Below are 57,671 nucleotides of genomic sequence, written 5' to 3'. Positions count from 1 at the left end.
GCGGAATACCTGATCGGCTGTCATGACTGCGGCAACTTGTACCACAAGGAGCCGCTGAACTCGTGCGAGCGCGCGCGCTGCACCCGCTGCCGCCACGAGCTGTACCGCTGGCACGCGGGCGGGCCGCTGCGTCGCGTCGACGCGCTGGTCGCGCTGACCCTGGGCGCCGTGCTGGTCTACCTGCTGGCCCAGAGTTTTCCGATCGTTACGCTCGAAATGGGCGGTATCACGTCCAGCGTGACGCTGTTCGAATCCGTGGGCGTGCTGTGGGGCGAGGGAATGCAGGTGATCGCGACAATGGTGCTGTTGTGCGCCATCGTCTTTCCCGGCCTGGAGCTGTGTTCCCTGCTCTACGTCGCCATCGGCCTGCGCGGTGGCCGGCGGGTGCCCGGCTTCGGTCTGGTGTTGCGGCTGGTGCAGGGTGCGCGTTACTGGGCGATGACCGAAGTCTTGATGCTCGGCATCTTGATCACCGTGATCAAGATGACCGGGATGGCGCGCGTCGTGCCGCATCCGGGTCTGTTTGCCTTCGGCGTGCTGACCATCCTGTGTGCGCTGGTGATGCGCTATGAGCCCAAGGCGCTGTGGGAACTGGCCGACCACCTGGCGCCGCGACCGGTGATCGCGCCAGGCGCCGAAGCGGTGGCCCACGCTCCCGACACCCTCGTCGTCTGCCACGCCTGTGGCCTGGTCAATGGCCAGCCCTGGCATCGCGCCGCCGACGGCGCCGCCCACTGCCGCCGCTGCAACGCCGCGCTGCACCGGCGCATCCCCAACAGCATCGGCTGGACCTGGGTCATGCTGGCCGCGGCCACGCTGCTGTACGTCCCTGCCAATATCCTGCCCGTGATGTACACCCGCATGATCGGCGGCGGGACCGAGGGCGACACCATCATGAGTGGCGTGCTGCTGTTCTGGAATACCGGCTCGCCGGGCCTGGCGATCATCATCTTCATTGCCAGCGTCGTGGTGCCGGTCTCCAAACTGGTGGCGCTGGCCTGGCTCAACGCCACCGCCCAGCTGCGCTCGCGCGCCGCGCCGCTGGCGCGCACGCGTGCCTACCGCGTGGTGGAATTCGTCGGCCGCTGGTCGATGCTCGACATCTTCGTGGTCGCGCTGACGGTGGCGCTGGTGCGCTTCGACGCGCTGGCGACGATCACCGCCGGCCCTGGCGCGATCGCCTTCGGTTGCGTGGTGATCGTCACCATGGTCGCCTCGCACCAGTTCGACCCGCGCCTGATCTGGGACCCTATCGAATCGAATGGAGAACAACATGTCTGAACAAGACGGCGCCGGAGCGCCGCAGCGGCCCGCCATCCTGAAGCCATCCTCGCCCGACGTGGACCGCCCGAGCCGCTGGCTGCCGTCGCTGATCTGGCTGATCCCTCTGCTGGCGGCCATCATCGGCGCCTGGCAGGTGGTGCACTGGATGACCAACAAGGGCCCGACGGTGTACGTCTACTTCGGTACCGGCGAAGGCCTCGAGGCGGGCACTACCCGGGTCAAGTACAAGGACGTCGACATTGGCCGCGTGGTCTCGGTGACCCTGGCCGAGGACGGCAACCGGGTCGTGGCCAAGATCGAGATGGCGAAGGAAGCCGAGCGCTTCACCGCCCAGGATTCGCGCTTCTGGGTGGTGCGCCCGCAGATCGGCGCCAGCGGCGTGTCGGGCCTGAACACCTTGCTGTCCGGCCCCTATATCGGCGCCGCGCCCGGCACGTCGGAAGAGTCGACCAATGCCTTCACCGGTCTGGAGACGGCGCCGCCGATCCCGATCGGCCTGAAAGGCCGCGAATACATGCTGCATGCCGACACCCTGGGCTCGGTCGCGCCGGGCTCGCCCGTGTATTTCCGGCGCGTGCGCGTGGGCCAGGTGGCCAAGGTCGAACTGGACAAGGCCGGCCAGGGCATCGACATGTCGGTGTTCGTCGAGGAACCGTATATCGGTTTCGTCGGGCCGGACACGCGCTGGTACCACGCCAGCGGCGTCGACCTGCGCCTGGATGCGAGCGGCCTCAAGCTCAATACCCAATCCCTGGCGGCGCTGGCCACCGGCGGCATCGCCTTCGAATCGACTGACGGCCGCAAGCCGGCCGCAGCGGCTCCCGCGGGCAGCCGCTACCGGCTGGCCGAAGACCGCGCCGCGGCGTTGCGACCGCCCGATGGCCCGGCCACCACCGCGGTGGTGTATTTCGACCAGTCGCTGCGCGGCCTGGCCCCAGGCGCTCCGGTGGACTTTCGCGGCGTGGCGCTGGGCGAGGTGCGCACCGTCGGCATCGAGTGGGACCGCGAGCGCCGCCGTTTCAATATGCCGGTCGTCATCGACATGTATCCGGGCCGCCTGGGCCAGGACTTCATGAACGCCCTGAATCAGGGCCGCGAGGGCAAGGACATGATGGGCATGATGGTCAGCCGCGGCCTGCGCGCCCAGCTGCGCAACGGAAACATCCTCACCGGCCAGCTGTATGTGGCGCTCGACTTCTTCCCCAATGCGCGCAAGGCGATGCTCGGCCAGCAGGGCGAACTGGTGGTGCTGCCGACCGTGCCGGGCCAGCTCGACGAGCTGCAGGCCCAGGTGGCGCGGATCGCCAATAAACTCGACAAGGTGCCGTTCGACGAGATCGGCGTCAACCTGAACCGCACGCTGGCGCAGGCGAATGCCACGCTCGCACGCCTCGAGGGCCAGGTGCTGCCCGAGATGACGGACACGCTGACGGCGGCCAAGGGCACCTTCGCGCGCGCCGAAAACCTGCTGGCGCAGGATTCGCCGCTGCAATCGGACTTGCGCCAGGCGCTGCAGGAAGTGTCGGACACCATGGCCAAGCTCAATGCGCTGGCCGACTACCTCGAACGCAATCCGCAGTCGATCATTCGCGGCAAACCACAGGAGAAGAAGTGATGATGTCGTTCCCAATCCGTCGCCGCGCGTGTGCCGCCACCGTGAGCGCCGGCTTGCTTGCAGCCGCCGTCGCCGGCTGCGGCAGCACGCCGGTCGACCGTTTCTATACCTTGAGCGGCGGCCCGGCGACCGTCGTGCCGGCGACGGCGGCGGCCGCGCCGCTGTACTTCGAGATGCGGCCGGTGACCTTGCCCGGCCAGCTGCGCCGCCCGCAGATGGTGGTCAGCAGCGGCGATGGCCGGATCGACCTCGAGGAACACCACCGCTGGGCCGGTCCGCTGGCCGAGGAGATCGGCAACAGCCTGTCGTTCGGTATCGCGGCCCAGTTGGGGGCGGTGGACGTCTACCGCAGTGCGGCGCCGAAGGGCGGCACCGTGTACCGGATCGGCGCCGATGTGCAGCGCTTCGAATCGCGGCCGGGCGAGTATGCGCTGGTGGACGCCGTGTGGAGCGTGCGCATGCTGGACGGCGGCGAGGTGCAGACCTGTCGCAGCGTGTTCCGTGAGCCGGTGGGCGGCGGTCATGACGCCCTGGTGGCGGGCCACCGGGCGGCGCTGGCGAAGCTGTCGGCCACGATCGCGGTCGCGGTGCGTGGCCAGGCCGAGGGAAGGGCGCCGGCCTGTCCGGCCGGCTGACGCCTCAAGGGATGAGACGCTCGGCGCGCAGGCGCGCGAACAGATCGTAGAACGACGCGTCGGTGGCCTGGTAGGCGGCAAAACCCAGGCGGCGGCTATTGGCCATGTCGGTCATCACCTCCAGCGGCCGGCCCAGGTCGAGATCGGTGTGCCAGGCCGAGGCCAGGCGATCCAGGTCGGCCTCGGCCAGGTCGTGGCGGGCGGCGATGTCGCGCCACAGCGCATGGTCGTTCGCCATCGCCGCTTCGAGCGGTTGCATGGCGCCGTTGAAGCCGGCCGTCTCGACGCCGAAGTAGGCGGCCAGTTTCGGCCACAGCCAGCTCCAGCGGAACACGTCGCCGTTGACGATGTTGAACGCCTCGTTGCGCGCGGCATCGGTGTCCGCCGCCCACACCAGTTGCCTGGCCAGCATGCGCGCATCGGTCACGTCCGACAGGCCGTTCCACTGCGCCGCGGAGCCGGGGAACTGGAACGGGCGGCCGGTCTCCTTGCAGATGGTGGCGTAGACGGCCAGCGTGGTGCCAAGGTTCATCGCATTGCCGACCGCCAGGCCGATCACCGTGTGCGGGCGATGGATGGTCCAGGTGAAACGGTCGCGTTGCGCGGCGGCGTAGACTTCGTCTTCCTGCGCGTAATAGAAATTCTCGAGTGGCAGGCGCGGCTGGCTTTCGCGCAGCGGCGTGTCGGGCAAGGTGCCCGAGCTGGCGTAGGCTTCGAATGGACCCAGATAGTGCTTGAGGCCGGTGACCAGGGCGACATGGCGTACCGATTTCTTCGGCGCCAGCGCGTCGAGCAGGTTGCGCACCAGCGCGGCATTGACGCGGATGTTCTCGGCTTCGGTATCCTGGCGCATCCAGGTGGTGATGAAGACATGGGTCGGTGCGATGTCGGCCAGCGCGGTGTTCAAGCCGGCAGGGTCGAGCAGGTCGGCGGCGACGTGGCGCACGGCGGGCAGGTCTTGCGGCGCGCGGCGCGACAGGCCGACCACGTCCCAGCCCTGGGCCAGCAGTTCGCGCGCGACGTGGTTGCCGCCGATACCGGTGACGCCGACGACGAGTGCGGTTCGTTTCATGTATTGACTCCCGATGTGACAATTGAACGCCATTCTACCGGGCCGAGGAAATTGGTGCGCGGCCCGTTACGCTAGAGGCGCTGTTCGCGTTAATTATGCGAACCTTTCCCATTCGCGCCGGTCTCAGCCACTGTCGAGTTAACTCATCAGGTGGCAATGATGCAAGGCTTGGTCTTCGAAGAAGTATTTGCCGCGCTGACCTCCCTGCACCTGCATACCGACGAGGTAGCCAGGTTGCGCGCCTGGATCGCGGCGATCGTCCATCCTGGTGCGTGTCTCCACCTCGTCGCCCAGGCGGCGGGCACACCATGCTGCCCGCATTGCCAATGTTCGCGTGTCCATCGTTGCGGGGCGGCCAGCGGGCTGCAGCGCTGGCGCTGCCTGGCTTGCCGGCGCAGCTTCAATGCACTGACGAACACGCCGCTGGCGCGCCTGCGCAAAAAGGCCGCCTGGCTACCGTACCTGCAATGCGTGCTCGATTCGCGCACGGTCCGCGCAGCAGCCGAGCTCGTCGGCGTGCACCGCAGCACCAGTTTCCGCTGGCGCCACCGTTTCGTGCCGGGGGCCGCGCGCAAGCGTCCAGATCGCCTTGAGGGCATGGTCGAGGCGGACGAAACCTATCTGCTCGAATCGCAGAAGGGCTCGCGCCACCTGACGCGTCCCGCGCGGCGGCGCGGCGGCGTGGCGACGCGGCGCGGCATCAGCCGCGAACACGAGTGCCTGCTCGTCGCACGCGACCGGGGCCGGCAGACACTGGACTTTCATACTGGCCGCGGGCCGGTCAGCGCCGTGAAACTCATCAACTGCCTGCGGCCGGTGCTGGCGCCGGACGCGGTGTTGATCAGCGATTCGGCGGCCGCTTACCGGGTCTTTGCCGACCATGCCGGTATCGCGCACGAGGCGGTCAACCTGCGCGCCGGGGTCAAGGCGCGCGGCGCGATCCACCTGAATAACGTCAATGGCTGGCATGCCCGCTTCAAGACCTGGATCAAGCGCTTCAATGGCATCGCCAGTCGCTACCTGGTGAACTATTCAGGCTGGCAGCGCTTTCTGGATGACGGCGCTTTGCGTACGCCAGCGCAATTGCTGACGGCAATCATCCAGTGCGCAACGTGCCGTCGGAAAGACCCGAATTAACGCGCACAGCGCCCATGCAAACGGGGCGCCGCATCGCTGCGGCGCCCCGTCGGGGTCAGCGCTTCAAGACATCAGAAGCGGTAACGCAGTGTCAGCGACGTGTTGCGCGGTGCACCGTAGGTGATCTGGTTGAACGCGGCGAACATTGCGAAGTGCGTCTTGTCGGTCGCGTTGCTCACGTTCAGCTGGGCCGAGAGCTGCTTGGTGAAATCGTAGCGCGCCATCAGGTTGACCAGGGCGAACGATTCCTGCTCGATGCGGCCGTCGATGCCGGGAGCGACCGTGCCGTCGACCGTGTAGGTGCTGCCTTCCCAGTTGACACCGCCGCCGACGGTCAGCTTGCTCCACGCGCCGGGCAGGCGGTAGGAGGCGAAGGCGCGCAGGGTCTTGCGTGGGTAGATCGAGTTGAAGTCGACGCCGCTCGCCTCCTTGGCGCGGTAGATCGCGTAGCCGATGCTGGCGTTCAGGCCGGAAATGATCTCGCCCGAGACATCCAGCTCGATGCCCTTGCTGGTGGCGCCGTCGGCGGCGCGGTAGTAGGCTTCAGGCAGTTGCGGGCCGGTCGGGCCGTCGCGGTCGACTTCGCCGGCGCGCTGGCCCAGCTTGTCCTGCTTGAGATGGAACACGGCCAGCGAGGCGTTCACGCGGCGGTCGAAGAACTCGCCCTTGATGCCGGCTTCGCTCGCCTTGCCCTCGATCGGGTCGAGCAGGTTGTTCGCCTGGTCCCTCAGGTTCTGTGGCTGGAAGATGCTGGTGTGGCTGGCGTACAGCGAATAGGTGTCGTCCAGGTCGAACACCAGGCCGGCGTACGGCGTGATCTCGTTCGAGTGTTTGATCGCGTACGGCGCTTCCCAGGCGCCGCCCCCTTCTTTCTCGTACTTGGTCACGCGCGCGCCGACGATCGCCTTCAGACGGTCGGTGAGTGAGAAGCGCGCCATGCCGTACAGGCCTTGCTGGGTTGTTTCGCTGTCCTGGTAGCGCGCCTGCGCGCCCCATGCCGGGGTCGGGTAGGCGACCGGGTTCCAGTTGTTGAAGTCGGACACCGGCGGCGACACGCCTTCAGGCAAGCCCGGGAACTGCGCGAGACGGTTGTTCGAATAGAAGTCGGTATTCGCATGCAGGTAGCCGATGGCCGCCTGATGCTCGCGGCCGAAGGCCGAGAACGGACCGCTGGCGTGGATGCCGAAGTCCTTCTGCCTGGTCTGGGTGACGTAGGAGCCAGCGAAGGAATTGATGCCGGCGCCGGTCACGCGATCCGGCACGCCCGACAGGTACAGCAGGTGCGAGTCGCCGTCGCGGGTGGCGTCGGTGTAGGTGAAGCGCAGGTTCCAGCCGTTGACGAAGCGGTGCTCGTAGTCGGCGAAGAAGTTGTCGTACTGGTTGTCGAAGGCGGTCCAGGGGGTGCCGGTGGTCAGCGAGCGGTCTTCGGGGATGACCGAGCCGTCGGTGTAGCGGTACGGCAGGCCGCCCCACATCGGGCCGCGCGGGCTCATCTTCTGGCGGCTGAAGCCGGCCGATAAGGTGCCGTCGCGGCCGATGTCGGCTTCGACGGTAGCGTAGAAGGTGCGGTCCTTGTTCTCCAGGTGCTGGATCCAGCTGTCGCCTTCGCCGTACTCGCCAACGAAGCGGCCACGGATGCTGCCCGACGCGTTCAGCGGGGTCGAGACGTCGGCCATGACGTGGCGCTTGTCCCAGCGGCCGGCGGTCGCTTCGATGCGACCGCCCAGCTTCTTGCTGAAGGCGCGCTTGCGCACCAGGTTCAGCGCGGCAGACGGGGTGCCGGCGCCGGTCATCAGGCCGGTCGCGCCGCGCACCACCTCGACGCGGTCGTACAGGGCCAGGCTGCCCAGCACCTCGCCGGCGCTCCAGGCAGCGTCCCAGGTGGTCGGGATGTTGTCGATCTGCAGATTGGTGACTTCGAAGCCGCGTGCGGTGAAGCTGCCGCGGTGGGTCTCGTACTGGTTGACCGAGACGCCGGTGACGTTGTTGACGACGTCGGTGATGGTGAGCAGGCCCTGGTCTTCGATGCGCTGCTGGGTGATGACCGAGACCGATTGCGGCGTGTCGCGCAGCGACATGTCGAGCGGGGTGGCGGTGCGGGTGCGGCCGATGGTGTACGAGCCGACGTCGTCAGCCAGCTTCTGGGCCTGGACCTGCACCTGCGGCATCGACGTGGTGCCGGCGGCGGTGTTGCTGGTCTCGGTGGACTGTGCCTGCGCGACGAATGGGAGCGCGAGGCCCACACAGACCGTGAGGGTCTTCAATTTGCGGCGACCATTGGCGCTGACCTGCTTTTCCATCTTTTTTTCCTGTTTTAACGATGAGTGGGTGGCGGACCGGCGCCTCCAAAGCGCGCGTCTGCGTATGACAACGGGATAACAGTTCGTAATGATAACTATTCTCATCTAGTGATGTCAATGTGTGACGCGCAGAGACAGCATTTTTAATGGGATTGTGCAACGGTATGGATGGTATTGGCAGCAATGACGGCTGTTTTCGCGTGCAGCGGACGGCTAAGCTGGCGTCCTCTCAACAAGCATCCCGAAAGGTCAGCAATGGACAATTCAACTTTTTTCGTGACGCCGGGGTACGGCGAGCTGCTCAACAAGCGGCTGGGGTATTCGCAGGCGGTCAAGGTCGGCAACCGGGTCGACATCTCGGGCCAGGGTGGCTGGACCGACGACTTGCAGTTCCCGGCCGGCCTGGTCGACGAGATCGAGCTGGCTTTCAAGAACGTGGAACGGGTGCTGGCGGCGGCGGGCGCTACCTGGGAGCATGTCATTGAGGTGATGTCCTACCATGTAGGCGGCTTCCCGCCGGAAACCAACGAGACATTTGCCCGGCTGTTCCGGCAGTACATGCCCCACCGCGGCCCGATCTGGACCGAGGTGGGCGTGGCCGCGCTCGGCGATCCGCACATGCGCATCGAGATCCGGGTGACCGCGATCATCGAATAAGGTTCGGCCCGGTGTCAGTCGCGGAAAGTGTCGATCAGCCAGTCGACGAATACCGACAGCCGCGCATTCTGGTGGCGGTTCGGCGGATACAGGATATGGAAGGGCATGAGCGGCCGGCGCCAGTCCTGCAGGATCGGCACCAGCTCCCCGGCGTCGATCCACGGCTGCACCATGCGCGTAAAATGCTGGCCGACGCCCAGGCCTGCCCGCATCAGCGCCAGTACGCCATTGCCGTCGTTGGTGGACAGCGCGCTCGACGCGATTTCCACGCGTTCGCCGGCGCGTTCGAAGATCAGGGGATTCGACTTCGTAGTCGCCGCGAAGAAGTAGCCCACGCGTGTGTGTCGATCGAGGTCGGCCGGCGTACGCGGCGTTCCCGCGCGCGCCAGGTAGGCGGGCGAAGCGAAAGTGCCGTATTGTAGGTCGACCAGCTTCCGGCCAATCATCGACAGGTCGTGTATTTCACCGGCCCGGATCACGCAGTCGACCCCCTCGCCGAGGATATTGGCCGGACGGTCGCTGATGCCGAGCGCGAGGGTGATGTCCGGGTATTCCAGGTGGAAGGTGGGCAGCGCCGGGATCAGGAGCGAGGTCGAGAACGAGGCCGGGGCGTCGATCCGCAAGTGCCCGTGCGGCTTGCGCTTCTGGCCGCGCATGGCGTGGTCCATCGCGTCCAGTTCGGCCAGCAGGCGGCTGGCTTGCCGGTAGTATTCGGCGCCCTCCGCCGTGATGGCGACGGTGCGCGTGGTGCGATGCATCAGCTTGTTGCCGAGATACCCCTCCAGGTCACCAATCAGCTTGCTCACCGTGGAGCGTGGCAGACCCAGCTGGTCGGATGCGCGGCTGAACGAGCCAGTGTCGATCACGCGGACGAACGCGCGCATGGCCAGGAGCTGGTTCATGCGTGAGCGTTGGGAAAAGGGAAGCACATAGGTCACGATTATCCACGAAAGTGGATAATCGTGACCTGTTTGCTATGCCGGCAATTCGCCGGCGCCGATCAGGCCGCTTCTTTCTTGTTCGCCTCAGTAATGGTCCAATAGTAAATCGTGCGGCCATCTACCTCGACCGTTTTCTCGGCCGGCCATTCCGCCCCCATGTCGAAGGCATGCGACACCACGCGCGTGCCGACCTTGAGCTGTTTCCATAGTTGTGGACGCAGCTTGGCGTTGATGGTCGGCAACAGGTACAGGGTGACGACGGTCGCGCTCGAGAAGTCGGTCTTGAACAAGTCGCCGACGCGGAACTGGGCGCGGTCGGACACCCCGGCCTGCTTGGCGTTTTCCTTGGCCTCCGCGATGCGGGTAGGGTCGATGTCGATGCCGGTGCCGCGCGCGCCGCGCGCCTTGGCGGCGGTGACGACGATGCGGCCGTCGCCGCAGCCCAGGTCGAACAGCGTGTCGTTCTTGCCGACCTTGGCCAGGTCGAGCATCTTGTCGACGACTTCCTGCGGGGTCGGGACATACGGCACGTCGAGGCGCGGGGTGGCCTGGGCCAGCGCGCGGCCGAACGGGAACATCATGAGGCCGGTGGCGGCGGCAGTGGACAGCAGCAGGGTACGACGGCGTGGTTGCGGGTTCATCAGCACAGCTCCTCGGGTCAAGTGGATTTGGGGGGAAACTCTCTGGGGTATCATCGATCGCTCCTCGAGCGCAGCAACAGCAACAGCAGGACGCCGATCGCCAGCACGGCCACGCCGATCCATGCGGCGTTCAGGCCGCCGAGCTGCTGGCTGTACACGTACGACAGGCTCGACCACAACATATAGGCGCAACTCGCGCAGAACAGCAGCGGCAGCACGGGATACAGGGGCACCTTGAACGGGCGCGGCGTGGTGGGCTCGCGACGCCGCAGCACGAACAGCGAGATGCCGGTGAGCAGGAAGAACAGCCAGAACACGGGGGCCGTGAATTCCACCATGGCCTTGAAGCCGCCGCCGAGCGCGGCGCCGGTCGCCACCAGGGCCAGGGCGGCCACGCACTGCACCGTCATGGCGACCGTCGGGGTGCCGCGCTCGCTGTCCCACTCGGCCAGGCGGCCCAGTTTTTTCCAGTCGAGGCCGATCGCGTAGCTGGTACGGGCGCCGACGATCATGGTGGCGTTGATCGAGGTGAGGGCGGAAATCGCCACCAGTACCGAGATGATCTTTTCGCCCGCCGGGCCGAACACGACTTTCATGACGTCGGCCGCCACCGCCTCGGAGGAAGCCATGCCGTCCATGCCCAGCACTTTCCAGTAGGCCCACGTCACCAATAGGTAGAGCACGGTGATGACGGCAATGCCCATGGTGAGCGCCTTGACCATGTCGCGCGGGCCGCCGCGCATCTCGGCGCTGATGTAGGCCGCCTCGTTCCAGCCGCCGTAGGTGAGCAGGACGAATACCATCGCCATGCCGAGGGCCGTGCTGGCCGGGCCGCCGCCGCTGGTTGCCGCCGCTGCGGCGCTCGCCGGGGCCGGATCGGTGAACAGGGCGGAGGCGCCGACGATGAGCAGCAGGCCGAGGATTTCGGCGACGGTGAGGAAGGTCTGGGTGCCCGTGCCGGTGCGGATGCCGCGCAGGTTGAGGGCCGACAGGCCGACGATCACCGCGATGGCGTAGACCGTGCTTCCCCATCCGTTTGGAGCGATGGTGAGCGGGATGGCCTGCTGCATGTAGTCGCCGAACACGAAGCCGAGGAGGGCGATCGAGCCGGTGGTGATGACGGAGAAGCGGGCCCAGCCGAACAGGAAGGCGACCGAGCGGCCGAAGGCGCGGTGAAGGTAGTGGTAGTCGCCGCCGGCGTGTGGATACGAGGTGGTCAGCTCGGCGTAGCACAAGGCGCCGATCAGCGAGACGAGGCCGCCCATCACCCAGAGCGTGAACATGGCCGGTGCGCCGCCGCTCATGCCGGCGACAAGCGACGGCGCCTTGAAGATCCCGGCGCCGATGACCACGCCGACGATGACGGCGACGGCTTCACGCAGGCCGATGGTCGGCCGCGGGCGGGTGTCGCGAGGAGCTGAGACGGGGCGTCGCGCTTCGATGGCGTCCATGTCGTGATCGGTTGGGCGCGCCGCCGGCCGCCGGGGACCGGATCGCGCTTGGTTGCACATGGGGAGCCAATGAGTACACCATCGCTCACCCGCTTTTCGGAACTGGATGTTATCCAGACCGAAGAGCGGGCGGCGCGCGATTGAATTGACAGAAAGATAAACACGGGCTAAGGCAAGCTGCGAAGCAATAGACTGATGGAAGGCGCAGCAAGGCGCTGCCCCAGGCCGGCGAGATCAGTCGGGTGCGGGCGCCGGAGTGGCGCCTGACGCCGCAATTGCTGCACGATCCGCCAGCGCCGCGTGGCGTCCATCGCGCGGGGCCTGCGCCAGCGCAGGCGAACCGAGCCAGGCGAAGATGGCCGGCCAGATGTCGGCGTGGGCGCTGCGGCCGACCAGCACGCCGACGTGCTGCAGGTTGACGCCGACATCGCCCCGGTATTCGATGACCCGCTTGCGCCCGCTGCTGGCCGCTTCATGGAAAGGCAGCACGGCGTCGGGCGGAATCACCTTGCTGCGGAAGTCGACCACGCTCAACAATGGCGCACGCAGGTCACGCGGGCCGATGTTGCGACCGCCGATGTCAAGCCGACCTTGCATGAATTCGTCGTTGCGATACAGCGATTCGACAATTTCGGTGAACAGGCGTCCCGGCAGCGGGAATTCGTCATGGGTCCAGCGCTCGACCCGCAGATGGGTCGCCAGCGCCTTCGGGTCGAGCAGCGACAGCCAGCGGTCGGCGATCCTTTCCCATTGGAAGGCGTGCGGCTCGGCCATGGCGCTCATCATGTTGAGGTAGACGCCTGGCACCTGGCCAAAGGCGTCGGCGATGCCGCGCGCGTCTGGCGTGGCCTTGACCAGCGGCGAGAAGCAGCAGGCGGATTGCTCGAAACGCAGCGGCGATTCGAGCAGGATGGTGGCCGCCACGCGCGCGGGATGCATGCAGCTGTAGATGGCGGCCAGGATGCCGCCCAGCGAATGGCCGACGATCGTCAGCTGCTCCTGCCCGCTGTCTTGCGCGATCGCGCGCTGACAGGCCGCCAGCAGGCGCTCACCATAGTCGTTCAGGCCGACGTCCGGGTCGCCATCGGGCATCGGCAGCCATTCGGCCAGGTAGACCCGATAGCCGCGCTCGCTCCAGCGCCGCACCACGCTGATGTCGGGCGCGAGGTCCCAGATATAAGCGCGCTTGATCGGTGCCGGCACCAGCAGCACCGCGGGGCCGCCGCCGGGCGCGTCCTGATAGCGCCGCAGCTGGAGGCCGGGCTGCTCGAGGATGACCGTCGACGGGGTCTGTTGCGGCCCGTAGCCGGCCCGCTCGAGCATCTTGCCGCGCGCCTGGCGGCTGCGGTCCATCTGCTTGAAGGCTTGCGTAGCGACGCCCCCGAAGGCCCCGAACACGTTCGAGTTGCTGGCATACATGAATAGTGATCCCGTCGGATTGGCGATCATGAAACTCTACGCCAACTATCGCTGGGCTCCAACCGCGCACGATTGAATGGCAATGCTGTTTGCGCCAGCTTAAGACCTGTCTGAAAGTTATGGCCTGCGGCACTATTGGCTTACAGGTACTTAACCCAGGCCTTGCCGCTCTCGCGCTTGTAGCGTCCGAAACGTTTCGTGGGCCAGTACAGCAGTGCAGCCAGCACCCCGGCGCCCAGCCACACCTGCCACACATGCTCGACGTCGGCCCGCGGCAGGTTCAGCGCGCCGGCCGCGATCCGCTGCGCGAGCAGCAGCAGGTACAGGTGCAGGATGTAGAAGAACAGCGGCGCACCGCCGAACACCGCCACCACCCGCACCCAGGCGGCATCGACCCTGTCGATCCAGGCCAGCACCAGGAGGCCGACGCCGAGGGTCAGCAGCAGGAAAAGTAGCGAAGGCGGGTACTTGGTGAAGTTCAGCCACGACATCGCGCTACGCAGCAGCGCGTCCTGCGGCGCCCAGGGCAGGGTCTCGCCATAGATGTTCCAGGTGCGCAGCACCAGCAGCAGGGCCAGGCTGGCGACGCCGCCGGTGACGAGGCCGCGCCGGCGCTGCCTTGGCGCGGTGGCGCGCGCATACAGCGGGCCGCAGGCGTAGCCGAGCAGGATCACGCCGATCCAGGCCAGCAGCGGATAGCTGATGCGCACCCGCACGGGATCCTCCATCAGGTAGCCGCGCCGCTCCAGGATCGTCCATGCGTCGGCCGCCCAGGAACCGGGCTCGAAGCACAGCCCGGACAGCGCATTGTGGCCCCCCACGATCAGGACGCCGAGCGCTGCCAGCAGCGGCAAGGGCAGGCGGTGCAGCAGGCTGAGGGCCAGCATCGACAGGCCGATGGCCCAGATCACCTGCAGGTACACCGTGTGCGGTGTGAAGCTGCCGGTCCAGGCAAAATTGATTACCACGATCTCGAGCAGGATCAGGAACGCGCCGCGCTTGGCCAGGAAGCCGGTGGCGCGGCGTGGCCCGGTCGCCGGATTGGCATACAACCAGGCCGACAGGCCGGTCAGGAACACGAACATCGGCGCGCAGAAATGGGCGGCAAGACGCGAGAAGAACAGGCCAGGATCGGTGCTCGTCGCATCCATCGGATCGCCGACCTGGTGCTGCAGGAAGAACGTCTCGCGGACGTGATCCACGGTCATCAGGAGCATGACGAGGCCGCGGGCGACGTCGATCGAGGCGATGCGCCGGCTCGCGCCGTCGACGGGATAAGGTGGGGCGTTGTGCTTCATGTCGTTGTGCTTGATGGCCGGCGCGGCGGCGCGCCTGCGCGCGGGCGCAGGCAGCGGTGCCGATCAACGCCGGACAGGAATGGGACAGGCCACAGCGTCAGCATGCGGCCAGGCGTTTCTCAGGAGGCGAGCAATGAAGCGGGCGGCGCGTGGGGCTGTGGCAGCAGGTAATCAGCAGGGCCGGGGCGATGTACCGCGACCACCATCGGCACAACGATCAGCGCGAGCATCCAGGCGACGGCGGCAGGCAGGACCTGTGGCGCCGGCGGCGCCGCGTTCGACTGCGCCTGCACCGAGCAGGCGACGCACTCCTGGGCCTGCGATTCCAGCTTGTGGTCGTGGCCGACGGCGGCGAACAACTGCAGCAAGAGGACGATTGCGCCGGCCCACAGCAGCAGCCGGCCGCGCACGGCGGACAGGGGCTGTTGGTGGGATCGTGTTACGGTCATCGTCGTGGCATCGTAGTCGCAACCCGCGATTGTACTGGAATACGCGGCGCGGTAAAAAACCGGTGCCCGGCGGATGGCCGGTTCGTCTGGCATACTCGATCCATCCACAACGATCGATAGGGCGAGGTGTTTACCGATGAAACCAGAGATTCTCGTGTTGGGCGGCCCGTGGTCGCAAGAAGTGCGGGCACGGGTGGAACAGGCCTTCCACTGCCATTTCGCGGCGGCGATCCCGGTTGCCGGCGACGCCGCATTCGATGCGATCGCGAGCAGCATTCGCGCGGTCCTGACGACGGGCACGGTCGGCGTGACGCCGGCCCTGGTGGCGCGCCTGCCGGCGCTCGGGATCGTGTCGGTGAACGGCGTCGGCGTCGATGCGGTGCCGCTGGCGCTGCTGGCGCAAAAAGGCATCCACCTGACCAACACCCCCGACGTGCTCACCGACGACGTGGCCGATTTCGCGGTCACCTTGCTGCTGTCGACCGCGCGCCGCCTGCCGCAACTGGATCGCTACGTGCGCGACGGCGGCTGGCCGGCCAAGGTGCCATTGAGCCACGCGCGCAGCCTCAAGGGCAAGGTGGCGGGCATCGTCGGCTTCGGCCGCATCGGCCAGGCAGTGGCCCAGCGCCTGCAGGGCTTCGGGATGCAGATCCGCTACTTCCAGCGCAGCGCGGGCCCGGCCCCCCACCAGAGGAGCGGCTCGCTGCTGGCGCTGGCCGAAGAAAGCGATATGCTGGTACTGTGCATGCCGGGCGGCGCCGACACCCGGCACATGATCGACGGCCACGTGCTCGACGCGCTCGGGCCGCAAGGCACGCTGGTCAATATCGCGCGCGGCTCGGTGGTGGATGAAGCGGCGCTGATCGGGGCGTTGCAGGATGGCCGGCTTGGCGCGGCGGGCCTGGACGTATTCGAGGACGAGCCAAACGTGCCGGCGGCGCTGTGCGCGCTCGACAACGTGGTGCTGACGCCCCACGTCGGCAGCTTCACGCTGGAAGCGCGGCGCGCGATGGGCCGGCTGGCTGTGGACAACCTGGTGGCCCACTTCAACGGCGAGCCCTTGCCCACGCCGGTGGTCTAGTCGAGATGCTCGTGGTGGTCGGCCACGCCCCGTTTCCAGTAGGCCGAGATCCGGCCCGCCTGGCGCGGCAAGCCCTTGTCCAGCAGCAGTTGGCGCACCTGGACCATCAGCGAGGCCTCGCCGCCGCCCCAGGCCAGCCCCGCGCCGCTCGGCAGTGGCAGATCCTTCAGAACCTGCAGCAATTGTTCGTCCGAGCCCACCCAGTGGATGTCGGCATTGGCCTGGGTGACGAACTCGCGGCGGTCGGCCGCATCGACCAGCAGCACGACCTGCGCGCGTGCCGCCTGCGGCAGCTCTTCCAGGCGGCGGGTGACGGCCGGCAGCGCGCTGGCGTCGCCGATCAAGAGGTGCCAGTCCATCTCCAGTGGCAAAATCATCGACCCGCGTGGCCCGCCGATGATGGCTTTCGCGCCGACCCTGGCGCTACGCGCCCATTCGGCGGCGCCCCCATGACCGTGCAGGGCGAACTCGATGTCGATCGCGCAGGCTTCCGGATCGAACCGGCGTGGCGTATAGTCGCGCCGGACCTGCTGCCCATCGGCGCCGTCGAACATGAACTTGACGTGGTCGTCGAACGACAGCGAGGTGAACTCCGCGAGTGCGGCGCCAGTGAAGGTGATGCTGACGAAGCCGGGGCTGAGTTGCGCGATGCGCGCGACTTCCACCTCGCGCAGCTTGAGGTCATGGCGAACGCGCTCGACTGCTGGAAACTGCGTGGGAATGTGGGATTCAGACATGCTACACTCCAGAATTAGTTGATAGTATCCACCATTATGCGAAAAGAAGTTGATAGAGTCAACCAAATTCAGGGCAAGCGTGCGGTCGATCCTCTGGAAACGATGCACGCGATCGTGCATCTCTACCGGTCACGGCAGCTACGCGGTGTGCGTGGTGGCCCGCACGAGCTGGCGCATATGGAAATGAAGGCGCTGGGGTATTTCGCACGCCATCCGGGCGCCACACAAAGCGATCTGGTGGCGCATTCGGGACGAGACAAGGCCCAGGTGGCCCGGCTGATCCGGGCGCTGCGCGAGGCCCAGCTGCTGGACGCGACCGCGGACGAGCAGGATCGGCGCAGCACGCGCCTGTCGCTCACTGCCGCAGGGCAGGAAGTGTTCGATGGCTTGCACCGCCAGAGCGGCGTCTTGCGCGAAGCGGCGCTGGCCGGCCTGTCATCCGAAGAGCAGGCGCAGCTGACGACACTGCTGGCGCGGGTGCGCGCCAACCTGGAACAGACGCGGACGGATTAGGCCGCTCGTCGGGGCAGACCTTACTCGACCCAGCCGAAGCCGTCGCGCGCCAGCAGCGCGAACGATTCCGCCGGACCCCACGAGCCGGCCGCGTACGCGTGCGGTTTCTCGCCCAGCGTCTCCCAGCCGTTGATGATCGGCTCGACCCATTCCCAGGCCGCCTCGAGCTCGTCGCGGCGCATGAAGTGCGTCAGGCGCCCGCGCACGACATCGATCAACAGGCGCTCATAGGCTTCGGCGCGGCGCTGCTGGAAGGCCGACTGCAGGTCGAGGTTCAGTGCGACCTGCTGCATCAGCATGCCGCTGCCGGGCTGCTTGGCGAAGAGCTGCAGCTTGATCGCTTCTTCGGGCTGCAGTTCGATGACCAGGCGATTGGCGACGCCGCCCGGGCTTTCCGGGAACAGCGGGAACGGCGGATTGGCGAACTCGATCACGATCTTGGATGAGCGGCGCGCCATGCGCTTGCCGGTGCGCAGGTAGAACGGCACCTTGGACCAGCGCCAGGTGTCGATATGCGCGCGCAGGGCGACGAAGGTCTCGGTGTGGCTGTTCGCCGGCACGTTGCTTTCTTCGTGGTAGCCCTTGACTTCCTGGTTGCCGCTCACGCCACGCGTGTACTGGCCGCGCACGGTATCGCGCGCGATATCGGCCAGGCGCATCCGGCGCAGCGAGCGGATCACTTTCAGTTTTTCGTCACGCACGGCATCCGGCGACAGCGACGTCGGCGGCTCCATGGCGACGATGCACAGCAGCTGCATCAAGTGGTTCTGCACCATGTCGCGCATGGCGCCGGCGCTGTCGTAGAAGCCGGCGCGGCTGCCGACGCCCACTTCCTCGGCCACCGTGATCTGCACGCTCGAGATGTTCGGCGCGCGCCACAGGGGTTCGAGGATCGAATTCCCGAAGCGCAGCACCATCAGGTTCTGCACCGTTTCTTTGCCCAGGTAGTGGTCGATGCGGTAGATCTGCGATTCGGCGAAGTGCTTGCCAACCGCTTCGTTGATCTCGACCGCCGAGGCCAGGTCGCGGCCCAGCGGTTTTTCGAGCACCACGCGTGCATTGGCGTCGACCAGGCCGGTCGCGGCCAGCTTGTCGCAGATGGTGGTAAACAGCGACGGCGCGGTGGCCAGGTAAAAGACGCGCTGGGCGCCTTCGCGCGAGGCGTCGCGCAGGGTGTCGAAGAGCGGGGCCGCCGAGACGTCCAGACGCACATAGACGAGCAGGTCGAGGAAACCGGCCCAGCTCTTCTCGTTGAAATTGGCGGCGCTGATGAAGGAACGCGAGTGTTCCTCGACGAAAGCCAGGTAGGCGGCGCGATCGTAGTCCTGGCGGCCGGTGGAAAGGATACGGGTCGATGGCGGCAGGTTACCGTGCAGGAAGGCCATGTACAGGGCCGGCAGCAGCTTGCGCATGGCAAGGTCGCCCATGCCGCCGAAGATGGTCATGTCGAGGGGAAGGCCGTTATCGTTCTCGTTCGAGGTGCTCATGTCTCTTTCGCTGACAGGTTGTATGGATCGCTTGCGTCGTGCGCTCGCCTGGTTCGTCTTTGATTGTAGCGTACATGACGGAAAACGACTGGCAAAAGCGGCAAGATTGCTTCATCCCATGCCGGGACGAAAAAAAGCCCGCGCAAGCGCGGGCTCGAAGCCACCAAGAGAAGAGATCAGCGATTAGAACTTGTAGCGCAGGCCGAACAGGTATTCGCGACCGGTCACATTGTTCACCACCACGCTGTTGCGTGCGCGGCTGATGAACTGGTCGTTTTCCTCGTTGGTCAGGTTGACGCCTTCGAGCGTGAACTCGAGGTTGTCGTTGACCTTGTACGACAGCGACAGGTCGACGTTGAAGGTTTCATTCTTGCCTTCGACGTCGTTGTTGTTCTGGCCCGGCACGCGGGTCACGAAGCCCGAACGCTTGGCGCCCGAGACACGTGCGCTGAACTTGCCGTCATCGTAGAAGAAGGTCGCGTTCCACGATTTCGGCGACAGGTTCAGCAAGTCGTCGGTGATGGTGGCGCCGCCGGTCGGCGAGACCAGATATTCGATCTTCGACGACACCTTGGTGTAGTTCAGCAGCGTGCCGAAGTTCTTGCCCCAGCCCGGCAGGAAGGTGAACGGCTGCTGGTAGCTGATCTCGAAGCCCTTGAGCTTGCCGCCATCGGTATTGACCGGCAGCGTCTGCTGGAAGACTTCCTCGCCCGTGAAGTTCGCCGGCAGCAGCGACAGCGGCAGGCCCGAATCGCGGAACGCCACGTTGGTGCGCAGGCTCTGGATATAGGTGTCGATGTTCTTCTGGAACAGGCCCAGGCCGACGAAGGCCTTGTTGGCGAAGTAGTACTCGAAGCTGCTGTCGAAGGTCTTGGCGCGGAATGGCTTCAGGAACGGGTTGCCCGAGTTGATCGACAGGTTGCCGGTGGTGGCGATGCTGCCGCCAGGTGACAGGAAGCCCAGCTGCGGACGGGTCATTACCTTGGCCGCGCCGAAGCGCACGATGAACTCATCGGTTACGTTGGCGGTCAGGTTGAACGATGGCAGGGTGTCGGTGTAGTCGTGGTTGACCTTGACCGCGGTGCCGCCGCCGGCCGCCTGGTAGCCGATGGTCTCGAGGTCGGTCTTCACGTAGCGCACGCCGACGTTGCCGCGCAGCGGGATGTTCCACATATCGTAGCGGAACTCGCCCATCAGGTAGATGCCGTCGCTCTTCTCGGTCACCGAGCGGTTGTTGCCCCGTGCATTGCCGTTCTCGATCGACGACAGGGTGAAGTCGCCCGGGCCGCCGGCAGGGCCGCTCTTGATGCAGTTGCAGTAGATGTCATACGCCGCAGCGATCGCCTGCAGGTTCGGCACTACCCAGCCCGTCGGGTTCCCGGCCGGCATGCCGAGCTGGCTGCCGAAACCGGTCATGTTCGTGGTCAGGCCGGTCGCGCCGCTTGGCGGCGCGAAGATCGTGTCGTTCTGGTTCACGCGACGGAACTCGTAGGTGTCCGACGTGTACTTCTTGCTGTTGACGCCGCCCTTGAAGGTCAGGTTCTCGTTCGCTTCCCAGGCCAGGTCGAACTGGGCAACGTTATTGACGTTGTCGGTGCCCTGCGGACGGATGCGGATCTCGCTGGTGGTGGTGTTGGGCACCGTGGTCGGCTGCGCGCCACTGGCTACTTGCGGCACCCCGATCAGGCCCAGCGGACCGCCGTTGACGTCGAACGGGTAACTGACGACCGGACGGCGGCTGTCGTTGCGGAAGTCGATGCTGTAGCCATCGACGTTCAGCGCGTCGAGCGTGACGGTCGTCTGGACCGGATTGCGGAACTTGGATTCGGCGCGGCCGTACTTGGCGCTCATGCTCCAGGTGTCGCTCAGCTTGTGCTCCAGGGTCAGCGTCGGCTGGGTGAAGGTGGTCTTCAGTTCGTCGAAGCGCTGCTCGGAACGGATGTCCACGTTGTTGTAGCGGCCGTACAGCAGCGAGCCGTTCGGCGCGTACTCGGCTTCGAGCACGCCGACCTGCGGCTTGCCGCCCTGGCTGGCGCTGCGGCTGAACGAGGTCGCCTGCAGGAAGTCCTCCTGGCGGGTCGCGTCGAGCTTCGAGTACAGCATGTCGAAGGTCAGCAAGGTGCCGCGTTGCGGACGCCATTGCACCGATCCGGTCAGACCCAGGCGGTCCTGGTCGTGGGTCAGGCGGCCGTAGCGCGGCAGGCGCGGATGGAAGTTGTTTGGATCGCTGGCATTGTTGTAGGCGGCGATGTTCTCGGGCGTACCGGGCAGGCGCTCGGCGCCCTGCGCGGCCGGGCCGCAGGTGGTCGCGGTCGAGTTGGCCGGGTTGGCGGCCATGCCTTGCGGCGCGCACCATCCGCCCGACGATGGGCCGTTATCCCAGCGTACCGAGCTGAAACCGTCTTCCAGCACGCGGCGCTTCGAGTAGGCGCCCGAGATCAAGACGCCGACCTTGCGGTCGAAGAAGGTATTCGAGACCATGAAGGCTGCGCGCGGATCGGTTTTTTCCGAGCCGTCGTTGTATTTGCCCTTGAGCGCGACGGTTGCGTTGAAGCCGCGCAGGTCGAACGGGCGCAGGGTCTGCAGGTCGACGGTCGCTCCGAGCGAGCCTTCGTCGACGTCGGCCGACGAGCTCTTGCGCACCGTGAGGGCGCTGAACAGCTCCGAGGCGAACACGTTGAAATCGAAGCCGCGGCCGCGGTTGGTGCCGCCCGAGCTGTCGGTGCCGCCGGTGGTGGCCAGGCCCTCGATGCCGTTGATGCGTACCCGGGTAAAGTCCTGGCCCAGGCCGCGCACCGTGATGCTGCGGCCTTCGCCGGCGTCGCGGTCGATCACCACGCCCGGCACGCGCTGCAGCGACTCGGCCAGGTTCGTGTCGGGGAACTTGCCCATGTCTTCCGACTTGATGACGTCGACGATGCCGTTGTCCTGGCGCTTGGCGTTGAGCGCACTCTCGAGCGAGGCGCGCAGGCCGGTCACGACCACGGTCTGGGCGTTGGCAGTTTCGGTGCCGGTTGGGGTGGCGGTAACTTCCTGTGCAAAAGCCGGGCCGAGCGACAGCGCCGATACCGAGGCGGTGCCGAGCAGGCAGAGGGTCAGTTTGCGCAGGACAGCGCGGTGCGGGTTGTGATTCATCTTGTCTCCATGCGTTTTTATAGCGGTGAGATCACGTGATCTCCCGGTGTTGCATCTTGGATCTGGTCAGGCCAGTTTTGTAATTCTATGGCAACTTGGAGCGTTTTGGTCAGGCCAAAGTAAAAATATTTACAAATTGGCCTGACCTGATGAGCTTAAGCGCGGCGCGCCAGCGTTTGTTGGTAGCGTTTGCCGGCAATGGTGACGTTGTCGAGGGTGACCTCGACGGCGTTATGCAGGAACCACGGCTTGGCCGTATTCCTCGGCGTGCCGAAATCGCAGTCGCTGATGCGCACGCGCGCGATCGGCGGGATCGGGGCATTCGCCTTGCCATTGAAGCTCGATGCGACCGGACCGAGCAACACGAAGGCCTGGTAGCACGAGAAGCGGCCCTTGCCGGTATCGACGTTGGACGTGCGCACATTGCTGATCTCGATGTCCGAAACCTGCGGTGGACGGATGCGCATGGTGTCGTCGCCCGGTACGTAGTCGCAGTCGATCGTGATGATCGCCCCCGCGGTCGACGCCACCGGTTCCGTGATCTCGCGGGCGCCGGGCAGCGGCTTGTACAGCATCGGCTCGGTCGCCACGCCGTGCGGCAGCGTGACGTCGCGCACGTACAGGTGGCGCAGGAAGCCGCCGCGGTTCATATTGGTCTTGAGCCGGATCGCGGTGTTGAGCGGGTCGTTTTTCCAGTGGGTGTTGCGGAACTCCAGCTTCTCGGCATACACGTGCTCGATGCCGCCGGCCATCTCGCTGCCCAGGGTGACGCCGCCATGGCCGCTGTTCATCACGCAGTTGCGGATCACGACATTGCGTGTCGGCCCATGGCCGGTATCGAGGTTCTTGCCGGCCTTGATCGCGATGCAGTCGTCGCCATTGTTGAACAGGCAGTCGTCGACCAGCACGCCGTCGCAGGCTTCCGGGTCGAAGCCGTCGCTGTTCGGGCCCAGGCTCTCCATGTTCACGCGCCGGATCAGCAGGTCGCGGCAGTGGACCGGATGGTGCAGCCAGAACGGCGCCGCATTGACCTGGTAGCCCTCGAGCAGCACCTTGTCGCAACCGATCAGCTCGATCATGCATGGCCGCAGGAAGTGACCGTGACCGAACACGCGTTTCTCCACCGGCACGCCGGCTTCCGACAGCGCCGGCAGGTAGCGTGAATCGGTCTGCCAGCGCTTGCCTTGGCCCTGGATGCTGGCCTGGCGCCGGGCGTCGATGCCTGGCACGACCTTGTCGAGCGGCGGATTGTTCGGGTTGGCATGGACCTCGGTGCGCGTGCGTACCGGCTTGCCACGGCCTTTCCAGTCCCACCAGCATTCCGGGCCGTCGGCGAAACCTGGCTCGAACGGCACCCCGCCCTGCCCATTGAGGATGCTGGTCCAGTCCTCGCCGGTGAGGGCTATATTGGATTGGTTGATGGCGTACACCAGCGGCGAATAGTTCAGGCAATCGTTGCCCTGCCAGCGCGACAGCACCAGCTTGCCGTTCTTGCCACAATCATGGTCGCCGTGGCGCGCGTAGTGGGCCGGGTTGGCGGCGAAGTGCACGCGGGCGCCGGCGGCCAGGTGCACGTGCACGTTCGAGCGCAGCACGATCGGGCCGGCGCAGTACCATTCGCCCCTGGGGATCACGACCCGGCCGCCGCCCTTGGCGTGGCAGGCGGCGATGGCAGCGGCGATTGCCGGATAGCAGTCCGGCGAATCCGGCGCCGGCGTATCGAGCATGCCTTCGACCAGCGATTCGGTCTGGCCCTTGACCTGCACCAGGGTGCAGGGCTTGGCGCCATGGGCGGTGATGACGAAGTCCTCGTCGCGGAAGGTGAGCGGCGTCGCGAAACGGGCCACGATCTCTGCCGCGCGCTTCCACGGGTCGGGGCGGACCGTGCCGGCCGCCGCCGCGGCCGCGGCGGCGGCCGCGCCATCCTGGTGGGCGCGGGCGATGCCGGAGGCGCCGAGGCCGCTCATCAGCAGCGAGGCGGCGGGTACGGTGCGCAGCAGCGCGCGGCGTTTGGCTTGGAATGGCATGTCGCTCCTCATGGTTGTTTCGCGATGGTCACGCGCACCGGACTGGCGTCGCGCGCGGCCTGGTCCTGCGTCACCTGCTGCCATTTGGCGCGGCTGGTGATCTCGCCGGCGCGGCTCCAGGCGCCGCCAGCGTAGTAGCGCAGCGGCTGGCCCGGCGTGGCCGTGGCGACGATCAGTTCATTGAGCGCGTCCTGGGCGAAGCCCTCGGCCGATGGCAGCACGACGGCGGTGCCGAAGGCGTCGTTGCTCTTCTGCTCGACCCATTGCAGCAGCACCTTGCCTTCGCGGCCGACCTGGATCTTCGGATCCTGGCCCTTGTCGCCCGGCGTCTTGTTCAGGCCAATGGCCACGGTGAGCGGAGCCGTGTCGCCGGCGGTCGTGGTGTAGGTGCTGTCGATACGGTCCAGCCAGTGGCCGGCGTCGACCGTGAAACGCTTGACCTCGCTGACCTGGCGTCCACCCGCATCCCACGGCGCATAGTGAAGCTCGAAGATGGCGCGGATCGGACCGTTGGCCAGGATCTTGTAACTGGCCCAGTTAACACCCGTGTACAGTGTCTTGCCATCCCAGACGCCGCTACCACCGGCGCCGCGGGACTTGCCGACGTTGTACATGTCCATGCCCTCGCCCTGGTCCTTGTGGTAATGGTCATGGCCCTTGTTGTACCAGCGGTCGACGATCGGATAGCCGACCCGCTTGAACCACAGGTCGAGGCCACTGGTGACCAGGACCTCCTTGACCACGCCCGCTGGGGCCGGCGCGGCCAGGGCCGGACCGTAGGTGCGGTGCGCGACCTTGTCGTTCTCCCATGCGAAGTCGTCGAGGCGCTCCGGCACATGGCGTGCGAATGCCTTGACCGGGAAAGGTGGCGCCACGCCGTCGATGCGCTCGATGGTGAAGCTGGCGCTCTTCTCGCCGGGGGCGAAGCTGTGCTGGAACAGCAGTTCGCCGTAGGCCACACCCTCGTTGTTCGGATCCTTCGCCTGCGGCGCGATATTCGTTACCTGGTGCGGCAGCACGCGGCCTGCCGCGTCCTTGACCGCGATCTTCTGGATCATCGCGCCCGGCAGCGCAGCATTCACGTCCTTCCAGGGGATCGCGATGGTTTCCGATGGACGTGCGATCGCCAGGTCATGCTGCACAGTGACGCCGACCTTGTCGGCGCCTGGCGCGGCGTGCACGGGGGCGCTGGACAGGGCGAGCGGGGCGCCCAGCATACTTGCCAGTATCAGTCGTTTCATGGTTGCCCCCGGATCAGTGGTGTTCGCGGTAATCGGTCTTCCCGCCCTTGGGCAGGTAGTGGTAGGTACGGACCTTGTGCTGGATCTCGAACGCCGGGTTCTTCACCAGGCGGATGATCTCGGCGCCGGCCAGCAGCATCGGGCCGTAGCCATGCAGGGCGTCGACGCTGGTCGGACGATGGTAGTAATAGACCATGTCGCTGGCCAGGGTCGTGCCGACGCAGGTGCCTTCGACCTGGCCCAGCGAATTGATGCGGGTCGACAGCGCGTTCCAGCCGGTCTGGGCGATCGAGCCATAGGTGGTGGCGCTGATCCAGCCTTCGTTCACGGCGTGCGCGAACACATAGGTGAAGATGGCGCTGGCCGAGGTCTCCAGGTAGGAGTCGTTGCGGTCCAGCATCTGGTGCCACAGGCCGCTGCCGCTCTGCAGTTCGGCGATGCCCTTGAGCGAGGCGCGCAACTGGTCCATCACCTTCGGATAGCCGGGATGGTCCTTCGGCAGCACATCGAGCAGGTCGGACATGGCCAGCACCGCCCAGCCATTGGCGCGCGCCCAGTAGAAGCGCGGCGCATCGGCGTGGTTCGCATGCCAGCCATGGGTGTACAGGCCGAGCTGCGGGTTGAACATGCGGCTCGACATGCCGATCACGTTATTGACGGCGTCGTCGAAGTAGGCGCGCTCGCCGGTCAGGCGACCCATCTCGGCCAGCGCCGGGATGCTCATGTACATGTCGTCGGCCCACAGCGAGACCTCTTGCGGGCGCTTGCGCGCCATGGTGCCGTCCTCCAGGCGGAACTGGCGCTTATAGACCCAGTCGCTGCAGGTGTCGATCATGTTCTTCAGGTCGGGCCCGACCTTGGCGAAGCGGGCCCGGATCAGGGCGGCGCACATCGAGCCGCTGTCGTCGAGCGAGCGGGGATCCAGAAAGCGCGAGAAGCTGTTGGCGCGCTCGAGCTTGAACTTCTGTTCCTGGGCGCGGAAATAGGGGAGGGTGTCGTTGAAGAACTGGAAGTGGCGGCGCGTCATGCTGGTGAAGCCGTTGTCGCCGGTGACCTCTGCCGCCTTGAGCAGGCCCGAATGCACCACGCCCATCTCGTAGACCTGGATCCCATAGTCGCCTGCGCTGCGCTCGAAGACGGCGTCGGCGCTTGGCGTCCCGAGGTCGGTGATCGGCTGGCCGGAACGCTTGCTGACGATGCGGGTTGGCGTCGCGCGGTCCATGAAGGCCCGGATCGACTGCAACTGGGCGGTGACCTCGGCCACCACCGGCTTCTTGTACGGAATCGGGTAGGTGCCTTCGCCCGGATCGCCCAGGTTGCTGTTGTCGGGATTGCGGTACTTGCCCTCTGCCAGGGCGGGTCCGCAGGCGAGCGCGCAGCCCAAGAGCGCTGCAAGCAGGTGCAGGGTGTGGCCTTTCATGTGTCTCCAATCGCGTTGTTGTATTACCGGATGTCGGTATCGTGCTTCAGCTACCGTGCTTCTAGTATTGCTGGCTTGCATGGTGCAGGTCCAGGACTTCATCCGTGCCCCTGGCGCTGCCTATATTGCGTTTTGGTCAGGCCATTTTAATTTGGTCCGGCCAAAATCGCAAGGTGGACTAGCCGCATTCGATTTATTTATGGCATACTAAAAATGACCCTTCCCCAATCAGCCAAGAGATAGGCAGAGAGACATGAACCACCAAGTTCCGCGCACCATCCGCATGCAGGCCAGCGACAACGTCGCGATCGTCGTCAATGACGGCGGCCTGCCCGCCGGCACCGCATTCCCGGACGGCCTGGTGCTGCTCGAAGGTGTCCCGCAAGGTCACAAGGTCGCGTTGGCCGACCTGCAGGATGGCGACGCCGTGATCCGCTATGGGGTGACCATCGGGTATGCCGACGGCGCCATCCCGCGCGGCAGCTGGGTCTCCGAGCGCGTGCTGCGCATGCCGGCTGCGCGTTCGCTCGACGACCTGCCGGTCGGCACCCACGCGGTCGCTGCCGGACCGCTTCTCGACGGCTATACCTTCGAGGGCTATCGCAACAAGGACGGATCGGTCGGCACCCGCAATATGATGGCCATCACCAGCACGGTACAGTGCGTGTCGGGCGTGATCGACTACGCCGTCAAGCGCATCCGCGAAGAACTGCTGCCGCGCTACCCGAACGTGGAAGACGTGGTCGCGCTCGAGCACGTGTACGGCTGCGGCGTGGCGATCGACGCCCCCGGCGCCGACATCCCGATCCGCACCATCCGCAACCTGTCCAGGAATCCGAACTTCGGCGACAGCGTCATGGTCGTCAGCCTGGGCTGCGAGAAGCTGCCGCCGGCGCGCCTGTTCCCGGCCGGCGCGATCCCGATCGGCAATGCCGCGCCTTCGGTGGTGACCCTGCAAGACCAGCAACACATCGGCTTCATGTCGATGATCGACTCGCTCATGAGCACCGCCGAGAAGCACCTGCAGGAACTCAATGCGCGCCGCCGCGAGACCTGCCCGGCATCCGATCTGGTGGTTGGCGTGCAGTGCGGCGGCAGCGATGCATTCTCGGGCGTGACCGCCAACCCGGCGGTGGGCTACGCCACCGACCTGCTGGTGCGCGCCGGCGGTACCGTGATGTTCTCCGAGGTGACCGAGGTGCGCGACGGTATCGACCAGCTGACCGCGCGCGCCTCCAGCCCCGAGGTGGCCGAGGCCATGGTGCGCGAGATGCAGTGGTATGACGATTACCTGGTGCGCGGCGGCGTCGACCGCAGCGCCAACACCACGCCCGGCAACAAGAAGGGCGGCTTGTCGAATATCGTCGAGAAAGCCATGGGCTCGATCGTCAAGTCGGGCACGACCGCCATCACCGGCGTGTTGGCGCCGGGCGACCGGTTGCAGCAGAAAGGCCTGATCTATGCCGCCACGCCCGCGAGCGACTTCATTTGCGGTACCCTGCAAATGGCCGCCGGGATGAACGTGCACATCTTCACCACCGGGCGCGGCACGCCTTACGGGCTGGCCGCGGTCCCGGTGATCAAGGTGGCCACCCGCACCGAACTGGCACGGCGCTGGCACGACCTGATGGACCTCGACGCCGGCAGCATCGCCAGCGGCGAGGCGACCATCGAGGACGTCGGCTGGGAGCTGTTTCGCATGATTCTCGACGTGGCCAGCGGGCGCAAGACCTGGGCCGAGCACTGGAAGCTGCATAATGCGCTTGCGCTGTTCAATCCTGCGCCCGTGACCTGACTGTATTTATTGGAGACCTGAATGACCGCTGCAGTACAAAACAAGACCGGCAAACCCTTCAAACGCATCCTGCTGACCGGCGCCGCCGGCGGTCTGGGCAAGGTGCTGCGCGAGCGCATCAAGCCCTGGGCCGAGGTGGTACGCCTGTCCGACGTGGCCGACATGGGCCCGGCCGGCCCGGGCGAAGAAGTCGTCCAGTGCGACCTGGCCGACAAGGACGCCGTGCTGGCCCTGCTCGAAGGGGTCGACGCGGTGCTGCACTTCGGCGGCATCTCGACCGAGAAGCCGTTCGAGCCCATCATGCAGGCCAATATCCTGGGCGTGGCCAACCTGTACGAGGCCTTGCACAAGGCCGGCACCCGCCGCGTGATCTTCGCCAGCTCGAATCACGCGATCGGCTACCACCCGGTGACTACCGTGCTGGATGCCGATTCGCCGACCCGTCCCGACAGCTACTATGGCCTGTCGAAGGTCTTTGGTGAGCAGATCGCGCGCTATTACTTCGACCGCTTCGGTATCGAGACTGTCTGCGTGCGCATCGGTTCGAGCTTCCCGGAGCCGGCCAACAAGCGCATGATGAGCACCTACCTGTCCTACGACGACCTGACCGAACTGCTGCGCTGCGCACTGTTCGCGCCACGCGTCGGCCACACCATCGTGTACGGCATGTCGGACAACGACAGCACCTGGTGGGACAACCGCCTGGCCGCGCACCTGGGCTACAAGCCGAAGGACAGCTCGTCGAAGTTCGCCCACCTGTTCCCGGATTCGTCGGAGTTCCCGGCCAAGGACGACGTCACGACCATGTACCAGGGCGGTAAGTTCCTGCTCGACGGCCCGCAGTACTGAGCCGATGATCGAGCGCCTCGCGTTACGCAATGCGAGCCTGGTGGCCGAGATAGTGCCCCAGGTAGGCGGCGCACTGGCGCGGCTCGACTGGATCGCGGGCGGTGCAGAGACCGCGCTGCTGCGCGGCTTGCCGCCGGATGCGCCTGGCGTGCCTGCGCCATCCCAGATGGCCTGTTTCCCGCTGCTGCCATGGTCCAACCGCATGGCGGCGTCGGGGTTTGCCTTCGAAGGCCGGCAGTATGTGCCGGCGCCGAACCGGGCTGGCGAGCCATGCCCGATCCATGGCGACGGCTGGCAGCAGGCGTGGCAGGTGGCGCGCCACACGGAATCAGGCTTGACGCTGACCCTGGCGCGTCCCGACGCTGCACCGTTCGCTTACGAGGCCGAGCTGCAATACACCCTGGACGGCGCCGCGCTGGTGATCGAACTCGCGGTGCGCAACACCGGGGCGCAGGCGCTGCCGTTCGGCATCGGCCTGCATCCCTGGATGCCGGATCCGCAAGGCGCGCGGCTCGAAGCTGGCGCCCGCGGCGTGTGGTTCAGCGGCCCGGACAAGCTGCCGCTGAGCCGTAACGACATCCCCGAAAACTGGCGTTTCGACACGCCGGCCGCGCTGCCGCAAGACGGCGTCGACCACGTGTTCGACGGCTGGCGGGGGCGCGCCCGCATCGCCTGGCCGGAGCGCGGCGTCGCGCTCGAGCTCGAGGCCGACATGGACTACTTCATCCTGTACATTCCGCCGGGACGCGATTTCTTCTGCTTCGAACCGGTCGACCATCCGATCAATGCGCACAATTTGCCGGGCCAGCCCGGTCTGAGCGTGCTTGCTCCTGGCGCGACGCTGCGCCGTCGTTGTACCTTCCGCGGCGCACCCCGATGAAGCAGGCGCCAATCGCCGCTGCACTGATGCTTTCCGCGATGCTGGCACCGGCAGCGGTACAGGCCCAATACAACGCCGAGACGACGTACCGCAAGCTGGTGGGCGACTATCCCGACATCCGTATCGCCAGCGCCGAGGCGCCGGCACCGGTCCGGGTCCGCAAGGACCTGGTGTACGTGCGGCGCGCCGGTCTGGCGCTGGGGCTGGACCTCTACCTTCCGGCACCGGGCTCGACGCCGGCGCCGCTGGTGCTGCTGGTGCACGGCGGCGGCTGGGGCAGCGGCGCGCGCACGAACATGGCGCCGCTGGCCGCCCGGCTGGCGGCGCGCGGCTATGCCGCCGCCACTGTCAGCTACCGCCTCTCTGGCCAGGCCCGTTATCCGGCCGCGATCGATGACGTCAAGGCGGCGCTGGACTGGCTGCGCACGCATGCCGGCGGGTTCGGCGTCGACGCTGGCCGGATTGCGATCGCCGGCGGGTCGGCCGGCGGGCAAATTGCGGCCCTGGTCGGCATGACGCGTCCGCGCGACGTGCGCGCCGTGATCAATATCGATGGCCTGTCCGACTTCACAGCGCCCGAAGCGCTGCGTCACGAGGACGATCCGGCCAAGAAGCCGTCGGCGGCCGGGGCCTGGTTCGGCGGCCGGTACGCCCAGAAGGCGGCGTTGTGGCGCGACGCGTCGCCGCTCATGCATGCCGGCAAGGACAGTCCGCCGGTGCAGTTCATCGTCAGCGGCGTGCCGCGCTTTTCGGTGGGGCGCGAGGCGCTGGCGGCGCGGCTGGCCGCCCACGGCGTGGCGTCCGACACGGTGGCGCTGGCCGGGACCCCGCATGCGTTCTGGCTGTTCGATCCCTGGCTGTCGCCGACGGTCGACGCGATGGACCGGTTCCTCGGCCAGCACATGGGAGCCCTGCCGGGTCGGGCGCCGTGGTCGGCCGACCTGGGCGACGGCCGCTACCGCAACCCGATCCTGCACGCCGACTACTCCGATCCGGATGCGATCAGGGTTGGCCAACGCTACTACATGGTGTCGTCCAGTTTCGCCAACGCGCCGGGCCTCCCGCTCTTGTCCTCGAGCGACATGGTCAACTGGGAGCTGGTCGGCCACGCTCTCCCGCAACTGGTTCCGCCCCAAGCCTTTGCGGCCCCGCAGCGCGGCAAAGGTGTGTGGGCGCCCAGCCTGCGCCACCACGACGGCCGCTTCTGGATCTTCTATCCCGATCCCGACCATGGCGTGTATGTCACCACGGCCAAGGACTTCACCGGTCCCTGGAGCGCGCCGCACCTGCTGTTGCCCGGTAAAGGCATCATCGACCCGGCGCCGCTATGGGATGACGACGGTCGTGCATGGCTGATCCATGCCTGGGCCAAGAGCCGGGCCGGTTTCAACAACGTGCTGACCTTGCGCCAGATGGCGCCGGACGGGCGCAGCTTGCTCGACAACGAAGGCAAGACCGTCATCGACGGCAACCTTCTGCCGGGCTACCGCACGCTCGAGGGGCCGAAGCTCTATAAACGCAACGGCTGGTACTATGTCTTCGCGCCGGCGGGCGGGGTCGAGCATGGGTGGCAATCGGTATTCCGGTCGCGCCGCGTCGAGGGGCCGTACGAGGACCGCATCGTGATGGAGCAGGGTGCGACCGACATCAACGGCCCGCACCAGGGCGCGTGGGTGACGACGCCGCAGGGCGGCGACTGGTTCTTCCACTTCCAGGACCGCCGCGCCTATGGACGCGTGGTGCACTTGCAGCCGATGCGCTGGGCCGACGACTGGCCGTTGATCGGCGAGCCCTCCGCCAAGCCCGGCGTCGGCCAGCCGCTGCGCGAGCACGCCAAGCCGGTGCCGGGCGGTCCGGTCCGGCGCCAGCCGGCGGTCGGCGACGAATTCGACGGCCCGGCGCTGGGGCCGCAGTGGCAGTGGGCTGCCAATCCGCAAGCGGGCTGGCATGCGCTGGACGCCCGTCCCGGCTTCTTGCGCCTGTTTGCGCAGGCGGCGGCGCCGGTCGGGCAACTGCCGTCGGTGCTGAGCCAGAAATTCCCGGGCCCGGTCTTCGGCGTCACCGCGAAGGTCGAGTTGCGCGCGCAGGGGGACGGCGACCAGGTCGGCCTCGGCGTGATGGGGCTGTCCAGCAACTGGTTCGGTCTACGCCAGATCGCCGGCCAGCCGCGCATGGTCGGCGTGCGCTGCGGGCAGGATGGCGCATGCATCGACACCGTCGGACCGGCGCTGCCCGCCCACGCCGTCACGCTGCGCATGCATGTAACGCACGCGGCGCGCGTCGCGTTCTCGTACAGCGCAGACGGCATCCACTACACGTCCTTCGGCCAACCCTTCGACGCCGCCATGGGCCGATGGGTTGGCGCCCAGGTCGGCGTATTCGCGACCGGCATGGCGGGCGCCTACGCCGATCTGGACTACCTGCGCGTCACGCCGTGATCAGGCGCGGTGCGACAGCACCGTGTCGAACACCCTGGCCCCGATACGGACGTTCTCGAGCCTGACGTTGCGCACATTGTAGAGATACCATGGCTGGGCGGCGTTCACCGGCGTGCCGAAATCGCAGTCGGTGACGGTCACGTCGCGGATCGGCAGGATCTCGGCCGGCGCGCTGCCGTTATAGTCGAAGGCGACCGGCCCCAGGAACAGCATCGCCTGGTAGCACGAGCGCGGCCCGGCGGCGGTCGCCACGTTGCCGACCTTGATGCCCGAGATGTGGATGTGCTCGACCACCGGTGGCCGGGTGCGGACGTTGTCCGCATTCGGCGCGTAGTCGCAGTCGAAGGTGATCACGGCGCCGGCGCCGGGCGCCACCGATTTCGGTGCGATCGGCGAACCGGGGAGCGGCGTATAGAACTGGGGTTTCAGGTTGACGCCATTCGGCATGGTGACGTTGCGCACATAGAAATGGCGCAGGTAGCCGCCGCGGTTCATATTGGTCTTGAGACGGATCGCCGTATTGAGCGGGTCGGTGGCCCAGTGCGTGTTGCGAAACTCGATCTCCTGCGCATATACGTGTTCGATCCCGCCCGCCATCTCGCTGCCCAGCGTCACGCCGCCATGGCCGCTGTTCATGACGCAGTGCTGGATGACGACGTTGCGGGTCGGTCCGAAGCGGGTATCGCGGTTCTTGCCGGCCTTGATCGCGATGCAGTCGTCGCCGCTGTTGAAGGTGCATCCGTCCACCAGTACGGTGTCGCAGGCCTCGGGGTCGAAGCCGTCGCTGTTCGGCCCCAGGCTGTCCATGTGCACGCCGCGGATCTCGACCTTGCCGCAATTGACCGGGTGATGCTGCCAGAATGGCGCCCCATTGAGCTGGTAACCCTGCAGCAGCACATTGGTGCAGCCGATGAATTCGACCATGCAGGGGCGCAGGTAATGACCGCGGCCGAACACGCGCCGGGCCACCGGCACGCCGGCCTCGGACAGCGTCGGCAGGAAGGCTTCGTCGGTGCGCCACTTGTCGCCGGTCCCCTCTAGCAGCGCGACCTGCGCGTCGTCCAGGCCGGGCGCCACGTCGCGGATCGACGCGGGGTTGCGCGGATTGGCGACGGTCTGGGCTTCGTGCTGGCGCGGGCCGCTCTTGCGCTTGCCCTTCCAGTCCCACCAGGTGTCGCCATTGGCGCGCAGTACTCCGCCCTGGCCGTCGATGATGCTGGTCCAGTCCTCGCCGGTCAGGGCGATATTGTCCTGGCCGTAGGCGTACACCAGCGGCGAATAGTTCAGGCAGTCGTTGCTCTGCCAGCGCGACAGCGTCAGCCTGCCGTTCTCGCCGCAGTCGTGGTCGCCGTACTTCGCGAAATCCTCGGGGTCGTTGCTGAAGTAGACGTGGGCTCCCCTGGCCAAATGGACGTTGACATTGGACTTCAGGACGATCGGACCCTTCACCAGCCAGTTGCCGGCCGGGACCAGCACCCGGCCACCGCCAGCGGCGCTGCAGGCCGCAATGGCTGCTGCGATCGGGTGGTAGCAGTCAGTGGCGTCCGGCGCCGGTGTGGTCAAGCGGCCGCGCTCGTGGTGGGCGACGTAGCCGTCCACCGTTACCACCCGGCATGGCCTGGCGCCGTGGTCGGTGATCACGACATCGCGTTGCGGGAATGCCAGCGGCTGCTTGAAGCGCTCGACGATGGCCTGGGCCCGCAGCCAGGGATCGCCAGCGGTGGCGGCGTGCGCCTGGCCGCCGGCCGTGAGGCCGGCCACCGAGGCCGAGGCGGCGCGCAGCAGCGAGCGCCGCCGGGTGTCGACAGGTTTGCCTTGCTCGATATGCATGATGTCTTTCATGGAATGTTTACCTGCCGGCGCCCGCATGCCTGCGCACATGCGCCGGGACGGCCGCCGCGGGCAGCGGCGCGAACGCGTAGGGCACCTCGAATCCTGGCGCGGCATCCACACCGCAGCCGGCCAGCGGCGCGCCATTGAGCAGCGAGCCGCGGTCGCTGAAGCTGCCCGCGTCGGCACCCTGTGCGAATGGTTTCACGGCGTCGGTGCAGCCGCGCGCATTGCCGATCTCGAAGACGTTGGCGTGCGCGACGATGCGCGCCCGCCTGGCCACGCCGACGCCGTAGTCGTGGCGATAGGCCGGATGCTTGCGGTCGCCGACGTGGTAGTTGTTGAACAGATGGACCTGGCCGAAGCGCACGCGCGGGGCGCGGCTTGAAATGTGTTCGAACAGGTTGTTGCTGATGGTGACGCGCAAGTGGCCGGCATCGTTTGCAGCCTTGTCGCTGGCGCCGACCAGCGTATTCTTGGCGTGCAGGGCGAAGTGGTTGTACGAGACGGTGATGTAGTCGCTTGCGTCGCGGATGTCCAGCGCGCCGTCGTGGCATTGCCTGACCTTGCCAGCCACGACCGGCAGCGTATCGTCCGTCACCGGAGCGTCGGTGAAGCTGTTGCGATCGACCCAGACGTGGGTCGAGCCGACGATCGCTATCGCGTCGAACTCGGCGTTCCAGTTGCCGTCGCCATCCTCCGGGTCCCAGCGCGGCGCGACGTCGCACGGATTGCGCAGGTTCAGGTTGCGGAGGATGACCTGGGAAACCCTGGTGAGCGTCAGGTGGGCGTTGATGAAACCGGAATGCGGTCCGTGTCCCACCATGGTGGTATTGCCCGGCACCGCGACGCGGCCACGCTTGGACTGGTCGGCCTGGTCGGCATATGGCCGTCCCTCGCTCATGTCGATGACGCCATCGACCTGCACGATGCGGCTACCCTGGACCGACTTGTCCAGCGCCTGGCGCAGCTGCGCGGCATTGCTGACGGTGAATACATTGGTGGCCGGCGCATCGGCGCCGCCGCGGGTGCCGCCGGCCTGCGCCGCCCAGCCGTCATGTGGCGCCACCTGGCGCGCCATCGGCGCGATGAGCACATTGCCGGGCACGCTGCCGGCACAGCCGCAGGCCGCCGCGGCAACCCACAGGATCAGGAAAGAAGGAACAATCTTCATGGCGCTCCGTGTGCAGACGGCACGCCGCTGCGCAGCAAGGATGGAAGGAAGAGGCACGCCGCCCGCTGGAGCGGCGTGCCGGCGGCACAGCTTAGAACGTGTAGTCGGCACGCACCGTGAACGCGCGACCGATCGGCTTGGCGATGTTCTGTGCGAACACGACGCGCGAGGACAGGCGCTGGTTCGACAGCGGCGGGTCGGTGTCGAACAGGTTGTTCACGCCGGCGCCGAGCTTGAAGTTCTTCGAGACCTTGTAGGTGGTCGACAGGTTGTACACGCGGTAAGGGTCGATCACGTTATAGAACGGCTGGCCCGGCTGCTGGGTCGGCAGGGCGTTGGTGTCTTCGTAGCTCGACGTGTACTGCTGCGTCAGCTGGGCGAAGAACGGACCGTAGCTCCAGTTCACGCGCGCCTGGTGCTTCCACTTGAAGATATAGGTGTTGGCCGAGGTCGAACCGGTGGACAGGGCGCCGATGCGGCCGACGCTGTCGACCCACGGGCTGGCCTCGTCGTTCTGGCCCAGGTATTTGTCGGTATAGGTGCCGTCCATCGAGAAGCCGAAGCGGCCCCAGTTCTTGGTCGGCACCAGGTAGTTCAGGCCGATGTCGATGCCCTGGGTCTTCAGGCCGCCCATGTTCAGGCGGGTCTTGGTGATGTAGGCCAGCGTGCCGTCGGGGTTGCGCACGAACAGGTCGCCGTAGCGGTCCAGGTTGTCGAAGATGGAATCCTCGTTGATCTGGGCGATCGTGCGCTTCATGTCGATCTTCCAGAAGTCGATGGTCGCCACGAAATTCTTGAACGGTTCGACCACGAAGCCGACCGTATAGGTCTTCGATTTCTCTGGCTGCAGGTCTGGATTGGCGCCGACCAGCGTGGTCAGGCGCGTGTTGCAGACACGCTCGGCGTCCAGGCCCAGGCCGGCGAAGCGCGGGTCGGTGGTGAGCGCGCCGGAGCCGGCCACGTTCGGGGTCGGGCCTGGGCACAGCAGCGGATCATCCCAGCTCGAGGTCGACGGCTGCAGGGAACGCGGAACGCCGTACAGCTCGGGCAGGGTCGGCGCACGGAAGCCCGTGCTGACCGTGCCGCGCACCATCAGTTGCTTCATCGGCTGGTAGCGGAAGCTGGCCTTCGGATTGAAGGTCGAGCCGAAATCGCTGAAATGGTCGCCCCGCACCGCGAAGTTGAGGTTCAGGTCTTTCGTCAGCGGTGCATCGAGTTCGGCGTACAGGCCCGAGACGCGCCGTGCGCCGCTCGGATTATTGCCAGGCGTGCCGCTGACGCGCCATACCACGTCGTTGCCGACCATCGGGACGTTTTCTTCATACGTTTCGCGGTGCCAGTCGCCGCCGACCGCGATCCCCAGGGCGCCGCCCGGCAGGTCCATCAATGTGCGGCTCAGGTTGAAATCGACGCCGTAGTAGCGCACATCGGCCTTGCGGAACACTTCGCCGTCGGCCGAGATGCTCTCGAGGTAGGCGCGGCCGGCTTCGTCCTGCGCGCCGAATGGATTCAGGATGCCGTTGGCGACGCCGGAATACACGGCGGGCGTGCGCACGAAGTTTTCCTTGAAGCCGCTGTCGCGGTGGCTGTAGCCATAGGACGCGCCAACGCGGTAATCCCAGTCCTTGACCTGGCCTTCGTCGGCGATCACCAGCCGGTGGTTGGTCTGCACATCGTGCAGCTTGGCCGGGCCCAGTTCGTCCAGGCTCCAGGTCAGCGCCAGGTCCTCGCCGTTCAGGCCCGCCACCGCCGGCACGCCGCCGCTGCCACCCGGGTACCACGGGCTGGCCGAGGTGATCATCAGCGGACGGCGCGATGCGGTCAGTCGGTCATAATCGGTGTTGTTGCCGAATGGCTGGGGCGGGCTGATGGCGTCGATGTACGAGCGCGCCAGGTTCAGTTCGACGGTGAGCATCTTGCCTTCACCGTGGGCCAGGCTGGCTTTGGTAAACAGCGTCACTTGCTGGTTTTCCGGCAGCAATTGCGGGTAGATGCCCGGGTCGGTGATGCAGGTATTGCCGCCGTTGGCGGCGGTACGGGTCGATGGCACCGTCGTTTGCGGCAGGCCAGGGGCCGCGCAGCCGGTGGCGAAATAGGGGTTGCCGGTGATGTTGGCCGAGCGCCCGTTGCGGTAGATCGTGTAGTTGGCCGGCGAGGCGGAGCCGCCCGAGGTGTTCGAATTGAACGGCGTGCCGCCGAGGGACGCGAGCTTGCCGGCGTCCCAGATCTGGGGCCGGTCGCGCTGCAGCAGCGACTCGCGGCGCTGGGCGCTGAAGGCGGTGTAGACGTTCCAGCCGTCCTTGGCGATGTCGCCCCTGCCAGCGACGATGGTCACGCGCTTCTGGTCGCCGCCCCCCGAGTGCTGCGGCTGGACCGTGCTGGCGTGCAGCGTCACGTCCGCCACCTGTCGCTTGGTGATGAAGTTGACCACGCCGGCGATCGCGTCGGTGCCGTACAGGGCCGACGCGCCGTCGCGCAGCACTTCGACCCGTTCGATGGCGGCCATCGGGATGACGTCGACATTGACCGAGCTCGCGCCCAGCGCCTCGTTGGCCAGGCGGCGTCCGTTGAGCAGTACCAGGGTGCGGTTCGTGTTCAGGCCGCGCATATTGATCATCGTGCCGCCGCCACCGCCGCCAACCGGTTCGTTGGTCGCGGCGACCGTAAGCGCCACGGCGACCTCGGACATGGTGGTCAGGCCCTGGTTGACCAGTTCTTCCGCCTTGTAGGTTGTCAGCGGCAGGGCATTTTCGGTCGCCAGGCGCTTGATCGAGGAGCCGGTCACCTCGATGCGCTGCATCGGCGCGTCCTGCGCCGCGGCGCCGTTTGCCAGCGTCATGGCCGCGAGTGCGAGGGCCGAGAGAATGGGGCCGGGCTGTATGGTCGTGCGATGGTTGTTCACTGGATGTCTCCTGACTGTGTCGTCGAATGCGTCCGGATGTCCCTCCGGGTCGCGGGCAAGAAAGGCGCACCACATCGGTCACCCGATAATTGGTATGTAATGAATTGTACTTTGGTCGGACCGCTTTAGCAATCTGGACGAGCCAGATATATTTTTGGTCTATACAAATTGAACAGCGGAGGCGTGCGCGGGCCGCCGCCATGGCGGCCGCCCGAAAGAAAGCCAGTGGGAGAGGGCGCCCGGCTGGAGGCCGGGCGGAAAACTCAGCCGCGCGAGAAGGTGCGGGTGACGCGGTCGAGGTGGGCGCGCATGGCCTGGCGCGCACCGGCGACGTCGTGCGCGGCGATGGCGGCGAAGATGTTGCGGTGGTCGATCAGCGTCTGCTGGCGCAGGTCTTCGGTCTGGAAATGTTCTTTCAGCTTGTGCCAAAGCGAACCACGCTGGCTCCACAGGTATTCGATCACGCCGACCATCGCGCTGTTGCCGGTGGCGCGCGCAATCGCCAGGTGGAAGTTGCGGTCGGCTGATTCGTTGCCGCTGCGATCTTCGTGGTGCTGCTCCATCTCTTCGACGGCAAGCAGGATCGCATCGATTGCCGAGTCGCTGGCATGCTTGGCGGCAAGCGCGGCGACTTCGACCTCGATCAGGCGCCGCGCCGCCAGCACCTCGAATGGGCCGGGGCCGGCGGTCGGCACGGGCGCCTGCGGCGCCACGTCCTCGCTGACATACACCCCGGAGCCGCCGCGCACCTCCACTTTGCCGCCCAGTTCGAGCGCGATCAAGGCTTCGCGCAGCGAGGTGCGGCTGACGCCGAGCTTGGCGGCGAGCTCGCGCTCGGCCGGCAGGCGCTCGCCGGCGCGGATGTTCTCGGCGCGGATCAGTTCCTCGATCTTGGCCGACACGACCCGATACAGCCGCGGCTCGTTGGTGCTTGCTTCATTCAGCGCTGGGGTCTTCTTCATCGATCGGTTCGTCCTGGATAAATGGCAATCGTTGCCAAAACTAGCGAATCTTAGCGTTGGTATGCTGAATGTTGCAAGTGGACTAAGTAAATATTGTCGCCAGTCGGGTGCGCTCCTCAGGGTTGCGGGTTCCAGCCACGCGCCGCGAACACCGCAGCGCGGCGCGACAGGCGTGCCGCCTGTTCGGGATCGAGCATGAACCCGCCGTAGCTGCGCGGCTGGCCGTCGGGACCCCGGTTGCCGTATTCGCGCCACCCGCCCTCGCGCGGAGTCGGGGCCGGCCTTCGCAGCCAGCCGTCGGCCGCGATATGGGGGCCGATATCGCAGTCGATGAAGGCGACGTGGTCCCAGGTGTTCGCGGTGCCCGGCGAGCGCGCGAGGTAGGCGCTGCCGTCCGCAGGCAGGTTGCCGGCGGGACCGGGGCCGCGGGTCAGGCGCGAGCGCAGGAAGATGAAGCCCGGTTCGGCGGGGCCGATGGTGCGCGCCTGCATGATATAGCCACCGCTGTCCGGACGGGCGCTGTCACCGATGCTGCGAATCTCGCTGTCCTCGAACAGCGTCGCACGATTGTTGCCCCAGATGAAGTCGACATTGCCTTCCACCAGCGATTTGTGGAACCAGGCATAACCCGTCAGTTGGAGGGTGTCCTGCTCGCTGAGGAAGTGGGCGTTACGTACCGTCAGGCGCCCGTCGCGGCTGCTGAAGTACAGTGTCTCTGCCTGCGGCGAATGGCCATCGGTGCGCAGCGTGCTGTTGTGCAAAGCGATGTCGCGCAGGTCGAGCAGGTCGCTGTCCTGGGCCAGGAACAGCGCGCGGCCGCCGAGCAGCCCAGGTGAACCGGGCATCTGGCCGGTGCCGGATCCCGGATTGAGGGTGTCGCTGTTGGCGGCGCGGATGACCGTCGCTTCGCGGCTGGCGCCGCGCACGGTGACGTTGTCCTTGTCGCGCAGGTACAGCAGTTCGGCGTACACGCCTTCGTGGACGTTGATCGTGATCGGCTTTGCGCGCGGCAGGGACATGGCGTAGTCGAGCGCGCCCTGTACGGTGCGGAAATTCGCGCGTCCCGCGCCAGCCACTGTCACGCTGTCGCCAGCCGGGCGGTGGGGCGTCGTGCGAAAGCGCCAGTGCGCGCCGCGGAAACCGCCTCCGCTCACCAGCCGCGCCTCGGCCAGCACTTCGTACTCGGTATCGTACTCGAGCGCCTGCGGCAGGAGCGCGCGCAATTCGCCGTCGACTATCTGCACGTCGTGCCGGCGCACGAGCCGCTGGCGTGGCGCCGGGCCGATGGCGGCAACCGTCTCGCCAGGACGGATCACGGCGACCAGTTGGCCATCGCGCTTGCGCACAACCCGAATGCTGCCTTCGCCACTGAGCGCGGCGCCGGCTGGTACGGCCAGGCGCAGGTGGGTATCGGGCGGCACGCCACGCTCGCCGGCCGCGGGACGGGTGGCGACCGGGCCGACGCGCGGCGCGATGAACTGCTGGCCCACCACGACCGCGAAGCTGGTCTGGGCCCACGGGTCGCTGGCGCCGCGCACCGTCAGCGCAGTGCGGCCGGGGGCGAGCGGCGTCACCCGCACGGCGCCGTCGACCACGTCGGCGGTCGCGATGCGCGGATCGTCGACAGCCGCCGCGAAGCCGGCGCTGGCGCCGATGGGTACGATCTCGGCCGGATCGCCGGCCTGCAACAGGATGCGCTGTTGCGCGACCCGGGCGGTCAGGCGGGCAGGTTCGGCATCGGCGGCGCTGGTCCTGAGGTCAAGCAGGAGGTGCGCGGCCGGCTCCCAGTCGAGTGGCTGCACGGCGCCGTGCAGGTCGGCCAGCGCGCTGGTCACCCGTTCGCCGTCGACCAGGGCCGTCAGCTGGCCGGCGTGGGCGGCGAACCCCAGCACCAGGGGCAGGTCGGTGGGGACGGTCCGGCGCCGCACCTGTCTCAAGCGTTCCACCTTTGGGCCGCGCGCAGAGAGCAGTTCGACCTGAAGCGTCTTTCCGCCGTCAATCAGCTGGAGGCTGGCCCCCTGCCAGTCGCCGTTGGCCTGGCGCCGTGCACGCAGCACGAAGGGCGCTCCCGGCGCCGGGATGATGCGCGCCTCGACGACTCCGCCAGCGGCTTCGCTGGCGACCGGACGCGCTCCGGCGTTCGCGCGTACGTGGTCGGGCACCTGGAGTGCCGGCAGCGCGGTGTAGGTATAGGGGACGCGCCAGCCGGCGTCGCCGCCGTGCGGGCAGGCCGCCAGCGGCTGGCCATTGAGCAGCGAACCATTGTCGACGAAGACGCCGGGGCTGCGCGCAGGATCGCGTACCAGCTGCTCGCAACTGCTCGCCCCGGCCACGTCGAAGGCGTTCGCGTCCGACAGCAGGCGCGCGGCGTGCGCTACACCGATGCTGTAGCCGTGGCCATAGACCGCCCGTCCGCGCTCGCCGACATAATAGTTGTTCAGCAGGTGCACCTGGCCATAGCGGACACGCGGCGCACGCTCGGCCACGTGCTCGAACAGATTGCCCTTGAGCGTGATCCGCAGCCGTCCCTGGTCGCTGGTGACGCGATCGCCGGCGCCGATCAGCATGTTCTTCTCGTGCTGGGCGAAGCGGTTGTAGGTGACGCTGACGAGGTCCGAACCCTGGGTGATGTCCAGTGCTCCGTCGTGGCACTGCTTGCGCTGGCCGTTCTCGATCGGAGCGCGGTCGTCGGTGTCGGGCGCGTCGGTGAAGCTGTTGTGGTCGATCCAGACGTGGCGCGCGTCGCGTACCGTGATGCCGTCGAATTCCGAGTTCCAGTTGCCCCTGGCGCCGTCCCGCGGATCCCATTGCGGGCTGACGTCGCAGGGATTGCGGATTGCCAGGTGGCGCACGATCACCTGCTCGACGCTGGTGATGAACAGGCTCCCATTGACGAATCCTGCGCCCGGGGCGACACCTATCAACGTGGTGTTCGACGGAATGCGCACGGCGCCGCGCAGCGCCTGGTCGGCGTGGTCGCGGAAAGGCCGGCCTTCGCTCATGTCGATTGTCGCCGCCACCCGGACGATGCGGGCCGCGGCCGGCGCCGCCAGGGCCGCCAGCAGCTGCGCGCGGTTGGCCACTGTATACACCTGGTCAGGGGTGGCGCGGGCGCCGCCGTGGGTGCCGCCTTGTTGCGCGGCCCAGCCGTCCGGTGGCGCGTGCTGGCGCTCGGCGTACGGGACGGGCGGGTGGCTGGCCGCGAGGGAGGGCGGAGACGCCAGCAAGGCCAGGGCGATCGCCGCGGCGGCGGCGTTCATCGCGCTCTCCGGACGCCGGTGGCCCTGGCGCCTGCGAATGCCGGCGCCAGGGCCGGGACTTGCCGCACCAGCTCGCGCGCGACGATCTCGGAGAAGCGCTGCGCGCCCAGCGCTCCGACGTGCGTGTGGTCGAAATTGGCGCCAGCGCGGGCCAGCTTGTCCGCTTCCTTGGGCCCCATGGCCTGGACGGCCGCGAGCGAGAGTGCGTTCAGGTCGACCAGCGGGGCGCCGGTGCTGGCGGCGACCTGGCGCACCGTACCGGCCCAGGGCGCCAGGTCGTTCTGCACATAGCCTTGCTTGAAGCTGCGGCGCGTGAGCGGGGTCACCAGCACCGGGATGGCGCCCAGCGCACGGGCTTCCTCGACGTAGCGCGTCATGTTGACAGGGAACTCGGTCGCATAGTCGGTGGAGCGTCCCGGCTTGCCTGGCTGGTCATTGTGGCCGAACTGGATCAGCACATAGGTGCGGCGGTAGTCGGTCGCATCGCGCAGCAGGTCGCTTACCTCGTCCCAGCGGCCCTCGGCCCGGAAGCTGCCGGAACTGCGCCCGCCGCGCGCCAGGTTCAGGCAGGCGGTCTCGGGAGTGAGGCGGGCGCACAGCGCATCGCCATAGCCAGTGCTGCTGGCCATCGTCGAGTCGCCGACGAGGATCAGGCGATCGTGCGCAGCCGGCGCCGACCAGGCCGTGCCCGCTGCCAGCAGCGCAAGGATGGGGATGGAACGAATGAGCTGCATAGAGTCTCCTGTCTGGTTCTAATGAGGCCGATTCTAATTTGGTCGGGCCGCTTTAGCAAGGCGGCTCAACCAGATATCGATGAGGCCGAGACTGCACATAAGATGTCAGACAACCAAGATGTCCGCCGCGTATTCGTTCGCGTATAATTCCTGCATCCTGTCCACAGTCGAATTACCCATGACTTTTCCCCAGCGCAAGCACCGCAACCTCGCCCAAGGTGTCGTCGAACACATCAGTGGCACCATCCGCCAGGGCATGCTCAAGCCGGGTGACAAGTTGCCGACCGAATCGTCGCTGATGGCCCAGCACGGGGTTAGCCGCACCGTGGTGCGCGAGGCGATCTCGCACCTGCAGGCGGCAGGGTATGTGCAGACCCGGCACGGCATCGGCACCTTCGTGATCGAGCGCCAGCAGTCCGGGCTCGGGTTCGACGCGGAAAACATCCTGACCTTGCGCGATGTGCTGTCGATCCTCGAGCTGCGCATCGGTGTCGAGACCGAAACGGCGGGCCTGGCGGCGGGCCGCCGCAGTGAAGACCAGGTCGACGAACTGGCCGCCGCGCTGTTCGAGATGCAGCGCGCGATGGCCGAGGGCAGGTCGGCGGTGGAAGCCGACAAGCGCTTCCACCTCTTGATCGCACAAGCGACCGGCAACCGCTATTTCGTCGACATCCTCGAGCAGCTGGGCAATGCGATCATTCCCCGTGCGCGCCTGGATACACCCAAGCTGGAGCAGGACAAGCCGGCCGATTTCCTCGAGCGCGTCAACCGCGAGCACGACGACATCTTCCGCGCCATCGAACGTCGCGATGCCGAAGCGGCGCGCGCGGCGATGCGCACCCATCTCTCCAACAGCCGCGAACGCCTGGTGCAGGCCCAGCGCCGCTTGGAAGCGACGCTGAACTGACAATTCAAGCAGTTTTTGCTTGCGGTTGCGCATCTTAGGTTGTACGATGACTTACAACTGCTTCATCGCACTACCTTGTTGTCCAACACTAGACCCATGGAGACCATTAGCATGCAACCAAACGAACTCAAGCAAGTCCTGTCGCACGGCCTGCTGTCCTTCCCGATCACCGACTTCGACGCGCAGGGCGAGTTCGATCCGAAAGGCTACGCCGCCCGCCTGGAATGGCTGGCGCCGTTCGGCGCGACCGCGCTGTTCGCCGCTGGCGGCACGGGCGAATACTTCTCGCTGCACGGCGAAGAGTACGGCCAGATCGTCAAGACCGCGGTCGAGACCTGCGCCGGCGTGGTGCCGATCCTGGCCGGCTGCGGCGGCCCCACCCGCACCGCCATCGCCCATGCACAGGAAGCCGAGCGCCAGGGCGCCAAGGGCCTGCTGCTGCTGCCACACTACCTGACCGAAGCCAGCCAGGACGGCCTGATCGCCCACGTCGAAGCGGTGTGCCGCTCGGTCAAGATCGGCGTCGTGGTCTACAACCGCGCCAATTGCCGCTTGACGCCCGACTCGCTCGAGAAGCTGGCCGACCGTTGCCCGAATCTGATCGGCTTCAAGGACGGCAATGGCGACATCGAACTGATGGTGTCGATCTGGCGTCGCCTGGGCGACCGCTTCAGCTACCTGGGCGGCCTGCCGACCGCCGAAGTGTACGCAGGCGCCTATAAAGCCCTGGGTACCCCGGTCTACTCGTCGGCCGTATTCAACTTCGTGCCACAGCTGGCGATGGACTTCTACCACGCCACCGCCGCCGACGACTTCGCGACCACCAACCGCCTGATCGACGAGTTCTTCCTGCCTTACCTCGAGATCCGCAACCGCAAGGCCGGCTATGCCGTCAGCATCGTCAAGGCCGGCGCGCGCCTGGTCGGCCACGGCGCAGGTCCGGTGCGTCCGCCGCTGACCGACCTGACCGCGGAAGAAGACCAGATGCTGCTCGACCTGCTGAAGAAGAACGGGGTGCTGTGATCATGACGATTCTCGGTGAAATGATCATCGGCCAGCAGTGCGTGCGCGGCACGGGCGGCGAGGCCTTCGGTTTCAACCCGTCCACCCGCGCCGACCTGGAGCCGGGCTTCGGCCAGGCGACCGGCGACGACGTCGAGCGCGCCTGCGCGCTGGCGGCGCAAGCCTTCGATCCGTACCGCGCGCTGCCGCTCGAGCAGCGTGCGCGCTTCCTGGAGGCGATCGCCGAACAGATCCTGGCCGTCGGCCCGGAACTGATCGAGCGCGCAATGCTCGAAACCGGCCTGCCGCAGGCGCGCCTCGAAGGCGAGCGGATGCGCACCGTGACCCAGCTGCGCCTGTTCGCCAAGGTCGTGCGCGACGGTTACTTCATGGATGCGACGGTCGACAGCGCCCTGCCGGATCGCACACCGCCGCGCCCCGACCTGCGCCTGCGCAAGATCGGCCTCGGCCCGGTGGTCGTGTTCGGTGCCAGTAACTTCCCGCTGGCGTTCTCGGTTGCCGGTGGCGACACTGCCTCTGCACTGGCCGCCGGCTGCCCGGTGGTGGTCAAGGCGCACGCCGCCCACCCCGGCACCTCGGAACTGGTCGGCCGCGCCGTCCAGCAAGCCGCGAAAGAATCCGGCATGCCGGAAGGCGTGTTCTCGATGCTGTATGGCGACGGCCGCACCATTGGCCAGCAACTGGTGTCCCATCGCGCCATCAAGGCGGTCGGCTTCACCGGTTCGCGCCAGGGCGGCACCGCGCTGATGCGCACCGCGGCCGGTCGCGATGAACCGATCCCGGTCTACGCCGAGATGAGCAGCGTGAATCCGGTGTTCCTGCTGCCAGGCGCGCTGCAGGCCGGCGGCGCGGCGCTGGCCCAGGGCTTCGTCGATTCGCTGACCCTCGGCGTCGGCCAGTTCTGCACCAACCCGGGGCTGGTGTTCGCGCTCGAGGGCCCTGACCTGGACGCGTTCGTCAAGTCGGCCGGCGAAGCGCTGGCGGGCAAGGGCGCCGGCACCATGCTGACCGCCGGCATCCACCAGGCCTACAACACCGGCGTGGCCAGGTTCGACCAGGTCGAGGGCCTGCAGCTGGTGGCCCAGGGGGCCGCAGAGGGCACGGGCTGCGCGGCGCGCGCCGCACTGTATGTATGCGATGCCGGCACCTATCTCGGCAATGCGGCGCTGGAAGACGAAGTGTTCGGCCCGGCCGCGGTGCTGGTGCGCTTCAAGGACGCCGGGCAACTGCTCGAGGCCGCCGAGCATTTGCATGGCCAGCTCACCGCCACCGTCCACGCGCAGTCGGCAGACCACGCGCTGGCCGGTTCGCTCCTGACCATCCTGGAACGCAAGGCGGGCCGTGTCCTGTTCAACGGTTTCCCGACCGGCGTCGAAGTGGCGCACGCCATGGTCCATGGCGGTCCGTTCCCGGCCACCAGCGATAGTCGCAGCACCTCGGTAGGCGCCTCGGCCATCGACCGCTTCCTGCGGCCGGTGTGCTACCAGAACGTCCCTGCCGACCTGCTGCCGGAAGCGCTGCGCGACGACAATCCGCTGGGCCTGGCGCGCCTGCTGGACGGAACCTTGCAGGCTGGAGGGAAAGCGTAACGCCTTAAGCTTTTATCGCAATACCAGCCGGGGGAGACGCCGGCTGTTTAACATGTAAAGAACTGATCACCATGAATCAGCAAGTCATCGACCTCGCACCGGCACAATCGGTGGTGGGCAAGTATCGCTGGACGATCTGCTCGCTGCTGTTCTTCGCCACCACCATCAATTACCTGGACCGCCAGGTCCTGAGCCTGCTCGCGCCGATGTTGTCCAGCGAGTTCGGCTGGTCCAACACCGACTACGCGAACATCGCCGCCACCTTCCAGTTCGTATATGCGATCTCGATGCTGTTCGCCGGCCGCGTGATCGACCGCATGGGCACCAAGCGCGCCTATGTGCTCGCGATCGTGGTCTGGTCGCTCGGCGCCATCGCCCACGCCTACGCGATCTGGATCGGCGAGGCGGTCAACACCGTGTTTACTTCCATCGGGCTGGCCGTGGTGCCGGTCTCGATCGCGGGCTTCATGATCGGCCGCGCGATCCTCGCCGTTGGCGAAGCGGGAAATTTCCCGGCCGCGATCAAGGCCACCGCCGAGTACTTCCCCAAGCGCGAGCGCTCGTTCGCGACCGGCATCTTTAACTCGGGCGCCAATGTCGGCGCCATCCTGGCGCCGCTGACGGTGCCGGTGATCGCCGAGGTATGGGGCTGGCAGGCGGCCTTCATCGTGATCGGCGCCATCGGCTTCCTCTGGATGGGCGCCTGGATCTGGCTGTACGAGGTGCCGGAACGCTCGCACCGGGTGGGCGCGGCCGAACTGGCCTATATCAACAGCGACGCCGGCGTCGCGCCGGCGGCGGTCGACAACACCAAGGTCGCCAAGGGTTCGTGGTTCAAGCTGCTCGGCTACCGCCAGACCTGGGCCTTCGTCGCCGGTAAATTCCTGACCGACGGCGTGTGGTGGTTCTTCCTGTTCTGGCTGCCGAAGTACATGTCGGCGCAATACGCCCTGTCGGCGACCGAGATGATCCTGCCGCTGGCGGTCCTGTACAGCATGACGATGGTGGGCAGTATCGGCGGCGGCTGGCTGCCGACCTACTTCCTCAACCGCGGCGCCGATATCTATCATGGCCGCATGCGCGCCATGCTCTTGATCGCACTGTTCCCGCTGGTCGTGCTGCTGGCGCAGCCGCTGGGCTACCTGGGCTTCTGGATTCCGGTGATCCTGATCGGCGTCGGCGCCTCGGCCCACCAGGCCTGGTCGGCCAACCTGTTTACGACTGTCTCGGACATGTTCCCGAAACACAGCATCGGCTCGGTAGTCGGCATCGGCGGCATGGCCGGCGGCCTGGGCGGCGTACTGCTGACCAAGCTCGGCGGCTGGCTGTTCGACTACTACGGCGCGCTGGGCCAACTGTCGACCGGTTACATGATCATGTTCTCGATCTGCGCGCTGGCCTACCTGGTCGCCTGGTGCGTCATGAAAGCCCTGGTGCCGCGGCACCGCGAAATCAAGGATCTGTAAGCATGTCGACGGAAATGGAAATCATCGCCGGCGTGCACTGCGCGACCGGTGAAAGCCCGATGTGGCATGCGGGGCAGCAGGCCTGGTACTGGGTCGACATTCCCGCGCGCCGTATCTGGCGACTGGACCACGCCAGCGGGGAACTGCGCCGCTGGCTGGCGCCGGAGATGGCGGCCTGCATCGCCGCACACAGCGGCGGCGGGCTGATCGCGGGCATGGAGACCGGCATTTTCCACCTGGACCTGAAGGATGACGGCACGGTGGCGGCGCACCGGCTGGATGCGCCGCCCTTGGCCGAACTGGGCGAAGGGATGCGCTTCAACGACGGCCGCTGCGACCGCCAGGGGCGCTTCTGGAGCGGCACCATGTTCATGGACATGGGGGCCGCGCGCGCGGTCGGCGGATTGTATCGCTACGCCGCCCGCGACGGCCTGCATGGTCCGGTGGTGTCGAATATGCTGACCCAGAACGGGCTGGCCTGGTCACCTGGCGGCGAGACGATGTACCTGTCCGACTCGCATCCGCAGCGCCGCATGGTGTGGGCGTATGACTACGACATCGACGCCGGCCTGCCGCACGGGGAACGGGTGTACCTCGACCTCGGTGGTCAGAAGGGGCGGCCGGACGGGGCCGCCGTCGACGCCGACGGCTGCTACTGGACCTGCGCCAACGATGGTGGCGTGGTGCAGCGTTATACCCCGCAGGGCAAGCTCGATCGCGAACTGGAGCTGCCCATGGCGAAGCCGTCGATGTGCGCGTTTGGCGGGCCGGATCTCGATATGCTGCTGGTGACGTCGATCGATCCGGGGACGGGGGGCGATGCGGGCGCCGTGGTGCTGCTGCGGCCTGGTGTGAGGGGCGTGGCGGAGACGCCGTTCGCGACCTGACCGAACCCGGCGACTTCACGCCGGCGCGTCGCGGGGTGGACGCCTTGCCGTCCACCCTAAGGGGTAATCGAGATTCCCAGCTGGGCCGCATGGCGGCGCAGAAAATCCACATGCGCGGCGCGGCTCGCGGGACCGTCATAGGGCAGGATGGTCCACAGCTCCGACGCCTTCATCGTCTGGCCAGGCGCCAGTTCGACATAGGGCGCGTGCACCTCCAGCTCCAGCATGCCCTGGCCCGACGCACCCGGATCCACGTCCTGATACAGCTCGACCTGGCCCTGGGCCGGATGGATCGCGGCGCGCGGCTGGTGGGTGAACCCGATCACCAGGACTTGACCCTCGCGAAAGGCCGCCAGCCAACCGCTTGAAGGCTGGGCGAACAGCTTGCCCTTGCGCGGCGCCTGTCCCGGCGCCGGCAGGTCGAGCGACAGCAGGCCGGCATGCAAGGTGGTCTGCAGTGCGCCGGCCGGCTCGATCCGGATGTCGTCTTGCGCCGCCACCGGCACATATGCCCACGTGCGTGCAGGCGCGCGCGTGTTGAACCAGATATCGCGTCCTGCCACTTTCGCGCTGCGGTTGGTGGCCTCGGCGTCCAGCCGCAGGCTGTTCGGCCGGTCCGCCACCAGGGCGTAGCGCTTGCGCAGCTGGATGCCTGACACCGGGCTGGCCGGACTGTCGAGCGTGATCGCGCCTGGCTGGCGCTTGACCAGCGTGTACCTGGCGAGGCTCAGCCAGGGGTCCGGCGGCCAGCTGGCCTTCGCCACGGCGCGCGCCGGATTCAGATCCTGGTGCACCCACCATTCGCGCTGCGGTCCAATCCAGACTTCATGGCCTTGATAGCGGACATGGCCGGAATGCGCGTCCGGCGCCGCCTCGGGGTCGCCTGCCCCCTCGTCGACCAGCAGGAAGTTGGGCTGGCCCGCGAGCGCAAACGACAGCAGGCGGCCGCCGGCCATTTCGGAGACGCGTGCCTGGACGACGCCATTGTCGACGCGGTGGCTGGGCAGTTGCGCGGATGCGCTTGCGGCGACGGCCAGGCAGGCAAGGCCGAGGGCCGGGAATGACTGGGACGGACGGGGCATGGAGGCAGGCGCTCGCTGGTCGTTGGGCGTTCCAGCATAGCAGAGGAGGGTGACGTATGGCGAGGCGCCAACGCACACCGAGCGCAAACAAGCCGCGACACCGGTCACCCGGTTTCGCGGCTTGCCGTAACTGGAGACGCTGGCGATTACTTCGAAGCGTCCTGCATTTTTTCGCCGGCGCGTTCTACGCTGCGGCCAGCAGCGGCGGTGGCGTCGCTCGCGGCATCCTTGGCTTCGGCGGCGGCTTCACGCGATTCCTGGCGGACTTCGGCGGTAGCGTTGTCGATACGGTCGCCAGCACGGTCGGCGGCGGCGGCGGCGCGGTCGCCGGCGGCGTCGATGCGGTCGCCCGCGCGTTCGGCAGCGGCGTCGGCAGCAGCCACGCCTTCACGGGTTTCTTCGGCAACTGCGCGGCCTGCGTTGTCGACGGCGGCGCCGGCTTCTTGAGCAGGGCCCATATTGTCGTTCTTGTTGCAGCCGGTTGCCAGCACGGCGACGGACAGCACGATGGCGGAGAGGGCGATGGTGGATTTCATGGTGTGCTCCTTTAAATAAGTGTTGTCGTTTAGCTTACACCTGTTGCTAATTGTTTGACTCGCCACGACCGCAATCGTGCGCGACAGGAGCATTAAAACATTTCCATTACTCATCGGCTGTGCGCTAGATAACGTAGCAACAACTCTGCATGGGGCGTCGACGTCGCCGGATCGGCGAAGCACACCCGAAGTTCCCGGTTGGCCAAGGTATCCCCGAGCAGTACGATCCCGACCGGCAGCTCGCGAGCGAAGCGGCCGGCAGCGGCCTCGGGCAGCATCGCGATGCCGCCGTCCTGCGCGACCAGCTGGGCGATGGCGTCGAAGCTGGGCGCCCCCACCCTTATCTTGAGCGGGCGATTCGCTCTGGACCGCGCGCGCCTCATGAAGTGCTGCATCGGCCGTACGGCCGGCAGGCACACGAAGGCAATTCGAAGGCGTCGCGCAGACGCGTGGCGGGGCGCTCGGCCAGCCGGTGGCCGTGCGGCACGAGCAGTACCAGGCGGTCGGTGCGAAACGGCAGCGAAATCACGTCGCCGGTCGCCACATTGCCGTCGAGGATGCCGATGTCGATCTCTCGCTCGCGCACCGCCTGCAGGATGTCGCGGCTGGTGCGCTCGTCGAGCTGCAGGTCGACCTCCGGGCGGTCGGCCAGGAACACGCCCAGGGCGGCGGGCAGAAAGGTGCTGATCGCCACCGTGGTGCCGGCCAGACGCACCGCGCCGCGCTGCGGGCCGCGCAGCTCGCGCAGCTCGCGCACGGTGGCGCACAGTTGCTCGACCTCGTTCACCACGCGCGCGGCGCGCTCCAGGATGAAGCGGCCAGCCGGCGTCGGCGCCATGCCGCCGGCCGCACGGGCAAAGACGACAATGCCGCAATCTTCCTCGACACCACGCAGGCGGTTGCTGGCCGCCGACAGGGCGATCGGGAAGCGCCCGGCGGCCTTGCTCAGGCTTCCGGCATCGGCGATGGCCAGCAGGAGGCGAAGATCGGTGAGGTCGATATGCATGGGGATTCTCGAAGCGCGAAGGCCGGGTCCACGATTGACGCATGCTAGCGCGGCCGGTTTCGCGGCAGAATAAGACTTTCATCTTCACGCCTTGTCATGAATTCTTCCCAAACCCGCCTCCGGCGCTGGTCGCAGGATGGCCGCCTGCACGCGGTCCTGGCCGCCGCCGGTTTCAGCATGAAGGCGGTGTTCGTCAAGCTGGGGTACGCTGCGGCGCCGGTCGACGCGCTGACCCTGCTGGCCCTGCGCATGGGCTGCGCGCTGCAGCTGTTCGTGTGGCTGGCATGGCGCGCGCGCGACCCGCGGGCCGCGCCGCTGTCGCTCAAGGACGGCGTCCATATCGCGGTGCTGGGCTTCCTGGGCTACTACCTTGCTAGCCTGTTCGACTTCTACGGACTGGAAACGATCACGGCCGGACTGGAACGCCTGATCCTCTACCTGTATCCGACCCTGGTGCTGCTGTTCCAGGTGTGCCTGACCCGCAAGCCGCCGTCCGGTCGCACCCTGCAGGCGCTGGCCATCTGCTACGCCGGCCTGGGCATCGGTTTCGTGCACGACCTGCGGGTGAGTGGCTGGAGCCATGAGGTGATGGTGGGATCGGCCTGGGTATTCGCCAGCGCCGTGACCTATGCCTTGTACTACCTCGGCACCGGCGCGCTCGTGACGCGAATCGGTTCCATGCGCCTGGCAGGGTTGGCCGGCAGCGCCTCGTGCGCGTTCGTGCTGGCGCACTTCCTGGCGGCCGGCGACGTGGCCGCGTTGCCGGCGCTGCCGGCGGCGGTTTGGCTCAATGGCGGCTTGATGGCGGTAGTTTCTACCGCCTTGCCGATCTACTGGCTGGCGCTGGCGATACAGCGCATGGGAGCGGCGCAGGCGGCGGCGGTGGGGAACCTCGGCCCGGTGCTGACCGTGTTTGCGTCGTGGCTGCTGTTGGGCGAACCGTTGTCGGCGTACCAGCTGGGCGGCCTGGCGCTGGTGATCCTGGGTGTCGCGCGGCTCAGGCCGGCCCCGAAGGCGCCTGCCACGCAGGCGGCGGCGCGGGCCTGACGCCGTCGGCCCGCTCACGGTCGAACAGCCCGGCACCCATCCAGCGGGGGCTTGAAGGCGCGCCGCGTGCCGGGACGGCCTTGTCCGCATAAACGGGACCCAGCGCGCGCAGAAGACGCGGAAAGGCGCGGCAATAGCTGGACTGGATGCCGGCCAGGCGCGCCAGTTGCGCGTAGTCGATCACGGTGCCCGGCGGAGCGGCGTCGAGCACCTGGGCGACGCGCTGGCGCCAGTCGTCGGACCACGACGCAAAGCGTTGGCCGAGATCGCGGACCGGGTCGCCCGGACGAATGACCCCACCCTCGACGACGCGCGCCAGGATGCCGCGCATGGCGCCGATCCTGGCCGCCAGCCGCTTGCCCTGCAGGTCGAGCCGCCCGCAGGCTTCGCAGGCGAACATCAGGCGCACCTGCGCGACGGCGCCGATCCGCAGCACGGTCCCCGAAGGCAGATGGCCCAAGTCGTCGTCGAGCAGGAGGTTTTCGCGCAGCGCCTGCGGCGCCAGCGCGAGGGCGGCGTAGCTGGACCTGGAGGCCAGCAGCAACTGGCGCGGGGACAGCGGGTCGAGATGGCGGTCGCCCTCGGCGCCGCTGTCCGCGATGAGCCGCATGCTGTCGACCCGAACCGGCGAGGGCTCGCCTGGATGGCGGATCGACAGGGCGGCGATCACCTTACTGCGCCGCGTGCAGCGCGCGCGCCGCTTCGCGGTACTTGGCGGCGTTAGGCACGTCGGTCCATTCGGGCTTGGCCGGATCGTTGGCGATATCCCGCAGGGCGACGGCGATCATGCGGTTCACGCGCGCCATATTGTCGTAGTCGATCTTGTCCCAGGTGTCGTCCTTGCCGTGGTAGTCGGGAAAGCCGAAGGCCACGCACAGGGTGTGGGCCGGCACGCCGGCATCGGCCAGCGCCTGGTTGTCGCTGCGCGCGAAATAGCGGTCGCTATTGGTGGGATGCTTCCAGAAACGGATGCCGGTGCGCTCGCCGGCGCGCTGCAGGGTCGTACCCACGGTCGAGTAATCGTAGCCGGTCATGGTCGCCGAACTCACTTGCGGGCCCTCGCTGTCGTCGGTGCGGCCCAACTGCTCGAGGTTCAGGTTCATCACGGTATCCTTCAGCGGGAACACCGGATTCTTGGCATAGTAGCGCGAGCCGAGCAGGCCCAGCTCTTCGCCGAACAGGGCGACGAACACGACGCTGCGGCGCGGGCGCTCCTTCTGCGCCGCCATGGCGGCGGCGATCTCGATCACCGAAACGGTGCCGCTGCCATCGTCGTTGGCGCCGTTGAAGACTTCGCCGTCGCGCATGCCCAGGTGGTCGTAGTGGGCGCTGAGCATGACGTAGGTGTTCTTGAGTTGCGGATCCGAGCCGCGCAGCACGCCGATCACATTGCGCAGCTTGACCGGAGTGACGGTCGGCGCCGCCACCTTCGCGGCGACGCTCGCGCCGCCTTGTTCCAGCGAACTCGCGATGTCGGCCGCATGCAGGAGCACGACCGGCGGGCCGTTCTTGACCATCGGCTGGCCCGGATCGATCAGCCAGCCGTCCTGGGTGCGGCCATGGCGGCGCTCGCGGTCGATCATCACGATCAGCGCCGGCTTGCTTTGCAGCTTCGCCTGCAACACGCCGGCCGCGCCGGGAATCGCCGCCGCCGGCACCACCAGCACCTTGCCATCGGCGGCGCTCTTGTCGTCGAGCGCCGCCTGCCATTGCATGAACACGGCCGGCGTGTTCTCGAGCGTGACCGGATCGACGAAGTTGGCCGAGGCGCCGCCGCGTGGCACGGCGATTGTCCTGCCCCCCGCCGTCACCATGATACCGATGTCGTTCTCGCCGCGCCTGGCGTATTGCCAGTTGGCGCTCTGGTAGTAGCCGTCGTCGCCGGCCGCTTCGAGTCCCGCGCGCCGGAACTGCGCCGCGATGTACTCGGCGGCCAGGTCGACGCCGCGCGACGGCGTGCCGCGGCCTTCGAGCAGGTCGGATGACAGGAAGGACAGGTGGCCGCGCAGCGAGTCGGCCGAGATCCGGGCGGCGAGCGTGTCATGTGCGGCGACGCGTGGAGCGTCGGCCTGGACCGCGCAGCCGGCGAGGGCGAGGCTGATGCTGAGACTGAGGGCGGAGACGAGATGGCGCATGCGATGGCTTCCTGGACTGGAAAAAATGGCAATATGACAGGTTGGGCAAGGGCGGTCAATCGCGGCTGCACGGATCTTCTGCAGGGCGACCTGGATGCGCCAGTATGTCTTTATTCGCTTCGCATGGCCTTCCAGAGCCGTTTGATCCGTCTTCCACGGGATTTCCACGATCATTCAGCCATGGCCCATTCGCGGCACCGTACCCATGCATCCATCCGGCGCCGGCGGCCGTCGGCTTCATCGTGCATGAACCGGGCGCCGAGCGTCCATCGCGGATTCGTCGACCGCGCTGTTCGGCCATAGCCAGGGCCGTCCGCGCGCCCGTGTCGTTTCGCCGACGGTGATTGCCGCTTCCAGGCCGCAGGGAGCGCGGCTTCGGTCGATCCGGCGGCCGTTTCGCTCCACCGCCCGTTCGATTCGTCGCACACCGGCTTGCCGGGCGCGCGGGTGCTGGGCACAATGGCCTACCTCCTGTCGAAAAGGCCAGCCGGCATGTCCAGCCTTACCCTGCCCATCTTTCCCCGGCGGCTCTCGCGCTCGCGACGCCTGCTGGCTGACCTGCCGCTGTCGATCGGTATCAGCGCACTGCTGGCCGCGTTCATCAGCCTGGTCTCCGGCCGATTCCTCGAGAACCTGCTGGTGTCGATCCTGATCGGCATCATCTCCTTCACCATGGTCAACGGGGGGCGCCTGCTGTTCTGGGATCGGCCGGACTGGGGTGTGCGCGAATGGGCTCCCTTCCTGGCGCTGGCCGTGGCGGCGTCGCCGGTGGCGCACTTCTGCGGCCTGCAACTTGGCGGGCTGGTGCTCGGCATCCGTACACCGACCCTGGCCGAATATCCCACAGTGGAGCGGATCAGCATGATCCTGTTCACGCTGCTTGGGACCACGCTGATGGTGGTGCTGGTCATGAACCGCGAGCGCTTGCGCCGCATCCAGGAAGATCACGCCGAGGCCCGGCTGCGCGCCGAGATCGTCGAGCGCCAGGCATTGCAGTCGCAACTGCGGCTGCTGCAGGCCCAGATCGAGCCACATATGTTGTTCAATACGCTGGCCAATCTGCAAGGACTGATCGCCCTGGATCCGGAGCGCGCCAGCGAGATGCTCGACCAGTTGATCCAGTACCTGCGCGCCACCCTGAGCGTGTCGCGCTCCGAGACCACGACACTCGAGCAGGAATTCGCCGCCATGGAGGCTTACCTGGGCCTGATGGCCGTGCGCATGGGCGAGCGCCTGTCATACCGCCTCGAATTGCCGTGCGAACTACGGACGGCGCGCCTGCCGACGATGCTGCTGCAGCCGCTGGTCGAGAACGCGATCGTGCACGGCCTGGAGCCGAAGGTCGATGGCGGCGAAGTCGTCGTCACCGCCAGCGTCTCGGGTGATCTGCTCGAGATCGAAGTGCGCGACACAGGCCTCGGCCTCGGCCAGGTATGGTCGCCGCATGGCGGCGGGGTGGGCGTGTCGACGACCCGCGAGCGCCTGGAAGTCTTGCACGGCGCGCGCGCCGCATTATTCCTGCTGGCGGCCGAACCGCAAGGTACGCTGGCCCGATTGACCCTTCCACTGGAGATGTCCGCATGATCCGCGCCCTGATTGCCGAAGACGAACCGATCCTTGCCGCCACGCTGGCCAAGACCCTGCACGGCTTGTGGCCCGAACTGGAGATCGTGGGCACGGCGCCGAACGGCCTGGCGGCGGTGGAGCAGGGACTGGCCCTGCGTCCGGATATCCTGTTCCTCGACATCCGCATGCCCGGCCAGACCGGCCTCGAAGCGGCCGAGGAACTGGCCGAGCGCTGGGAGGGGCCGCAACCGTTTCCGCACATCGTGTTCGTAACGGCCTTCGATGACTACGCGGTCCAGGCCTTCGAGCGCGCGGCGCTCGACTATGTGCTCAAGCCCGTGAGTGCGGGGCGGCTGGCCAGGACGGTGGAGCGCCTGCGGGTGCTGGTGGATGCACGTACCGCGCCTGCGAGCGCGTTGCCGGGGGCGGATTCGCTCGGCCAGCTGCTCGGCCAGCTGCAGGCGCTGCTGCCGGCGGCGCCGGCGACCTGCAGGCTGACCACCGTTCGCGCGGCGGTCGGCAATGTGGTGCGCATGATTCCAGTGGCCGATGTCGTGTTCTTCCAGGCGGTCGACAAGTATGTGAACGTGGCGACGGCGGACAGCGAGGCCTTGATCCGGGTGCCGCTGAAGGATCTGCTGGCGCAGCTCGACCCCGACCAGTTCAGGCAGGTCAGCCGCAGCATGGTGATCAATATGGCGTGCGTGACGAGTGCAGGGCGTGACGATCTGGGGAAAGTGACGCTGAATCTGCGCGGGAGGGCCGACAAGCCCAGAGTCAGTCCGGTGTATGCGCATTTGTTCAGGCAGATGTAGCGTCGAGCGAACAGCTGCTCGACCGCCGCGACGAACAATGCCTCGGCGCTCGCGCCCTCGGGATGGTTCTATCGAGACCCCGGCGATCGACAGTGCCAGATCAACGCTCGGGCAGGCCATCCAGTCATCGGTATTGGCGATGTACACGTTAAATATGGATGAGCGTTGAACTGTTGAGCTGCCCGGCGGTCCAACCCCTATCGTCGTCCATAGGAGTGAATCGTGAAGGCGCCCCGGTTCAAAAAGCT

At 67.0% G+C, this 57,671-nt stretch carries 43 protein-coding genes and 1 pseudogene (1 of these 44 running past the window's edge); 19 read left to right on the top strand and 25 right to left on the bottom strand.

Features of this window, described 5'->3' with window-relative positions:
• The 3 genes in view from AC56KW_RS04555 to AC56KW_RS04545 are tightly spaced (each overlapping or abutting the next) and all read left to right on the top strand, a layout consistent with a single transcriptional unit that may run on beyond the window.
• Positions 1-1,281, top strand: partial view of a paraquat-inducible protein A gene (locus AC56KW_RS04555; protein ID WP_497169547.1) — the 3' portion only. Its footprint begins 6 nt before the window's first position; only the last 1,281 of its 1,287 coding nucleotides appear in the window; its start codon lies off the left edge, out of view; it ends in the stop codon at positions 1,279-1,281.
• The gene (locus tag AC56KW_RS04550) at positions 1,274-2,899 is read left to right on the top strand and encodes a PqiB family protein (protein ID WP_497169546.1); all 1,626 of its coding nucleotides are present in this window, start codon (positions 1,274-1,276) and stop codon (positions 2,897-2,899) included. The genes AC56KW_RS04555 and AC56KW_RS04550 overlap by 8 nt, the downstream gene beginning before the upstream one ends.
• The gene (locus AC56KW_RS04545) at positions 2,899-3,534 is read left to right on the top strand and encodes a PqiC family protein (RefSeq protein ID WP_497169545.1); all 636 of its coding nucleotides are present in this window, start codon (positions 2,899-2,901) and stop codon (positions 3,532-3,534) included. Before AC56KW_RS04550 ends, AC56KW_RS04545 begins: the two co-directional genes overlap by 1 nt.
• Before the next feature lie 4 nt (positions 3,535-3,538).
• On the opposite strand, the gene AC56KW_RS04540 is transcribed toward AC56KW_RS04545, so the two are convergent.
• The gene (locus tag AC56KW_RS04540) at positions 3,539-4,606 is read right to left on the bottom strand and encodes an SDR family oxidoreductase (RefSeq protein WP_497169544.1); all 1,068 of its coding nucleotides are present in this window, start codon (positions 4,604-4,606) and stop codon (positions 3,539-3,541) included.
• Positions 4,607-4,765: 159 nt separating this feature from the next.
• Between AC56KW_RS04540 and AC56KW_RS04535 the strand changes: the two genes are divergently transcribed.
• Entirely contained in the window at positions 4,766-5,743 is a 978-nt protein-coding gene (locus tag AC56KW_RS04535) for an IS1595 family transposase (RefSeq protein WP_497169864.1), read from the top strand.
• Positions 5,744-5,814: 71 nt separating this feature from the next.
• Here the strand turns inward: AC56KW_RS04535 and AC56KW_RS04530 are convergent, their stop codons facing one another.
• Complete coding sequence (locus tag AC56KW_RS04530) at positions 5,815-8,043, bottom strand: TonB-dependent siderophore receptor (RefSeq protein WP_497169543.1); 2,229 nt, start codon at positions 8,041-8,043, stop codon at positions 5,815-5,817.
• A 255-nt stretch (positions 8,044-8,298) separates the two neighbouring features.
• Between AC56KW_RS04530 and AC56KW_RS04525 the strand changes: the two genes are divergently transcribed.
• A complete protein-coding gene (locus AC56KW_RS04525; protein ID WP_497169542.1) occupies positions 8,299-8,700 on the top strand; it encodes a Rid family hydrolase in 402 nt (133 codons plus the stop codon).
• A 14-nt stretch (positions 8,701-8,714) separates the two neighbouring features.
• Here the strand turns inward: AC56KW_RS04525 and AC56KW_RS04520 are convergent, their stop codons facing one another.
• The 6 genes from AC56KW_RS04520 to AC56KW_RS04495 form a co-directional block, all read right to left on the bottom strand.
• Positions 8,715-9,602 carry a LysR family transcriptional regulator gene (locus tag AC56KW_RS04520; RefSeq protein ID WP_497169541.1) on the bottom strand — a complete coding sequence of 296 codons (888 nt, stop codon included), beginning with the start codon at positions 9,600-9,602 and terminating at the stop codon, positions 8,715-8,717.
• A gap of 98 nt (positions 9,603-9,700) precedes the next feature.
• Positions 9,701-10,282, bottom strand: a complete 582-nt coding sequence (locus tag AC56KW_RS04515) for a class I SAM-dependent methyltransferase (RefSeq protein ID WP_497169540.1) — start codon at positions 10,280-10,282, stop codon at positions 9,701-9,703.
• A gap of 50 nt (positions 10,283-10,332) precedes the next feature.
• Positions 10,333-11,733, bottom strand: coding sequence for an APC family permease (locus AC56KW_RS04510; RefSeq protein WP_497169539.1), 1,401 nt, complete (start codon positions 11,731-11,733; stop codon positions 10,333-10,335).
• Positions 11,734-11,967: 234 nt separating this feature from the next.
• Entirely contained in the window at positions 11,968-13,182 is a 1,215-nt protein-coding gene (locus AC56KW_RS04505) for an alpha/beta fold hydrolase (RefSeq protein WP_497169538.1), read from the bottom strand.
• A 110-nt stretch (positions 13,183-13,292) separates the two neighbouring features.
• A complete protein-coding gene (locus tag AC56KW_RS04500; protein ID WP_497169537.1) occupies positions 13,293-14,450 on the bottom strand; it encodes an acetyltransferase domain-containing protein in 1,158 nt (385 codons plus the stop codon).
• A 119-nt stretch (positions 14,451-14,569) separates the two neighbouring features.
• The gene (locus AC56KW_RS04495) at positions 14,570-14,992 is read right to left on the bottom strand and encodes a hypothetical protein (protein ID WP_497169536.1); all 423 of its coding nucleotides are present in this window, start codon (positions 14,990-14,992) and stop codon (positions 14,570-14,572) included.
• Between the two features lie 43 nt (positions 14,993-15,035).
• On the opposite strand from AC56KW_RS04495, the gene AC56KW_RS04490 reads away from it, so the two are divergent.
• Positions 15,036-15,980, top strand: coding sequence for a 2-hydroxyacid dehydrogenase (locus AC56KW_RS04490; protein WP_497169535.1), 945 nt, complete (start codon positions 15,036-15,038; stop codon positions 15,978-15,980).
• Here AC56KW_RS04490 and AC56KW_RS04485 read toward each other — a convergent pair.
• The gene (locus AC56KW_RS04485; RefSeq protein ID WP_497169534.1) at positions 15,977-16,717 is read right to left on the bottom strand and encodes a siderophore-interacting protein; all 741 of its coding nucleotides are present in this window, start codon (positions 16,715-16,717) and stop codon (positions 15,977-15,979) included. The genes AC56KW_RS04490 and AC56KW_RS04485 overlap by 4 nt on opposite strands.
• A 102-nt stretch (positions 16,718-16,819) precedes the next feature.
• On the opposite strand from AC56KW_RS04485, the gene AC56KW_RS04480 reads away from it, so the two are divergent.
• On the top strand, positions 16,820-17,230 hold the full coding sequence (locus tag AC56KW_RS04480) for a MarR family winged helix-turn-helix transcriptional regulator (RefSeq protein ID WP_497169533.1): 411 nt from the start codon (positions 16,820-16,822) through the stop codon (positions 17,228-17,230).
• Between the two features lie 20 nt (positions 17,231-17,250).
• Here AC56KW_RS04480 and zwf read toward each other — a convergent pair whose 3' ends face one another.
• The 5 genes from zwf to AC56KW_RS04455 all read right to left on the bottom strand — a co-directional run bounded on the left by zwf (position 17,251) and on the right by AC56KW_RS04455 (position 26,540).
• The gene (gene zwf, locus AC56KW_RS04475) at positions 17,251-18,717 is read right to left on the bottom strand and encodes a glucose-6-phosphate dehydrogenase (protein WP_497169532.1); all 1,467 of its coding nucleotides are present in this window, start codon (positions 18,715-18,717) and stop codon (positions 17,251-17,253) included.
• A 183-nt stretch (positions 18,718-18,900) separates the two neighbouring features.
• Entirely contained in the window at positions 18,901-21,852 is a 2,952-nt protein-coding gene (locus AC56KW_RS04470; RefSeq protein WP_497169531.1) for a TonB-dependent receptor, read from the bottom strand.
• A 155-nt stretch (positions 21,853-22,007) separates the two neighbouring features.
• Positions 22,008-23,879: a glycoside hydrolase family 28 protein gene (locus AC56KW_RS04465; RefSeq protein ID WP_497169530.1), complete on the bottom strand. Its 1,872-nt coding sequence runs from the start codon at positions 23,877-23,879 to the stop codon at positions 22,008-22,010.
• An 8-nt stretch (positions 23,880-23,887) separates the two neighbouring features.
• The gene (locus AC56KW_RS04460) at positions 23,888-25,120 is read right to left on the bottom strand and encodes a BT3233 family polysaccharide utilization protein (RefSeq protein ID WP_497169529.1); all 1,233 of its coding nucleotides are present in this window, start codon (positions 25,118-25,120) and stop codon (positions 23,888-23,890) included.
• A gap of 13 nt (positions 25,121-25,133) precedes the next feature.
• The gene (locus AC56KW_RS04455; protein ID WP_497169528.1) at positions 25,134-26,540 is read right to left on the bottom strand and encodes a glycoside hydrolase family 88/105 protein; all 1,407 of its coding nucleotides are present in this window, start codon (positions 26,538-26,540) and stop codon (positions 25,134-25,136) included.
• A 253-nt stretch (positions 26,541-26,793) separates the two neighbouring features.
• On the opposite strand from AC56KW_RS04455, the gene garD reads away from it, so the two are divergent.
• The 4 genes from garD to AC56KW_RS04435 are packed head-to-tail and all read left to right on the top strand — an operon-like array spanning position 26,794 to position 32,502.
• Positions 26,794-28,335 (top strand): galactarate dehydratase, encoded by a 1,542-nt coding sequence (garD, locus tag AC56KW_RS04450; protein ID WP_497169527.1) that lies wholly within the window; start codon positions 26,794-26,796, stop codon positions 28,333-28,335.
• Positions 28,336-28,356: 21 nt separating this feature from the next.
• The gene (locus tag AC56KW_RS04445) at positions 28,357-29,184 is read left to right on the top strand and encodes an NAD-dependent epimerase/dehydratase family protein (protein ID WP_497169526.1); all 828 of its coding nucleotides are present in this window, start codon (positions 28,357-28,359) and stop codon (positions 29,182-29,184) included.
• A 4-nt stretch (positions 29,185-29,188) separates the two neighbouring features.
• Positions 29,189-30,064, top strand: coding sequence for an aldose 1-epimerase (locus AC56KW_RS04440; RefSeq protein ID WP_497169525.1), 876 nt, complete (start codon positions 29,189-29,191; stop codon positions 30,062-30,064).
• The gene (locus AC56KW_RS04435) at positions 30,061-32,502 is read left to right on the top strand and encodes a family 43 glycosylhydrolase (protein WP_497169524.1); all 2,442 of its coding nucleotides are present in this window, start codon (positions 30,061-30,063) and stop codon (positions 32,500-32,502) included. Before AC56KW_RS04440 ends, AC56KW_RS04435 begins: the two co-directional genes overlap by 4 nt.
• Here the strand turns inward: AC56KW_RS04435 and AC56KW_RS04430 are convergent, their stop codons facing one another.
• The 6 genes from AC56KW_RS04430 to AC56KW_RS04405 form a co-directional block, all read right to left on the bottom strand.
• Entirely contained in the window at positions 32,503-34,344 is a 1,842-nt protein-coding gene (locus AC56KW_RS04430) for a glycoside hydrolase family 28 protein (protein WP_497169523.1), read from the bottom strand.
• 7 nt (positions 34,345-34,351) lie between these two features.
• Positions 34,352-35,506 carry a pectate lyase family protein gene (locus AC56KW_RS04425; protein ID WP_497169522.1) on the bottom strand — a complete coding sequence of 385 codons (1,155 nt, stop codon included), beginning with the start codon at positions 35,504-35,506 and terminating at the stop codon, positions 34,352-34,354.
• Positions 35,507-35,597: 91 nt separating this feature from the next.
• Positions 35,598-38,408 (bottom strand): TonB-dependent receptor plug domain-containing protein, encoded by a 2,811-nt coding sequence (locus AC56KW_RS04420; RefSeq protein ID WP_497169521.1) that lies wholly within the window; start codon positions 38,406-38,408, stop codon positions 35,598-35,600.
• A 263-nt stretch (positions 38,409-38,671) separates the two neighbouring features.
• On the bottom strand, positions 38,672-39,370 hold the full coding sequence (locus tag AC56KW_RS04415) for a FadR/GntR family transcriptional regulator (protein ID WP_497169520.1): 699 nt from the start codon (positions 39,368-39,370) through the stop codon (positions 38,672-38,674).
• 116 nt (positions 39,371-39,486) lie between these two features.
• Positions 39,487-42,630, bottom strand: coding sequence for a pectinesterase family protein (locus AC56KW_RS04410; RefSeq protein ID WP_497169519.1), 3,144 nt, complete (start codon positions 42,628-42,630; stop codon positions 39,487-39,489).
• The gene (locus AC56KW_RS04405) at positions 42,627-43,364 is read right to left on the bottom strand and encodes a rhamnogalacturonan acetylesterase (protein ID WP_497169518.1); all 738 of its coding nucleotides are present in this window, start codon (positions 43,362-43,364) and stop codon (positions 42,627-42,629) included. The genes AC56KW_RS04410 and AC56KW_RS04405 overlap by 4 nt, the downstream gene beginning before the upstream one ends.
• 178 nt (positions 43,365-43,542) lie before the next feature.
• On the opposite strand from AC56KW_RS04405, the gene AC56KW_RS04400 reads away from it, so the two are divergent.
• The 5 genes from AC56KW_RS04400 (at position 43,543) to AC56KW_RS04380 (ending at position 49,236) form a co-directional block, all read left to right on the top strand.
• A complete protein-coding gene (locus AC56KW_RS04400) occupies positions 43,543-44,271 on the top strand; it encodes a FadR/GntR family transcriptional regulator (RefSeq protein WP_497169517.1) in 729 nt (242 codons plus the stop codon).
• A gap of 111 nt (positions 44,272-44,382) precedes the next feature.
• A complete protein-coding gene (gene kdgD, locus AC56KW_RS04395; protein ID WP_497169516.1) occupies positions 44,383-45,294 on the top strand; it encodes a 5-dehydro-4-deoxyglucarate dehydratase in 912 nt (303 codons plus the stop codon).
• A gap of 2 nt (positions 45,295-45,296) precedes the next feature.
• Positions 45,297-46,883 (top strand): aldehyde dehydrogenase (NADP(+)), encoded by a 1,587-nt coding sequence (locus tag AC56KW_RS04390; protein WP_497169515.1) that lies wholly within the window; start codon positions 45,297-45,299, stop codon positions 46,881-46,883.
• 71 nt (positions 46,884-46,954) lie between these two features.
• Complete coding sequence (locus tag AC56KW_RS04385; protein ID WP_497169514.1) at positions 46,955-48,349, top strand: MFS transporter; 1,395 nt, start codon at positions 46,955-46,957, stop codon at positions 48,347-48,349.
• 2 nt (positions 48,350-48,351) lie between these two features.
• Entirely contained in the window at positions 48,352-49,236 is an 885-nt protein-coding gene (locus tag AC56KW_RS04380) for an SMP-30/gluconolactonase/LRE family protein (protein WP_497169513.1), read from the top strand.
• Between the two features lie 56 nt (positions 49,237-49,292).
• Here AC56KW_RS04380 and AC56KW_RS04375 read toward each other — a convergent pair whose 3' ends face one another.
• The 3 genes and pseudogenes from AC56KW_RS04375 to AC56KW_RS04365 form a co-directional block, all read right to left on the bottom strand.
• Positions 49,293-50,318 carry a DUF4380 domain-containing protein gene (locus AC56KW_RS04375; protein ID WP_497169512.1) on the bottom strand — a complete coding sequence of 342 codons (1,026 nt, stop codon included), beginning with the start codon at positions 50,316-50,318 and terminating at the stop codon, positions 49,293-49,295.
• A 146-nt stretch (positions 50,319-50,464) separates the two neighbouring features.
• Positions 50,465-50,854 (bottom strand): hypothetical protein, encoded by a 390-nt coding sequence (locus tag AC56KW_RS04370; protein ID WP_497169511.1) that lies wholly within the window; start codon positions 50,852-50,854, stop codon positions 50,465-50,467.
• A 110-nt stretch (positions 50,855-50,964) separates the two neighbouring features.
• Positions 50,965-51,860 (bottom strand): annotated as a pseudogene (locus AC56KW_RS04365) (LysR substrate-binding domain-containing protein).
• A 96-nt stretch (positions 51,861-51,956) separates the two neighbouring features.
• Here AC56KW_RS04365 and AC56KW_RS04360 point away from each other — a divergent pair.
• Positions 51,957-52,907, top strand: coding sequence for a DMT family transporter (locus AC56KW_RS04360; protein WP_497169510.1), 951 nt, complete (start codon positions 51,957-51,959; stop codon positions 52,905-52,907).
• Here AC56KW_RS04360 and AC56KW_RS04355 read toward each other — a convergent pair.
• Positions 52,858-53,517: an MOSC domain-containing protein gene (locus AC56KW_RS04355; protein WP_497169509.1), complete on the bottom strand. Its 660-nt coding sequence runs from the start codon at positions 53,515-53,517 to the stop codon at positions 52,858-52,860. The two genes, AC56KW_RS04360 and AC56KW_RS04355, sit on opposite strands and share 50 nt — an antisense overlap.
• A gap of 61 nt (positions 53,518-53,578) precedes the next feature.
• Entirely contained in the window at positions 53,579-55,042 is a 1,464-nt protein-coding gene (locus AC56KW_RS04350) for a M28 family peptidase (protein WP_497169508.1), read from the bottom strand.
• A 492-nt stretch (positions 55,043-55,534) separates the two neighbouring features.
• Here AC56KW_RS04350 and AC56KW_RS04345 point away from each other — a divergent pair, with 492 nt between their 5' ends.
• Together AC56KW_RS04345 and AC56KW_RS04340 are read left to right on the top strand one after the other, a co-directional pair.
• Positions 55,535-56,626 carry a sensor histidine kinase gene (locus AC56KW_RS04345; protein ID WP_497169507.1) on the top strand — a complete coding sequence of 364 codons (1,092 nt, stop codon included), beginning with the start codon at positions 55,535-55,537 and terminating at the stop codon, positions 56,624-56,626.
• Positions 56,623-57,423 carry a LytR/AlgR family response regulator transcription factor gene (locus AC56KW_RS04340; protein WP_497169506.1) on the top strand — a complete coding sequence of 267 codons (801 nt, stop codon included), beginning with the start codon at positions 56,623-56,625 and terminating at the stop codon, positions 57,421-57,423. The genes AC56KW_RS04345 and AC56KW_RS04340 overlap by 4 nt, the downstream gene beginning before the upstream one ends.
• The last annotated feature ends 248 nt before the right edge of the window (positions 57,424-57,671 follow it).

This window comes from Telluria sp. RT2P19 (assembly GCF_059685725.1).
The sequence above is the reverse complement of the archived record's forward strand: the minus strand, read 5'-3'. Positions and strand labels throughout refer to the sequence as shown.

Bases quoted from the DNA above. Each gene is read 5' to 3' on its own strand.
- AC56KW_RS04405 (WP_497169518.1), bottom strand. From the start codon at position 43,364: ATGCAGCTCATTCGTTCCATCCCCATCCTTGCGCTGCTGGCAGCGGGC.
- AC56KW_RS04400 (WP_497169517.1), top strand. From the start codon at position 43,543: ATGACTTTTCCCCAGCGCAAGCACCGCAACCTCGCCCAAGGTGTCGTC.
- AC56KW_RS04425 (WP_497169522.1), bottom strand. From the start codon at position 35,506: ATGAAGATTGTTCCTTCTTTCCTGATCCTGTGGGTTGCCGCGGCGGCC.
- AC56KW_RS04485 (WP_497169534.1), bottom strand. From the start codon at position 16,717: ATGTCTGAATCCCACATTCCCACGCAGTTTCCAGCAGTCGAGCGCGTT.
- AC56KW_RS04465 (WP_497169530.1), bottom strand. From the start codon at position 23,879: ATGCCATTCCAAGCCAAACGCCGCGCGCTGCTGCGCACCGTACCCGCC.
- AC56KW_RS04535 (WP_497169864.1), top strand. From the start codon at position 4,766: ATGCAAGGCTTGGTCTTCGAAGAAGTATTTGCCGCGCTGACCTCCCTG.
- AC56KW_RS04455 (WP_497169528.1), bottom strand. From the start codon at position 26,540: ATGAAAGGCCACACCCTGCACCTGCTTGCAGCGCTCTTGGGCTGCGCG.
- AC56KW_RS04375 (WP_497169512.1), bottom strand. From the start codon at position 50,318: ATGCCCCGTCCGTCCCAGTCATTCCCGGCCCTCGGCCTTGCCTGCCTG.
- AC56KW_RS04350 (WP_497169508.1), bottom strand. From the start codon at position 55,042: ATGCGCCATCTCGTCTCCGCCCTCAGTCTCAGCATCAGCCTCGCCCTC.
- AC56KW_RS04530 (WP_497169543.1), bottom strand. From the start codon at position 8,043: ATGGAAAAGCAGGTCAGCGCCAATGGTCGCCGCAAATTGAAGACCCTC.
- AC56KW_RS04430 (WP_497169523.1), bottom strand. From the start codon at position 34,344: ATGAAAGACATCATGCATATCGAGCAAGGCAAACCTGTCGACACCCGG.
- AC56KW_RS04345 (WP_497169507.1), top strand. From the start codon at position 55,535: ATGTCCAGCCTTACCCTGCCCATCTTTCCCCGGCGGCTCTCGCGCTCG.
- kdgD (WP_497169516.1), top strand. From the start codon at position 44,383: ATGCAACCAAACGAACTCAAGCAAGTCCTGTCGCACGGCCTGCTGTCC.
- AC56KW_RS04385 (WP_497169514.1), top strand. From the start codon at position 46,955: ATGAATCAGCAAGTCATCGACCTCGCACCGGCACAATCGGTGGTGGGC.
- AC56KW_RS04340 (WP_497169506.1), top strand. From the start codon at position 56,623: ATGATCCGCGCCCTGATTGCCGAAGACGAACCGATCCTTGCCGCCACG.
- AC56KW_RS04525 (WP_497169542.1), top strand. From the start codon at position 8,299: ATGGACAATTCAACTTTTTTCGTGACGCCGGGGTACGGCGAGCTGCTC.
- AC56KW_RS04445 (WP_497169526.1), top strand. From the start codon at position 28,357: ATGACCGCTGCAGTACAAAACAAGACCGGCAAACCCTTCAAACGCATC.
- AC56KW_RS04390 (WP_497169515.1), top strand. From the start codon at position 45,297: ATGACGATTCTCGGTGAAATGATCATCGGCCAGCAGTGCGTGCGCGGC.
- AC56KW_RS04550 (WP_497169546.1), top strand. From the start codon at position 1,274: ATGTCTGAACAAGACGGCGCCGGAGCGCCGCAGCGGCCCGCCATCCTG.
- AC56KW_RS04500 (WP_497169537.1), bottom strand. From the start codon at position 14,450: ATGAAGCACAACGCCCCACCTTATCCCGTCGACGGCGCGAGCCGGCGC.
- AC56KW_RS04360 (WP_497169510.1), top strand. From the start codon at position 51,957: ATGAATTCTTCCCAAACCCGCCTCCGGCGCTGGTCGCAGGATGGCCGC.
- AC56KW_RS04380 (WP_497169513.1), top strand. From the start codon at position 48,352: ATGTCGACGGAAATGGAAATCATCGCCGGCGTGCACTGCGCGACCGGT.
- AC56KW_RS04410 (WP_497169519.1), bottom strand. From the start codon at position 42,630: ATGAACGCCGCCGCCGCGGCGATCGCCCTGGCCTTGCTGGCGTCTCCG.
- AC56KW_RS04540 (WP_497169544.1), bottom strand. From the start codon at position 4,606: ATGAAACGAACCGCACTCGTCGTCGGCGTCACCGGTATCGGCGGCAAC.
- AC56KW_RS04495 (WP_497169536.1), bottom strand. From the start codon at position 14,992: ATGCCAGACGAACCGGCCATCCGCCGGGCACCGGTTTTTTACCGCGCC.
- AC56KW_RS04415 (WP_497169520.1), bottom strand. From the start codon at position 39,370: ATGAAGAAGACCCCAGCGCTGAATGAAGCAAGCACCAACGAGCCGCGG.
- AC56KW_RS04440 (WP_497169525.1), top strand. From the start codon at position 29,189: ATGATCGAGCGCCTCGCGTTACGCAATGCGAGCCTGGTGGCCGAGATA.
- AC56KW_RS04515 (WP_497169540.1), bottom strand. From the start codon at position 10,282: ATGAACCCGCAACCACGCCGTCGTACCCTGCTGCTGTCCACTGCCGCC.
- zwf (WP_497169532.1), bottom strand. From the start codon at position 18,717: ATGAGCACCTCGAACGAGAACGATAACGGCCTTCCCCTCGACATGACC.
- AC56KW_RS04505 (WP_497169538.1), bottom strand. From the start codon at position 13,182: ATGATCGCCAATCCGACGGGATCACTATTCATGTATGCCAGCAACTCG.
- AC56KW_RS04480 (WP_497169533.1), top strand. From the start codon at position 16,820: ATGCACGCGATCGTGCATCTCTACCGGTCACGGCAGCTACGCGGTGTG.
- AC56KW_RS04545 (WP_497169545.1), top strand. From the start codon at position 2,899: ATGATGTCGTTCCCAATCCGTCGCCGCGCGTGTGCCGCCACCGTGAGC.
- garD (WP_497169527.1), top strand. From the start codon at position 26,794: ATGAACCACCAAGTTCCGCGCACCATCCGCATGCAGGCCAGCGACAAC.
- AC56KW_RS04460 (WP_497169529.1), bottom strand. From the start codon at position 25,120: ATGAAACGACTGATACTGGCAAGTATGCTGGGCGCCCCGCTCGCCCTG.
- AC56KW_RS04470 (WP_497169531.1), bottom strand. From the start codon at position 21,852: ATGAATCACAACCCGCACCGCGCTGTCCTGCGCAAACTGACCCTCTGC.
- AC56KW_RS04435 (WP_497169524.1), top strand. From the start codon at position 30,061: ATGAAGCAGGCGCCAATCGCCGCTGCACTGATGCTTTCCGCGATGCTG.
- AC56KW_RS04520 (WP_497169541.1), bottom strand. From the start codon at position 9,602: ATGAACCAGCTCCTGGCCATGCGCGCGTTCGTCCGCGTGATCGACACT.
- AC56KW_RS04490 (WP_497169535.1), top strand. From the start codon at position 15,036: ATGAAACCAGAGATTCTCGTGTTGGGCGGCCCGTGGTCGCAAGAAGTG.
- AC56KW_RS04355 (WP_497169509.1), bottom strand. From the start codon at position 53,517: ATGCGGCTCATCGCGGACAGCGGCGCCGAGGGCGACCGCCATCTCGAC.
- AC56KW_RS04370 (WP_497169511.1), bottom strand. From the start codon at position 50,854: ATGAAATCCACCATCGCCCTCTCCGCCATCGTGCTGTCCGTCGCCGTG.
- AC56KW_RS04510 (WP_497169539.1), bottom strand. From the start codon at position 11,733: ATGGACGCCATCGAAGCGCGACGCCCCGTCTCAGCTCCTCGCGACACC.